The 57,671-nt window shown below is 58.2% G+C and carries 46 protein-coding genes and 1 pseudogene (1 of these 47 running past the window's edge); 34 read left to right on the top strand and 13 right to left on the bottom strand.

Annotated elements, in window-relative coordinates:
* Window positions 1-457 carry the start of a LysM peptidoglycan-binding domain-containing protein gene (locus ACXAG1_RS08860; RefSeq protein ID WP_475091334.1) on the bottom strand. The gene continues 611 nt to the left of window position 1, outside the view, so only the first 457 of its 1,068 coding nucleotides appear in the window; the start codon lies at window positions 455-457; the stop codon falls past the left edge of the window.
* A gap of 280 nt (window positions 458-737) precedes the next feature.
* Here ACXAG1_RS08860 and def point away from each other — a divergent pair, with 280 nt between their 5' ends.
* From def to ACXAG1_RS08835, 5 genes are all read left to right on the top strand, one after another.
* A complete protein-coding gene (gene def / locus ACXAG1_RS08855; RefSeq protein WP_475091333.1) occupies window positions 738-1,244 on the top strand; it encodes a peptide deformylase in 507 nt (168 codons plus the stop codon).
* Between the two features lie 200 nt (window positions 1,245-1,444).
* The gene (gene fmt, locus ACXAG1_RS08850; RefSeq protein ID WP_475091332.1) at window positions 1,445-2,413 is read left to right on the top strand and encodes a methionyl-tRNA formyltransferase; all 969 of its coding nucleotides are present in this window, start codon (window positions 1,445-1,447) and stop codon (window positions 2,411-2,413) included.
* Entirely contained in the window at window positions 2,406-3,731 is a 1,326-nt protein-coding gene (gene rsmB, locus ACXAG1_RS08845; RefSeq protein WP_475119514.1) for a 16S rRNA (cytosine(967)-C(5))-methyltransferase RsmB, read from the top strand. Before fmt ends, rsmB begins: the two co-directional genes overlap by 8 nt.
* Window positions 3,732-4,010: 279 nt before the next feature.
* On the top strand, window positions 4,011-5,396 hold the full coding sequence (gene trkA / locus ACXAG1_RS08840; RefSeq protein WP_475091330.1) for a Trk system potassium transporter TrkA: 1,386 nt from the start codon (window positions 4,011-4,013) through the stop codon (window positions 5,394-5,396).
* A gap of 17 nt (window positions 5,397-5,413) precedes the next feature.
* The gene (locus tag ACXAG1_RS08835; RefSeq protein ID WP_475091329.1) at window positions 5,414-6,865 is read left to right on the top strand and encodes a TrkH family potassium uptake protein; all 1,452 of its coding nucleotides are present in this window, start codon (window positions 5,414-5,416) and stop codon (window positions 6,863-6,865) included.
* A gap of 21 nt (window positions 6,866-6,886) precedes the next feature.
* Here ACXAG1_RS08835 and ACXAG1_RS08830 read toward each other — a convergent pair whose 3' ends face one another.
* From ACXAG1_RS08830 to ACXAG1_RS08820, 3 genes are all read right to left on the bottom strand, one after another.
* A complete protein-coding gene (locus tag ACXAG1_RS08830; RefSeq protein WP_475119513.1) occupies window positions 6,887-7,528 on the bottom strand; it encodes a CDP-alcohol phosphatidyltransferase family protein in 642 nt (213 codons plus the stop codon).
* A gap of 116 nt (window positions 7,529-7,644) precedes the next feature.
* Window positions 7,645-8,220 carry a DUF2239 family protein gene (locus ACXAG1_RS08825; protein ID WP_475119627.1) on the bottom strand — a complete coding sequence of 192 codons (576 nt, stop codon included), beginning with the start codon at window positions 8,218-8,220 and terminating at the stop codon, window positions 7,645-7,647.
* 271 nt (window positions 8,221-8,491) lie between these two features.
* A complete protein-coding gene (locus ACXAG1_RS08820) occupies window positions 8,492-9,379 on the bottom strand; it encodes a lysophospholipid acyltransferase family protein (RefSeq protein WP_475119512.1) in 888 nt (295 codons plus the stop codon).
* Window positions 9,380-9,545: 166 nt separating this feature from the next.
* On the opposite strand from ACXAG1_RS08820, the gene glyQ reads away from it, so the two are divergent.
* The 6 genes and pseudogenes from glyQ to ACXAG1_RS08790 all read left to right on the top strand — a co-directional run bounded on the left by glyQ (window position 9,546) and on the right by ACXAG1_RS08790 (window position 18,189).
* Window positions 9,546-10,526 (top strand): glycine--tRNA ligase subunit alpha, encoded by a 981-nt coding sequence (gene glyQ, locus ACXAG1_RS08815; protein ID WP_475091326.1) that lies wholly within the window; start codon window positions 9,546-9,548, stop codon window positions 10,524-10,526.
* Entirely contained in the window at window positions 10,526-12,607 is a 2,082-nt protein-coding gene (gene glyS, locus ACXAG1_RS08810; protein ID WP_475091325.1) for a glycine--tRNA ligase subunit beta, read from the top strand. Before glyQ ends, glyS begins: the two co-directional genes overlap by 1 nt.
* A gap of 10 nt (window positions 12,608-12,617) precedes the next feature.
* Complete coding sequence (gene gmhB / locus ACXAG1_RS08805) at window positions 12,618-13,166, top strand: D-glycero-beta-D-manno-heptose 1,7-bisphosphate 7-phosphatase (RefSeq protein WP_475091324.1); 549 nt, start codon at window positions 12,618-12,620, stop codon at window positions 13,164-13,166.
* 320 nt (window positions 13,167-13,486) lie between these two features.
* Window positions 13,487-14,002 (top strand): annotated as a pseudogene (locus tag ACXAG1_RS08800) (protease inhibitor I9 family protein); the annotation flags it as partial.
* Between the two features lie 54 nt (window positions 14,003-14,056).
* On the top strand, window positions 14,057-16,636 hold the full coding sequence (locus ACXAG1_RS08795; protein ID WP_475119626.1) for a S8 family serine peptidase: 2,580 nt from the start codon (window positions 14,057-14,059) through the stop codon (window positions 16,634-16,636).
* 365 nt (window positions 16,637-17,001) lie between these two features.
* A complete protein-coding gene (locus ACXAG1_RS08790) occupies window positions 17,002-18,189 on the top strand; it encodes a class I SAM-dependent rRNA methyltransferase (protein WP_475119511.1) in 1,188 nt (395 codons plus the stop codon).
* Between the two features lie 67 nt (window positions 18,190-18,256).
* Here ACXAG1_RS08790 and ACXAG1_RS08785 read toward each other — a convergent pair whose 3' ends face one another.
* Both ACXAG1_RS08785 and ACXAG1_RS08780 read right to left on the bottom strand, forming a co-directional pair.
* Window positions 18,257-18,694 (bottom strand): DUF2239 family protein, encoded by a 438-nt coding sequence (locus ACXAG1_RS08785; RefSeq protein WP_475119510.1) that lies wholly within the window; start codon window positions 18,692-18,694, stop codon window positions 18,257-18,259.
* Window positions 18,695-18,889: 195 nt separating this feature from the next.
* On the bottom strand, window positions 18,890-21,076 hold the full coding sequence (locus ACXAG1_RS08780) for a TonB-dependent receptor family protein (RefSeq protein ID WP_475119509.1): 2,187 nt from the start codon (window positions 21,074-21,076) through the stop codon (window positions 18,890-18,892).
* 180 nt (window positions 21,077-21,256) lie between these two features.
* Between ACXAG1_RS08780 and ACXAG1_RS08775 the strand changes: the two genes are divergently transcribed.
* Window positions 21,257-21,727, top strand: a complete 471-nt coding sequence (locus tag ACXAG1_RS08775) for a GNAT family N-acetyltransferase (protein WP_475119508.1) — start codon at window positions 21,257-21,259, stop codon at window positions 21,725-21,727.
* Between the two features lie 97 nt (window positions 21,728-21,824).
* Here ACXAG1_RS08775 and gyrB read toward each other — a convergent pair whose 3' ends face one another.
* The 4 genes from gyrB to dnaA form a co-directional block, all read right to left on the bottom strand.
* Window positions 21,825-24,245, bottom strand: a complete 2,421-nt coding sequence (gene gyrB / locus ACXAG1_RS08770; RefSeq protein ID WP_475119507.1) for a DNA topoisomerase (ATP-hydrolyzing) subunit B — start codon at window positions 24,243-24,245, stop codon at window positions 21,825-21,827.
* 181 nt (window positions 24,246-24,426) lie between these two features.
* Window positions 24,427-25,533 (bottom strand): DNA replication/repair protein RecF, encoded by a 1,107-nt coding sequence (gene recF / locus ACXAG1_RS08765; RefSeq protein ID WP_475119506.1) that lies wholly within the window; start codon window positions 25,531-25,533, stop codon window positions 24,427-24,429.
* Between the two features lie 177 nt (window positions 25,534-25,710).
* Window positions 25,711-26,820: a DNA polymerase III subunit beta gene (dnaN, locus tag ACXAG1_RS08760; RefSeq protein ID WP_475091317.1), complete on the bottom strand. Its 1,110-nt coding sequence runs from the start codon at window positions 26,818-26,820 to the stop codon at window positions 25,711-25,713.
* 88 nt (window positions 26,821-26,908) lie between these two features.
* Window positions 26,909-28,633, bottom strand: coding sequence for a chromosomal replication initiator protein DnaA (gene dnaA / locus ACXAG1_RS08755; protein ID WP_475091316.1), 1,725 nt, complete (start codon window positions 28,631-28,633; stop codon window positions 26,909-26,911).
* Window positions 28,634-29,299: 666 nt separating this feature from the next.
* On the opposite strand from dnaA, the gene rpmH reads away from it, so the two are divergent.
* From rpmH to mnmE, 5 genes are all read left to right on the top strand, one after another.
* Complete coding sequence (rpmH, locus tag ACXAG1_RS08750) at window positions 29,300-29,434, top strand: 50S ribosomal protein L34 (protein WP_043319858.1); 135 nt, start codon at window positions 29,300-29,302, stop codon at window positions 29,432-29,434.
* Between the two features lie 44 nt (window positions 29,435-29,478).
* On the top strand, window positions 29,479-30,006 hold the full coding sequence (gene rnpA, locus ACXAG1_RS08745) for a ribonuclease P protein component (RefSeq protein WP_475119505.1): 528 nt from the start codon (window positions 29,479-29,481) through the stop codon (window positions 30,004-30,006).
* The gene (gene yidD, locus ACXAG1_RS08740) at window positions 30,003-30,272 is read left to right on the top strand and encodes a membrane protein insertion efficiency factor YidD (RefSeq protein WP_475091314.1); all 270 of its coding nucleotides are present in this window, start codon (window positions 30,003-30,005) and stop codon (window positions 30,270-30,272) included. The genes rnpA and yidD overlap by 4 nt, the downstream gene beginning before the upstream one ends.
* Before the next feature lie 7 nt (window positions 30,273-30,279).
* Window positions 30,280-31,953: a membrane protein insertase YidC gene (gene yidC, locus ACXAG1_RS08735; RefSeq protein ID WP_475119504.1), complete on the top strand. Its 1,674-nt coding sequence runs from the start codon at window positions 30,280-30,282 to the stop codon at window positions 31,951-31,953.
* Between the two features lie 126 nt (window positions 31,954-32,079).
* On the top strand, window positions 32,080-33,453 hold the full coding sequence (gene mnmE / locus ACXAG1_RS08730; protein ID WP_475119503.1) for a tRNA uridine-5-carboxymethylaminomethyl(34) synthesis GTPase MnmE: 1,374 nt from the start codon (window positions 32,080-32,082) through the stop codon (window positions 33,451-33,453).
* Window positions 33,454-33,473: 20 nt separating this feature from the next.
* Here the strand turns inward: mnmE and ACXAG1_RS08725 are convergent, their stop codons facing one another.
* Window positions 33,474-34,637, bottom strand: coding sequence for an MFS transporter (locus tag ACXAG1_RS08725; protein WP_475119502.1), 1,164 nt, complete (start codon window positions 34,635-34,637; stop codon window positions 33,474-33,476).
* Between the two features lie 656 nt (window positions 34,638-35,293).
* Here ACXAG1_RS08725 and mnmG point away from each other — a divergent pair.
* The 13 genes from mnmG to ACXAG1_RS08660 all read left to right on the top strand — a co-directional run bounded on the left by mnmG (window position 35,294) and on the right by ACXAG1_RS08660 (window position 47,379).
* Window positions 35,294-37,183 (top strand): tRNA uridine-5-carboxymethylaminomethyl(34) synthesis enzyme MnmG, encoded by a 1,890-nt coding sequence (gene mnmG, locus ACXAG1_RS08720; protein ID WP_475119625.1) that lies wholly within the window; start codon window positions 35,294-35,296, stop codon window positions 37,181-37,183.
* 4 nt (window positions 37,184-37,187) lie between these two features.
* Window positions 37,188-37,832: a 16S rRNA (guanine(527)-N(7))-methyltransferase RsmG gene (rsmG, locus tag ACXAG1_RS08715; protein ID WP_475119501.1), complete on the top strand. Its 645-nt coding sequence runs from the start codon at window positions 37,188-37,190 to the stop codon at window positions 37,830-37,832.
* A 177-nt stretch (window positions 37,833-38,009) separates the two neighbouring features.
* Window positions 38,010-38,831: a ParA family protein gene (locus ACXAG1_RS08710; protein WP_475119500.1), complete on the top strand. Its 822-nt coding sequence runs from the start codon at window positions 38,010-38,012 to the stop codon at window positions 38,829-38,831.
* An 18-nt stretch (window positions 38,832-38,849) separates the two neighbouring features.
* Window positions 38,850-39,758: a ParB/RepB/Spo0J family partition protein gene (locus tag ACXAG1_RS08705; RefSeq protein ID WP_475119499.1), complete on the top strand. Its 909-nt coding sequence runs from the start codon at window positions 38,850-38,852 to the stop codon at window positions 39,756-39,758.
* A gap of 289 nt (window positions 39,759-40,047) precedes the next feature.
* Complete coding sequence (locus tag ACXAG1_RS08700; RefSeq protein ID WP_475119498.1) at window positions 40,048-40,440, top strand: ATP synthase subunit I; 393 nt, start codon at window positions 40,048-40,050, stop codon at window positions 40,438-40,440.
* A 119-nt stretch (window positions 40,441-40,559) separates the two neighbouring features.
* On the top strand, window positions 40,560-41,501 hold the full coding sequence (atpB, locus tag ACXAG1_RS08695; protein WP_475119497.1) for a F0F1 ATP synthase subunit A: 942 nt from the start codon (window positions 40,560-40,562) through the stop codon (window positions 41,499-41,501).
* A 108-nt stretch (window positions 41,502-41,609) separates the two neighbouring features.
* Window positions 41,610-41,858, top strand: a complete 249-nt coding sequence (gene atpE, locus ACXAG1_RS08690) for a F0F1 ATP synthase subunit C (protein ID WP_010131056.1) — start codon at window positions 41,610-41,612, stop codon at window positions 41,856-41,858.
* Window positions 41,859-41,912: 54 nt separating this feature from the next.
* Complete coding sequence (locus ACXAG1_RS08685) at window positions 41,913-42,383, top strand: F0F1 ATP synthase subunit B (RefSeq protein ID WP_043319867.1); 471 nt, start codon at window positions 41,913-41,915, stop codon at window positions 42,381-42,383.
* A gap of 11 nt (window positions 42,384-42,394) precedes the next feature.
* Window positions 42,395-42,928, top strand: coding sequence for a F0F1 ATP synthase subunit delta (locus tag ACXAG1_RS08680; protein WP_475091305.1), 534 nt, complete (start codon window positions 42,395-42,397; stop codon window positions 42,926-42,928).
* 53 nt (window positions 42,929-42,981) lie between these two features.
* Window positions 42,982-44,526, top strand: coding sequence for a F0F1 ATP synthase subunit alpha (gene atpA / locus ACXAG1_RS08675; RefSeq protein WP_475091304.1), 1,545 nt, complete (start codon window positions 42,982-42,984; stop codon window positions 44,524-44,526).
* Window positions 44,527-44,591: 65 nt separating this feature from the next.
* The gene (gene atpG / locus ACXAG1_RS08670) at window positions 44,592-45,452 is read left to right on the top strand and encodes a F0F1 ATP synthase subunit gamma (RefSeq protein ID WP_475091303.1); all 861 of its coding nucleotides are present in this window, start codon (window positions 44,592-44,594) and stop codon (window positions 45,450-45,452) included.
* Between the two features lie 44 nt (window positions 45,453-45,496).
* Window positions 45,497-46,894, top strand: coding sequence for a F0F1 ATP synthase subunit beta (atpD, locus tag ACXAG1_RS08665; protein WP_475091302.1), 1,398 nt, complete (start codon window positions 45,497-45,499; stop codon window positions 46,892-46,894).
* Window positions 46,895-46,959: 65 nt separating this feature from the next.
* Complete coding sequence (locus ACXAG1_RS08660; RefSeq protein ID WP_475091301.1) at window positions 46,960-47,379, top strand: F0F1 ATP synthase subunit epsilon; 420 nt, start codon at window positions 46,960-46,962, stop codon at window positions 47,377-47,379.
* Between the two features lie 89 nt (window positions 47,380-47,468).
* On the opposite strand, the gene ACXAG1_RS08655 is transcribed toward ACXAG1_RS08660, so the two are convergent.
* Window positions 47,469-48,518, bottom strand: coding sequence for a hypothetical protein (locus ACXAG1_RS08655; protein WP_475119496.1), 1,050 nt, complete (start codon window positions 48,516-48,518; stop codon window positions 47,469-47,471).
* 252 nt (window positions 48,519-48,770) lie between these two features.
* Here ACXAG1_RS08655 and ACXAG1_RS08650 point away from each other — a divergent pair, with 252 nt between their 5' ends.
* Window positions 48,771-49,814: a patatin-like phospholipase family protein gene (locus tag ACXAG1_RS08650; protein ID WP_475091299.1), complete on the top strand. Its 1,044-nt coding sequence runs from the start codon at window positions 48,771-48,773 to the stop codon at window positions 49,812-49,814.
* Between the two features lie 4 nt (window positions 49,815-49,818).
* Entirely contained in the window at window positions 49,819-51,300 is a 1,482-nt protein-coding gene (locus ACXAG1_RS08645) for a tetratricopeptide repeat protein (protein ID WP_475119495.1), read from the top strand.
* A 180-nt stretch (window positions 51,301-51,480) separates the two neighbouring features.
* Here ACXAG1_RS08645 and ACXAG1_RS08640 read toward each other — a convergent pair whose 3' ends face one another.
* On the bottom strand, window positions 51,481-54,807 hold the full coding sequence (locus ACXAG1_RS08640) for an amidohydrolase family protein (protein WP_475119494.1): 3,327 nt from the start codon (window positions 54,805-54,807) through the stop codon (window positions 51,481-51,483).
* Between the two features lie 289 nt (window positions 54,808-55,096).
* Between ACXAG1_RS08640 and ACXAG1_RS08635 the strand changes: the two genes are divergently transcribed.
* Entirely contained in the window at window positions 55,097-55,909 is an 813-nt protein-coding gene (locus ACXAG1_RS08635; protein WP_475119493.1) for a formate/nitrite transporter family protein, read from the top strand.
* A 92-nt stretch (window positions 55,910-56,001) separates the two neighbouring features.
* On the top strand, window positions 56,002-57,363 hold the full coding sequence (glmU, locus tag ACXAG1_RS08630) for a bifunctional UDP-N-acetylglucosamine diphosphorylase/glucosamine-1-phosphate N-acetyltransferase GlmU (protein ID WP_475119492.1): 1,362 nt from the start codon (window positions 56,002-56,004) through the stop codon (window positions 57,361-57,363).
* Window positions 57,364-57,671: the final 308 nt, after the last annotated feature.

The raw sequence follows: 57,671 nt of genomic DNA, 5'->3' as shown, positions 1-57,671 counted from the left end.
GGCCGGAGATTACGTAAGGAACGCCCTGGAAAGCACCCGGACCCACAATGCGGGTACGGGACAGGAAGGCGTTGATGGCGTCCAGCGGAATCGCGGGAATCGCGGTGCCAATGGGCTCGCGGCGCACGGCGGGGCCCAGGCGGTTGTTGCTGGTGGGGCTCAGCTTGTACGCGGTGGGCGCGCGATCCAGCTGCAGGCGCGGCTGGCCGTCGACATATACGAGGTTCAGGCGGTCACCGGGGAAAATAAGGTGGGGGTTCTCTACCTGGGGGTTCACCTGCCAGATCTCTGGCCAGTACCAGGGCTGGGAGAGGAAGGTACCGGAGATGTCCCAGAGGGTGTCACCCTTCTGTACGACATAGGTGTCCGGGTGGTCAGGCTTGAGGCGCGCGTCTTGCGCCTGCAGGCCAAAGGTCGCCAACAGGGTTGCGGCGGCGGCCAGGATTATTTTTTTCATGGAAGCATTCCTATGCTTTTTTTGTCGCGAGCGCTGGGGCCTTACTGTCTGCTAAAGAATCTGCTGAATCTTTATACGGCTATCACTGCGGGTTTATATCGCTATAATCTCACAGCGCTGAACCGGTGGCGGCTGATGTCGCCGGGACGGGAAGCAAAACAACGCCAACTGGCTTGTCGGCCAGTGTGCGGATACAGCCCCCCAATTCAGCAAATTTCAAGCGCGATCATTATGTTATCAGCGCAAGTTCCACTAAGACTAGAAGTTTGTCACAGGTGTTATGGCCAAACTGGAAATCCTAGAATTCCCCGATCCTCGTCTGCGCAAGGTGGCGGAACCCGTTGCTGAGGTGACGGATGAGCACCGTACGCTGATCGATGATATGTTCGAGACGATGTATGAGGCGCCGGGCGTGGGCCTGGCGGCGACGCAGATCAATTTCCACGAGCGTATTGTGGTGATTGATGTGTCGGAGGATCAGAGTGAGCCGCTGGTGCTGATCAACCCGGAGGTTGAGGTGCTGGATCCGGAGATTCACAAGTACGATGAGGGTTGCCTGTCGGTTCCCGGTTTCTACGAGACGGTGCAGCGCCCGCGCAAGATCCGCCTGAAGGCGCTGGATCGCAATGGCGAAACTTATGCGCTGGAGGCCGAGGGGCTGCTGGCGGTATGCATCCAGCACGAGATCGATCACCTCGATGGCAAGCTGTTTGTCGACTACATCTCTCCGCTCAAGCGCAATCGCATTCGTTCAAAATTGGAGAAAGCCCACCGTCAGCGGGCCTGATCTTCGTGGTTCTTTTGTTAGCCCGGTGGCGTCGGGGCACCGGGTGTGGGCTTTCAGGACCGCTGTAAACCCATCCCTGGGCGCTTCGGCGCAAACATCCTGTTTGCGACGATCCTGAAAACCCACACCCGGCACCCCGACTTCGCATCTGTTTCTGGACTTCGATTCGAGTCCACCTCTTCTTATCTGAAAGTATTTTCATGAGCCTGAACATCATTTTTGCCGGCACCCCCGACTTTGCCGCCGTACACCTGCAAACGCTGCTCGACAGTGACCACAACGTGATTGCGGTCTACAGCCAACCCGACCGTCCCGCGGGGCGCGGCAAGAAGCTGCTGGCGAGCCCGGTGAAACAGCTGGCGCTGGAGCACGATATTCCGGTGTATCAGCCGCTGTCCCTGCGGGACGAAGCCGCGCAGAAGGAGCTTGCCGCACTGAATGCGGATCTGATGGTGGTGGTGGCCTATGGGCTGATCCTTCCGCAGGTGGTACTGGATACGCCCCGTCTGGGGTGTGTGAATGTTCATGCTTCCCTGCTGCCGCGCTGGCGCGGTGCGGCGCCGATTCAGCGGGCGGTGGAAGCCGGGGATGCCGAGAGTGGTGTGGCGATTATGCAGATGGAGGCGGGGCTGGATACCGGGCCGGTGCTGGTTGAGGCTCGCACTCCGATAAGTGCCAGAGAGACCGGCGGCAGCCTGCACGACAAGCTCGCAGGCCTCGGTGGGCCGGCGTTACTGGAGGCTTTGCAGTTGCTGGAGAGCGGTGCTGCGCAACCGCAGGTTCAGGACGATGGGCTGGCGAATTATGCGGGCAAGATTTCCAAAGAAGAGGCGCGTCTGGACTGGGCGCGGCCGGCGGTGGAGTTGGAGCGGCTGATTCGGGCGTTTAATCCGTTCCCGGTTTGCTGGACGGAATATCTGGACGGCAAGGGTAAGCCGCAGCGCTTGCGGGTTTATTCTGCGCAGCTGGAACAGGGCTGTCACACCGATGTGCCGGGGACGATTTTGAGTGCGGACGATGAGGGTATTCTGGTGGCCTGTGGTCGCGAGGCGTTGCGTCTGACTCAACTACAATTGCCGGGCAAGAAGTCGCTGCCGGTGGCGGAGATTTTGAAGGGCTACCGCGAGCTGTTCGCCGCAGGCAATAAACTGGGTACTGACCATGAATGATCCCCGCGCACTGGCGGCCCGTGTGATCGCCCGCCTGTATCAGGACCGCGGTTCGCTGCAGCGGCTGCTGCCGTGGGCAGAAAAGCAGGTGGACGACCCGGAAGGCACCGGCAAGAATCGCTCGCTGCTGCGCGAACTCTGTTACGGCACAGCGCGCTTTGCGCCGCGATTGGAGCTGATCCTCGGCAAACTGTCGAAAAAACCCATTAAAGATGAAGAACTGGCCGCGCTGATGCTGGTGGGCCTGTACCAGCTGGAATACACCCGCATCCCCGACCACGCCGCCATCGGCGCCACCGTCGAGGCCGCCCGCGCCCTCAAACTCGGCCACGCCACCGGTGTCGTCAACGGCGTATTGCGCAATGCCCTGCGCAATAAGGAAACACTCACTCGCAAACTCTCCGGCAACCCCCAGTTCAGCTCCGCCCACCCCGAGTGGCTGCAACAGGCCATCAAAGCCGCCTGGGGCACCGAGGCGCGCACCGTATTCACCGCCAACAACGAAAACCCGCCCATGACCCTGCGGGTGAATCTCGCCAAAAACACCCGCGACGAGTACCTCGCGCAGTTAAAAGACGCCGGCATCCCCGCCCAGCCATGCGAATACTCCCCGGCCGGAGTTGTGCTGGAAAACCCCGTCGCCGTCAGCCGCCTGCCCGGCTTTGAAGACGGCCTCGTCAGCGTCCAGGACCAGTCTGCGCAACTGGCCGGTACCCTGCTAGACCCGCAGCCGGGCGAGAAAATCCTCGACGCCTGCGCCGCCCCCGGCGGCAAAACCTGCCACCTGCTCGAACTCCAACCGGACCTCGACGTAAGCGCCCTCGACATCGAAGAAGACCGCCTCGACCGCGTGATCGAAAACCTCGAACGCCTCGGTGTTGGCGCCCAGATCATCTGCGCAGACGCCGCCGAGCCCGAACACTGGTGGGACGGCGAACAATTCGACCGCATCCTCCTCGACGCCCCCTGCTCTGCCACCGGCGTCATCCGCCGCAACCCGGACATCAAACTCCTGCGCCGCGCCGAAGACATCCCGGAGCTCGCGGTACTCCAGGGCAAAATCCTGCGTGCAATGTGGCGCCTGTTAAAACCCGGCGGCACCCTCCTCTACGCCACCTGTTCCATACTCCCCGAGGAAAACAGCGCTCAAGTGGCGCGCTTCATTGCGGAGACACCGGATGCGAGGGACAATACGCCGCAATTGCTGAATGAGCAGCCCTGGGGGCTGCCGCAGGATGCGGGTATGCAGTTGCTGCCGGGAATCCATGCGGGTGATGGGTTTTATTACGCGAAGCTCGAAAAGGCACAGGATGCGTAATTCTTTGGCGGATGCGCTTTCGCTTATCCACCCTACAGAATGGTTCGTCCGCACTAACGAAGCACAATAGTAAAAATTGAAGGACGGGTGCCGGGTACGGGTTTTCAGGATCGTCGCAAACAGGATGTTTGCGCCGAAGCGCCCAGGGATGGGTTGAAGGGGGGCGCCTAGCCCGGTCCTGAAAACGCTCACCTGGTGCCTCGACGCCACCGCGCTCGCAAAAGAACATTTTGCCGAGCGTGGCACAAAGGCCAGAAACCACGGGCCCAATCGCATTTTATGAAAATCATTATTCTCGGCGCCGGCCAGGTCGGTGGATCACTGGCAGAAAGCCTCGCCTCGGAACGCAACGATATTGTTCTGGTAGACAGCGACGAGAAAACCCTGCGCGAGCTCCGCGACAAAATCGACATCGGCGTCGTCCAAGGCCACGCCTCCCATCCGGACATCCTGCAGGAAGCCGGCATCGAAGACGCCGACATCTTGGTAGCCGTCACCAACAACGACGAAACCAACATGGCCGCCTGCCAGATCGCCCATTCCCTGTTCCGGGTCACCACCAAAATCGCCCGCGTGCGCGCCTCCGCGTACCTGCAATATCCGGAACTGTTTTCCACCGAATCCATCCCCATCGACGTTCTCATCAGCCCCGAGCAGATCGTCTCCGAATACATCGCCCGGCTGATCGAGCATCCCGGCGCACTGCAAGTACTCGACTTCGCCGACGGTCGCGTTCAGCTCGTCGCCGTGCGCGCCGTCCAGGGTGGCCCACTGGTCGGTCACCAGCTTCGCTACCTGCGCGAACATATGCCCAAGGTAGACACTCGCGTTGCCGCCATCTACCGCCGCAACAGCCCCATCATCCCTCAGGGCTCCACCGTGATCGAAGCCGGCGACGAAGTCTTCTTTATCGCCGCCAAGCAGGACATCCGCGCGGTTATGAGCGAACTGCGCAGACTGGAACAGGGCTACAAGCGCATCACCATCGCCGGCGGCGGCAATATCGGGCTGCGCCTCGCACACAAACTGGAAAACCGCTACTCGGTGAAGATCATCGAGCAGGATCACGATCGCTGCATCTTCCTGTCGGAAGAACTCAGCAACAGCATCGTGCTCCACGGCAGCGCCTCGGATCAGGACCTGTTGCTGGAAGAGAACATCGAAGACACCGACGTATTCCTCGCACTGACCAACGACGACGAAGCCAACATCATGTCTTCGTTGCTGGCCAAACGCCTCGGTACCCGCAAGGTGATGGCGCTGATCAACAACCGCGCCTACGTCGATCTGGTACAGGGCGGCGAAATCGATATCGCCATCTCGCCACAGCAAAACACCATCGGCAGCCTGCTGACTCACGTCCGCCGCGGCGACATGGTAAATGTGCACTCCCTGCGCCGCGGCGCCGCCGAGGCAATCGAAGTCATTGCCCACGGCGACAATCGCACATCAAAAGTCGTCGGCAGAAAAATCGAGGATATCGATCTTCCGGAAGGCGCCAGTATCGGCGCCATCGTGCGAGAGCGGGACGGTGAGAGCCAGGTACTGATCGCCCACGACAACATTATTGTGGAGTCCGATGATCACGTGATCGTGTTTCTCGTCGACCGCCGCCATACCCGCCACGTGGAGCAACTGTTCCAGGTCGGCTTCAGCTTCTTCTGACGGCGGGATTTCAGTTCATGCGATTAGCGGTCATTGCGCGGGTCTTCGGTATTCTGCTGACGGTATTCAGCCTGACGCTGCTGCCACCGATCGGTGTCTCCCTGTGGTACGAAGACGGCACCCACGTCGCCTTCACCATCGCATTTGCCATCACCCTGTTGACCGGCCTGTTTATGTGGCTGCCGGTACACGATCTTAAGCAGGACCTGCGCACCCGCGACGGGTTCGTGGTGACATCCCTGTTCTGGCTGATCCTCGGCAGTTTCGGTGCGCTGCCCCTGATCATCAGCCCGGAACCGGACCTCAATGTAGTGGACTCCATTTTCGAGTCCATTTCCGGACTTACCACCACCGGTGCCACCACCATTGTCGGTCTCGACACCCTGCCACCGGCCATCCTCTACTACCGCCAGCAGCTGCAGTGGTTTGGGGGTATCGGGGTAATTGTGATTGCGCTGGCGATTTTGCCGATGCTCGGTATCGGTGGTATGCAGCTGTACAAAGCAGAAATGCCCGGGCCCGTGAAGGACACCAAGCTGACCCCGCGTATTGCGGAAACCGCGCGGGCGTTGTTCGTGATTTATATCGCGCTCACCGTGCTGTGCGGTATCGGTTACTGGTGGGCGGGTATGACCGTGTTCGACGCCATTGGACACGCATTTTCCACCGTCGCCAACGGTGGCTTCTCTACCCACGACGCGAGTATGGGCTTTTACGCGCACAATAACGCCATCATGGCGATCGCAATCATTTTTATGCTGACCGCGGCGATCAACTTCGGGCTGCATTTTTATGCCCTCGGCAATCGCACGGTAAAGCATTACTGGAAGGATTCAGAATTCCGCTTCTACATCATCGTCACTGCCGGAGCCTGCGCGATTATCGTGAGCTATCTGTACGCGTCCGGCACCTTCGATATGCGTGGCAGCTTCCTGCACGGTGTATTTCAGGTCGTTTCCATCAGTACCACTGCCGGCTTTGGCTCCGAGACCTTCGCGATTTGGCCCGCGTTTTTGCCCTATATTCTGCTGCTGCTCGGCATTATGGGTGCCTGTGCTGGTTCCACTTCCGGTGGCATCAAGGCGGTGCGGGTTATGCTGATCGTGAAATCGGGAATGCGTGAACTCAATCGTCTGGTGCACCCCAATGCAGTGGTGCCGATCAAGGTGAATCGGAAAATTGTACCGCCACGGGTAACCGATGCAGTTTGGGGATTTTTTGCGATTTATATACTTTCGTTTTTTATTCTGACCATCCTGGTCATGGCCACCGGGGAAAACTTTGTCACCTCGTTTTCAACTGTGGCGTCCTGCCTGAGCAATATTGGCCCGGCACTGGGGGATGCAGCGTCTCACTATGGTGAAGTCAATGGTGTGGCCAAGTGTTTATTGATTCTGGCGATGCTGATGGGGCGACTGGAAATTTTCACACTGCTGGTTTTACTGACGCCGGCATTCTGGCGACATTAGTTGCGCGCATTTTTTGATGGTTTATTCAAAGGTATCGGCACGCCCGCGAATAATATCCCAGTAGCGCGGAATGAATTTAATCAACACCCATATTTCCAGAATACATCCGATAAATGTCAGTGCATCCATGGTGTGATCAAACATATTTTCCGCACCCGACGATTCATCGAATCGCTCGATGGCAACCTGATCGGCGAACCCCATTCCGAGCACCATGAAGGCAACCGCCATCGCGCTGCGTGATAGCCATTCTGGTTTCGCATAAAACTCTTTTTTCAGCCACCAAAGCAGCACCGGAAATGCGCTTAACTGAATCGTGAAGCGCGCAATAACCAACCCGGTGTAAGCACTACTAATGGCGCCAAATTGCCACAACAGGGGTATCAGGCACAGGATATACAGTCGGTCTGCAACCGGGTCCAGAAAGGATCCGAAGCGGGTTTGCCAGTGAAAGCGCTGCGCCACCCAGCCATCCAGCAGATCGCTTAACGCGCCCGCACAAAACGCCACAAGCGCGGCAAAGTGCTGATGTGTTAGTGAAAGCCAGAAAATTACCGGGATAAGTGCAATACGAAATACCGATAAACCGTTGGGCAGGTGTCGCCACAGAGATTGATCTCCGTTTGCGGACTCCGGTGTGTCGGTATTTCGGGTTCGTCTCATAAAAGCTCTTAAGTGCGCTCTTGTCAGAGAGCAGACGCACTTATGAGCTTAATAGAAATTCCCCGCATGTGCGGGAAAGTGGATCCAGCCGCCGATGGCGGTTTTTGCACGGAAAATCAGCCTGCTCCTACATCCTCGCCCTGATGTATGGCTGCAATTTCATCGAACTTCTGCAGAAGAAGACTCCTGACGTCATCGGACCAGCCGGCAATCGCCTTTTCGTATCCGATGCGGCTGTTGCGGTACATCGCACGCGCGGCCTCCTCAAATCCCGGTGCATCGGCAAACACGGATAGCAGGCTGTACAGCTGATTCTGCTTCATGCTGATACGCTCTTCCGGCGTGGCATTTTTCATCGCGGCATCCACCAGCCGTCGAAGTGTTACCGAAGCACCACCGCGCTGTGTCGCCAGCCACTCCCAGTGACGCGGCAGCAGTGTTACCTCTTTTGATTTCACACCGAGCTTGGGTCGTCCGCGCTTTCCCGGGGCAGAGTCTGAGTGCCCGTGCAGGCGCGCGAGCACCGTGTCAGGATCGCCATGCCATTCGATCTCCATACGCTTGCAGGATTCGATCTCCAGCACGATCGGCTCTATCCCATCACCGCGAGCCATGGTTTCGCGAACAATGGTCTCCAGCGGGCCCTGCGCTATCAGCGACTGCTCATAAATCGCCACATACTCGTTTGTCATGATATTCAACTTTACTATTACCCAGGTAAAATATTATTACCCTGCATTTAAATTCTGTCAATTTTACCTGGGTAAAATTATCGCTCACACCGGACCCTCCCTGACCGGATCGGCCATCAGTGGGATGCGAGTGCGCTGGGAGATCTGACAGGGAGGGCCCTCCAGCGCCGCTGGGACCTGGAAGGCGAGAAATGATTTACATCCGGGTGAAATTATTGGAGGGGGGGGGTTGCAACAGAGCGGACGGCGGAGTGGCCTATTTCTTCTTATCCTATTTCTTCTTATATAGTTCCGTTCGGCCTTCCGGCTCCTTGCGAAAGCGCTTGTACTCCCACTGGTACTGCGCCGGCGCTTCCGCGATACAGGCTTCTACACCACGATTGAGCGCGGCGAGGGACACTCTGGTTTCTTCGCTGTAAATCGCCTGCTCTGCCGGCAGGAACACCAACTCAAAACCCCGCTCCAGCCGCTTGGCGAAGCCGAATACCACCTTGCAGCCGGTGCGCTGGATCAGGTTGTAGGCGAGGGTCATGGTCAGTGTGGGATGACCAAAGAAGGGCGCAAATTCGCCGCCGGAGAGGTCCGGCTCCTGGTCTGGAAGAACTCCGACAATACCGCCGGCCTTGAGCGCCTTTAACAGCGCACGCACACCGCGCACATTGGTGGGCACCAGATTGGCGCCGGTTTTTTCGCGGCCTGCGCGAATCAGCGGATCCAGCGCCTGGATTTTTGGCGGGGCGTACAGGCTGGTGGTGGGGCCGACGGTAGCAAGGAACTGGCCGAAAATTTCCCAGTTGCCGATGTGCGGGGCCAGTACCAGTACACCGCGGCCCTCATCGACTCCCTCGGTCAGCAGCTGCTGGTTGCGCACCCGCTCGATATTGTCTTCGGCCTGACTCCAGGGCTTGCGCCACAGGCTCGCCACCTCAAATCCGGTCTGTGCTGTGCTGATAACACTCTCGCGGGCGAGCTTGTCCCGGGTTTCCTGTGGCATTTCCGGATAGCAGTGTTCGAGGTTAATACGGCTGATACGCAGGCTGTTGCCAGCGGTCGCCGCAGCGCAATAGCCCACCACGCTGCCCAGGCGGCGGGACCAGCGCAAAGGCAATTGCCCGATCAATTTCAATGCCCCTGCGGCCATTTGCCCTTTGATATCCAACGATTACATCCTTCTCACTGCAGCGGCACTCCGCCCTGTTTCATCTTTTTATGGGGTATAGCCCCATTGTGGCCATCAAATGCCCTGCGCGCTGTTTAGTGCGCAACCACCTGCCGCTATAATTGCGCCCCTTGTCTATTCCACCCAGCTGAAACCGGAGATTGTGGTGTCCGAGCAACAAACCAGCAGTTCTGCCCCCGCGCAGGACCTGAGCACCTTTCAGGGCCTTATTTTTACCCTGCAGGAATACTGGGCGCGCCAGGGGTGCGTCATTCTACAGCCTCTGGATATGGAAGTGGGCGCTGGCACCTTCCACCCCGCCACCTTCCTGCGCGCCATCGGCCCGGAAACCTGGAACGCGGCCTACGTACAGCCCTGCCGCCGCCCCACCGACGGCCGCTACGGTGAAAACCCCAACCGTCTGCAGCACTACTACCAGTACCAGGTGGTAATGAAGCCCTCGCCGGCAAATATTCAGGACCTGTACCTGGACAGCCTGCGTGCCCTCGGCATCGACCCGGCGGTGCACGATATCCGCTTTGTGGAAGACAATTGGGAATCCCCCACCCTGGGCGCCTGGGGTCTCGGTTGGGAAGTTTGGCTGAACGGCATGGAAGTGACCCAGTTCACTTATTTCCAGCAGGTGGGCGGCCTCGAGTGCTACCCGGTTACCGGTGAAATCACCTACGGTATCGAGCGTATCGCCATGTACCTGCAGGACGTGGAATCCATCTACGACCTGGTGTGGACCCGCGACGCCGACGGCAAAGCCGTCACCTACGGCGATGTGTTCCACCAGAACGAAGTGGAAATGTCCCACTACAACTTTGAACACGCCGACGTGGAATTCCTGTTTAACACCTTCGATCACTGCGAGCGCGAGAGCCAGCGCCTGATCGAACTGGGCCTGCCGCTGCCGGCCTACGAGCAGGTGATGAAAGCGTCCCACGCATTCAACCTGCTGGATGCCCGCCACGCGATTTCCGTTACCGAGCGCCAGCGCTTTATCTTACGTGTACGCACCCTCGCCCGCGCTGTGGCCCAGGCCTATTTCGATGCGCGCCACGCCCTCGGTTTCCCGCTCGCCACCGAGCAGGCCCGCAACGATGTTTTGGCTCAACTCGACGCGCAAAAGGAGAAGAAGTAATGGCTCAGGATTTTCTGGTTGAGCTGGGCACCGAAGAGCTGCCCCCGAAAGCGCTGAACAAATTGATGCAGGCCTTTGCCGAAGGTATCGAGCAGGGCCTGAAAGACGCGGAGCTGACGTACGGCGTGGTAAATGCTTACGCAAGCCCGCGTCGTCTCGCGGTATCCGTGAGTGACCTCGCCGAGCAGCAACAAGACAAACAGATTGAAAAGCACGGCCCCGCCGTGGCTGCTGCGTTTGATAAAGACGGCAACCCCACCAAGGCCGCGCAAGGTTTTGCCCGCGGTGCCGGCGTCAGCGTTGACGAACTCGCGCGGGTGCAAACCGATAAAGGTGAGCGCCTGGCATTTATCAGCGAACAGAAAGGCGAAGCCACCCAGAAACTGCTGGGCGGTATCGTTAGCAAATCCCTCGCTCAATTGCCGATCCCCAAGCGCATGCGCTGGGGTGCGCGCAAAGAAGAATTCGTGCGACCGGTACACTGGCTGGCAATGCTGTTCGGTAACGAAACGGTCGACGCAGAAGTGCTCGGCCTGAAAGCCGGTAACAGCACCCGCGGTCACCGCTTCCACTGCAACCGCGAACTCACCGTGGCCTCTGCCAACGATTATGTGCAGCAGCTGCGCGATCCCGGTTTTGTGGTTGTGGACTTCGCCGAGCGCCGCGAAATGATTCGCGAACAGGTGCAGGCGGAAGCCAACAATGTTAACGGTGAAGCGGTTATCGACGACGACCTGCTCAACGAAGTCACCGCACTGGTGGAATGGCCGGTGGCGCTGACCGGACGCTTTGAAAAACGCTTCCTGGATGTACCCGCGGAAGCGCTGATCTCATCCATGAAAGAGCATCAGAAATATTTCCACGTGATCGACGAAGACGGCAAGCTGCTGCCGTTCTTTATCACCGTTTCCAATATCGAAAGTACCGATGCCAAGCAGGTGATCGAAGGCAACGAGCGGGTTATCCGTCCTCGCTTGTCCGATGCCGCCTTCTTCTTCGACACCGATAAAAAAATCAGCCTCGAGGCGCGCCGGGAAAAACTCAAGTCCATCGTGTTCCAGCAAAAGCTGGGTACCGTGTACGACAAGACCGAACGCCTGGCCAAACTGGCCGCCGCTATCGCGGAAAAAATCGGTGGCGACTCGGCACTGGCACAGCGCGCTGCGCAACTTTGTAAATCCGACCTCGTTACCGAAATGGTGTTCGAATTTGCGGATATGCAGGGTATCGCCGGTTACTACTATGCGGAAAACGACGGCGAGCCGCTGGACGTTGCCAAAGCCATGTACGAGCAGTACATGCCCAAGTTTGCCGGCGACGAATTGCCGCAAACGGTAACCGGCACCATTGTCGCCCTCGCCGATCGTATCGACACCCTCGTCGGTATTTTCGGTATCGGACAACCGCCCAGCGGTTCCCGCGACCCCTTCGCACTGCGTCGCGCCAGCCTGGGCGTACTGCGCCTGCTGGTGGAAAAAAATATCGATCTGGACCTGCGTGAACTGCTCACCCTCGCGCGCGATGGTTACCCGCGCACCGCGCTGGCGGAGCACGACAAAGTGGTCGAGCAAACTCTGGCGTATATGATCGAGCGCTTCCGCGCCCGTTACGAAGACGCCGGTATCAAGGCAGAAGTTTTCCTCGCCGTATCCGCGCGCAAGCTGTCGCGCCCGCTGGATATCGACAACCGCGTCAATGCCGTGCACAACTTCAGCCAGTTGCCGGAAGCGGAAGCACTGGCCGCGGCCAACAAGCGGGTTTCAAATATTCTGGCGAAACTCGACGGCCCGGCACCGAGCGAAGTGGATCAGGCGCTGTTGCAGGAAGATGCAGAAAAGGCCCTGTACCTGGCGATTCGCGATGCCGAAGAAGCGGTGGCACCGCTGTATGCGGAAGCGCGTTTCGACGAAGGCCTCGCGGGACTTTCCGGGCTGCGCGAAACCGTGGACAACTTCTTCGACGGCGTGATGGTCATGGCCGACGACGAACAGCTGCGCAACAATCGCCTGGCACTTCTGGCGCAACTGCGCGCGCTGTTCCTCGAGGTTGCGGATATCTCGCAGCTGGCACCCGCCAAGTAACGGAAGCGCCATGAGCATCATTGTTCTCGACCGCGACGGCGTCATCAATCACCAGCCAGGTGACCACGTGACCAGTGTCGACGAGTGGACTCCCATTCCCGGAAGCATTGAAGCCATGGCGCAGCTCAGCCAGGCGGGTTATCAGTTGGTGGTTGCCACCAATCAGAATGGACTCGCACTCGGGCTGTTTGATCTCGACGATCTCGAAGCCATACACGCCAAGCTGCGCGCACTGGTGGAAGATGCCGGTGGTGAAGTCGCCGGTATCTTTTACTGCCCCCACAGCGACGAAGACAACTGTCGATGTCGCAAGCCGAAGACCGGATTGCTGGACGCGATTGAGGCTGAATTCGATACCAGCCTGCACGACTGCTACTTTGTCGGCGACCAGACCAAGGATTTACAGTGCGCGGTTGCCAAAGGCTGCAAGCCGGTACTGGTGAAAACGGGGCTTGGGGAGGAGACGTTGATGACACTTATTCAAAATCCCGATCCGAGCCTGGTCGAAACCCGTGTTATGCAGGATCTTGCAGAGTTTGCGGCGTTTTTACTGCGTTAGTTCCACCGATTTTCGCTAGCATTTATTTGTATTTTTCCCGTTCTTTTTACCCGCTTTTCTATACATCATTCCGTACATCTTTCTTTACGTACTCCTGTGCGTATTTCTCCGGTCGTCTCAACCATTCCCTGCTCGGATTTTTTCTGACTGGCTGTCCCGTACCAACTGAAGTGTCCCATCAAGAATGATCCCGGTGACAATTTTGTGACTGCTCGCAAACTGCTTCTCTATTAACAGGAATGTCGCGCCACCCTATTGCTCGCGCACTTTGGTTTCCGTAGAAACCATCTTGAGGGATCTGGTGCCGCAGCGTTCATGGAATGAAAAATAAAACCGCGACACGCTCCATTCTCGATCTTTTCCACTTATCTCACGGAAGCGCCCTTACCATCTCGCCAAAAGCGGGAGTGGTTGGGCATTGCATTTTACGGGGCATAATTTTTATGATTTTTTTGAGTAAATCTCGAAACCGGTTTTCCCCTGGAAAAACCGCCGGTTTTTTGGGGGGCGTTTTTGCCGGCCTGATTTTTTCGCTGCAGGCACAATCAAATGAAAATGTGGAACAGCCAGTTCGACACGACATCAATAAAAAAACATACATCGTTCAACTCGTTGATAAACCACTGATCGCCTACGAGGGAACTATCCAGGGGCTTGCCGCCACCAAACCGCAAAACAATCGCAAACTGGATTTTTCCAGTAACGCTATAAAGCAGTACGCAAGCTTTCTGCGCGAAAGAAAAAATGAAGCACTCGCAGCGATCGGTAGCGCGCGAACCCTTCACCATTATGAAGTCGCGTTCAATGGTTTTGCGGCGCAGATGACCCCGAAACAGGCTGAGCAATTACGTAATCGAAAAGATGTTCTCGGTGTTTGGGAAGATCAATTGATGAAACCGCAGACCAACTCCACGTATGGCTATCTCGGCCTCGATGGCTTTCCCGGTCCTTGGTTACTCGGGGCCACCGGCGAGGATGTGGTGGTAGGTGTAATTGATTCCGGTATCCATCCGGAGCACCCAAGCCTTGAAGACACACGCACACCAAAACGCGGTCATATTGGCCGCCCCATCCTCTACGATGCCGCGCCAGATTCCTTTGTTGGTGAAGGATGTGAATTCGGCAACACTGATTTTAATGCGGCGGACCTGCCCTTTGATTGCAATAATAAATTGCTTAAGGCACAGGCGTTTTCCGAGGGGTTTCTTTCCGCGAATGAACTGGCGGATTACGAATTTCTTTCTGCTCGCGATGCGGACGGGCACGGTACCCATACAGCAACCACCGCCGCGGGAAACTACGGCGTCGAGGGAACGATCGGCACTAAGAGCACCGGCACCCTGAGTGGGGTTGCACCCCGTGCCCGCGTAGCGGTGTACAAGGTTTGCTGGGATGCGCCAGATCCAGATGACAGCGGTTGTTTTTCTTCCGACTCCATGGCGGCCATTGATCAGGCTGTGGCAGACGGTGTAGACGTGATCAATTACTCCGTTGGTGGCGCCAGCACTCAGTTTACCGGTCCCGATGATATAGCCTTCCTGTTTGCAGCAGACGCCGGTGTATTCGTAGCGACTTCCGCAGGTAACTCTGGCCCCGGTAGTGAAACCATCGGGACACCTTCCGGGGTTCCCTGGATTACCTCGGTCGGTGCCACTGAAGACAACGAAAGTTTTGCTACCGGCATCGAGATAGAGTCTCCTGCACAACTTGCCGGTATCTTCGAGGGCCTGCAGGGTTCCGGCCCGGTGCAACTTGCGGATAGCGGTGCTATCTCTGCTTCCATCGTTGTTGCGCAACCTCTCGACGCCTGTACTCCGCTCACGAATACGGAGGCGGTGTCAGGAAATATTGCGCTGGTGATTCGCGGAACCTGTGCATTCAGTGACAAATACAATCAGGCCGCAGCAGCCGGTGCCCGCGCCATTGTGGTTTACAACGATGGCGCGGGGCCGGATCGTATCGATCCCATCACCATGTCGGCACCGGACACCACCATACCCGGTGTCATGATTCGCCATCCGGATGGTGCCGCGCTTGCCGACGCAGATTCGGCCAGCGGCACCCTCAGCCCAGAGATACAGGTATCCCGGGACAATCGCATCGCTGGATTTTCCTCCCGTGGTGCCAATGCCGGCGCGCCCGATATCATCAAGCCAGACATCGCCGCGCCCGGGGTTGCGATTCTCGCCGGTGTCTCTCCGGTGGGGTCCGGGGAAATCTATGGCGCGCTCAGCGGCACCTCGATGGCGAGTCCACACATCGCCGGTGTGATGGCGCTTCTGAAACAGGCACACCCGGACTGGACGCCGGCCATGGCGCGCTCTGCGATGATGACCACGGCACGCCAGAACCTGAAAAAGTCCTTTGGCGATACACCAGCAGACCCCTTTGATATCGGTGCGGGTATGGTGCAACCGGCCAGCGCGTTTTTCCCCGGGCTGGTATACGACGCGGGGTTCTATGATTACCTGGCCTTCCTCTGTGGTGCGGAGCTTCAGACCTCGATCGTGCCGGCGGGGGATTGCAGCTATCTCGAAGCCAACGGATTCTCGCTGGACTCCTCTGACCTGAACCTGCCATCAATCGGGATTGCAGAACTGGTGGGAAGCCAGACCGTCACGCGGCGGGTTACCAGTGTCGAGAAGGGTGTACGCTGGTATTGGGCCGAGGTGGATGCACCAGCGGGAGTCAGTGTCGAAGTATCGCCACGGATCCTGCGCCTGAAGCAGGGGGAAACAGCGACCTACCAGGTATCCTTTACCGCAACCGACGAGGCAGAGCTTGGAGAGTGGGCATTTGGATCACTCAGCTGGTCGCAGGGTTTCCGCAAGGTACGCAGCCCGATCGCCGTTCGTCCGGTACCCATTTCCACCGCAGCGGCAGTGCAGGCAGAGGGCACCGATGGGAATCTCTCAATTCCGCTGGTGTTCGGTTATCAGGGAGCTTACAGCGCGAGTATTAGCGGTCTCGCAGAGGGCATTCCCGCGCCGGGTGCGGTCGAGGATGGCCTCGACGACCTGCTCTTCTTTGAAGTGCCGGAGGGTACCAGCTTCAGCCGGTTCGCACTGTTCGATGCCGATGTAGGTGCGGGCGATGGTTCCGATGACCTCGACCTTCAGGTACTGGGCCCCCAGGCCGCGGGATGGCCGCTGGTCGGCTCCAGTGGCACACCGAGCTCGGCGGAACAGGTGGACCTATGGAATCCGGAGCCCGGCGTCTATGCGGTATTCGTTATCGACTATGCGTCGGCGCCAGGGCCCACTTCCTATACGCTCTTTAACTTCAATCTCCTGGGTGATGCGGGCAACACCCTGCTGGATGGCCCGGGTTCCGCCGCGGTCGGCGCAGCGGGGACACTGAATCTGGAGTGGATGGGCCTGAACAGCGATACCCGCGCACTGGGCATCATCTCGCACCGTGATGACAACGGCAGCATCGGCACAACGGAAGTCTCGATCAGTACGCGGTAATCGCAGCCTTCATTTAATCCATCCCGTTAAAGTCTGCCCGGTGGCCGTGAGTTTTCTCACAACCACCGGGCTTTTTTTTGCCTGGGCTAGCCAGGAGTAAAAGGTTCGCTATGGTTAATTGGTGGTCCATGCGGAAAGTTGTGTAACTGTTCGCTTCGCCAAAGCGCCCAGCTCTGCGTTGAGAAAGATTGAAATAGAACCACTATTCCTGCGCTTTCTCGCCTTGATCTGAACACTTTGGCTGTGCTCCTTAGTTACCGAACTTTCCGCATGGACCACTAGGTTGTTTGGTGCCGGTGATTTTCCCTTGTATTCCGAACACCACGAACGAACAATGGCGCCCCCTGAAAAACCGGAGTTCTCCCGTGCAGCAACTTATTCTCAATCCCCGCGCCGAGCGCCGCCTGAAGATGGGCCACCTTTGGATTTACAGCAATGAAGTGGACACCAAGCGCAGCCCGCTGAAAGGGATAGCGCCGGGAAGCCAGTGTGAAGTTCTCGAGAGTAACGGTAAGAGCCTCGGGTTCGCACTGGTCAACCCTAACCAGCTGATCTGCGCGCGACTGGTTTCCCGCAAGGGAGCATTTACCGCCAAGCAGTTGAAGCGCCGGCTGGAAAACGCACTCGCACTGCGCGAACGCTATTTCCCTCACCCCAGTTACCGGATGGTATACGGGGATTCCGACGGTTTGCCAGGGTTGGTGGTGGACCGATTCGGTAACTACCTGGTGGTGCAGATCAGTAGCTGGGGCATGGAAAACCTGGTACAGGAAATCGTCGATGCACTGACCGCGCTGGTGAAACCTGCCGGTATTCTGCTGCGCAATGATCACCAGGGCCGCAAGGTGGAAGAATTACCGGAGCTCTGTGAAGTCGCCGTTGGCGAGGTTCCGCAAATGGTGCCTTTTGAAGAGAACGGCGTGTCGCTGTTGGCACCGGTTTACCAGGGGCAGAAAACCGGTTGGTTCTACGACCACCGGGAAAACCGCGCGCGATTAAATCAGTGGGTAAAGGGTCAGCGAGTGTTGGACCTGTTTTCCTATGCCGGCGGTTGGGGTGTGCAAGCACTCGCTCACGGCGCCAGCGAGGTAACCTGTGTGGATGCGTCGGGCCAGGCGTTGGACTGGTGTGAAGAAAACGCCGCTTTGAACAATCGCAAGGACGACCTGATCACCATTCAGGGCAAGGCGATCGATGCGATGAAGGAGCTGATCGCCAGTGGCGAGCGTTACGACGCCATCGTTCTCGATCCGCCTGCATTTATCAAACGGCGCAAGGATCAGAAGTCCGGTGAGGCGGCGTATCGCCATATCAATGAACTGGCGCTGCGAATGCTGGAGAAAAACGGCCTGTTGGTGAGTGCGTCCTGTTCAATGCATCTGGAGTCGGACACTCTGCTGGAAATCCTGCGCGGTGCAGGCCGCCACCTGGATAAGAATATCAACATCATTGGCAGTGGCGGTCAGGGTGCGGATCACCCGGTGCACCCGGCGATTCCGGAAACCCGCTACCTCAAGGCGCACTTTGTGCACATGTCGGGCACCGCTCAATAATTATTTTTAGCGTACTCTTTGCGGACTCACTGGCAAAAGCCTTGAGTCCAGCGGGGTGGGTTGAACGCTATTTCTCCGTGGCTGGTTCGGCAAATGCGTCCCGCGCGATTTTTTTCAGGTGTGCGGAGAGCCCGCGCGGCCACTGTTCGGTTATACGGTAAAATGTATCGCGGTCGCCGCTGTGCAGGGCCTGTACGGCGCGGTCGTATGCTGGCAGGGATTTACCCAGCGCAGTCATGGTTCTCTCGGTCGCCTCGCGCGCTTCACGGCGCAGTGGGGACTCGGGAGCTTCGGCAGGTGACGTATCGCCGACATCAATTGCACCGAAATCTAACTGCAGCGGTTCGCTCGTTGCGTCATCGAAAATCAGCACCGATTCCAGTGCCCCTCGGCTTAGTGTCCTTTTTAACTCCTGAATAACTTCGGTGTAGTGACCCTGGGCCACCCGCTGATGTCCGTTGAAAGCGCTTACGGTACGGGACGCGTATTTTTCGGAATGGCTCACAATTCCCTCTTATATTTTTTGACCATTTGGTTAATTATTTTAAGGGGTGCTGTGAGTTTTCTGAAGCCATTGGACGAGTTTCACGCCACGCACTTGCACCCGCGGGTCCCGTTGGTTTCTGTATTTCGCGCTGGCAATAAAAAACCCCGACAGTCGCCTGCCGGGGTTTGATGCGCGGGATCAGCTTGTCAGCATTCAGAACTGGTAGCTGACGCCCACAGAAGCGGTGCGCGGACGGTTCACCCGGGCACCGTCAGGAGCACGGTTGATAATCGCCTGCTTGTCGAGCAGGTTATCGATCTTCAGGTAGGCGGCGAGGTCACTGCTGAAATCGTAGTGCGCGGCAGCGTCCATCACCCAGAGTGACTCGGTGAAGTCGTTCTGGTCGGTGTTGCCGCGGTTACAACTGGTGTTCACGCACATATCGTCCTGGAAAGCGGCGGTAAGGTTCACGCGCCAGGCGGCACCGCTGTCGATGCCGGTGGTCAGCGCAAATACGTTCTCCGGCAAATAGGCAAAGTTGTCGCCGTTCGCTAGCCCGCTTTGACCGTCGGACTCAATGTACTCGAGACTGTCTTCGCTGATTTCTGCGTCGGTGTAGGTGTAACTTGCCTGCAGGGGAATCATCCAGCCGTTATCCAGAGACCATTCACCGCGCACGCTGGCTTCCAGTCCGCGGATCTCGGACTGCCCCAGAGCATAGTTGCCACTGTCCTGACCGTTGGCGCAGGGCTGGGCCACGGAGCAGTTCTGTACGGTGCTTTCGTAGTCGCTGAAGAACGCAATCAGCTCAAGCTGCAGATTGTCGTTCAGCAGGCGGAAACCGCCTTCGTAGTTGGTGGACAGGTCACCGGCTTCGCCATCGGAGGAGCCGCTACCGGGAGGCGCGAAGCCGCGGTGCACACCCGCAAGCAGGGTCAGCGCGTCGCTCACCGCATAGGTCACACCCAGCCCTGGCAGCCATTCATTCATGGCGTTGGAACGGCTGCTGCCCTCCTCGGTGCGCTCATTGTTTTCATAGCGCTGCTGGCGGGTTTCCAGGTCTTCGTAACGGAGGGCTGCGGTCAGCGCCAGGGCATCGTTTACCTGGATCTGGTCGTACACAAACAGGGAAGTCGCGTCGGCTTTGCCGACTCGGTTGTTGCTTGAGCTCGGGTCGCTAATACCCTGAAATACCAGCTCGCCGTCGATCTGGCTGTAATTCTCTACCGGCTGAAAGCGATCCACATCGTCGTAGTGATCGCGCACGCCGAATTGCAGATCGTGGGCGATGCTGCCTGTCTCCAACTGTAAGCTAGCGCTTACTTGCACACCACGGGACACGTAGGTGCGGTCGTTGTGCTTGATGCCCACGTTGTCGTAATCCATGGTGCCATCGAGCACCGCCTGGGCGTCGGCATCGCCGGCGTTCGCCTGATCGATGAGATTGCCCAGGCTGACCTTGAACCAGTCGCGTTTGAATTTGTTGTAGTAGGCCTGGGTGTTCAGGCTGAAGTCGTCGCTTAGCGCAATCGTGTGATTCAGCTGCACGGTGCTGTGGCGATTTTCCATTTCATCCAGGGCGCTGATACCGTAGCGGCGGTTAGGGTCCTTTTGGAGATCGGCATCGGTCAGCCCGAGATAGCTCATACCGGACTCTTCTTCCGAATACTGCAGCTTGATATCCAGCTGCTGGGCGTAGGCCGCACCCTGCGCTGAATTCAAGCGGCCTTTCACCAGGTAATCTTCTTTGGCGATATCGGCACTTCCCGCGCGATCGATATCGCGGAAGCCATCTGCCTGTTGCTGGTGTGTTTCCACCAACCAGCCACTGGTTTCGGTACTGCTGCCGTAATAGGTGTGCAGACGGTTTTCACCAAACTGGCCAGCTTCCAGCTGCACCTTACCTGTGCTGCCATCGGGGATTTGGGTGCTCACCATGTTCAGCGCACCGCCCACGGTGAAAGGGCCGTACTTGAGCGTGGTGGGGCCCTTGAGGACCTCAATCGCCTGCAGGCGTCCTGCGGTGGGGAAATAATAGGCTTCCGGGGCAGAATATGGGGCCGGTGCTACCAGTACGCCGTCTTCTAACAGCGAGATCTTGCCGGAGCGTTCGCCGAAGGCACCGCGGATACCGATATTCGGGCGCAGGCCGTAACCGTCTTCCTCACGCAGGTAGATCCCCGGCACATTGCGCAGCATGCGATTGATATCGACAAATTCGAATTTTTCCAGATCTTCGGCACTGACCAACTGCGCTGAGCCGGGCAGTTTGTGCAGCTGCTCGCTGTTACCCAGCACCGATATGGTTTCCAGGGGTTCGTAGGTCTCTGCCACGGCAGCATTGGCGCTCAAACCGGCAAACATGGCAATCGAAAGTGGGGCGAGGGAAAAACGGGCCATTGGCTCTCCTTAGTCCAGGTCTCTCATCAATATTATTAATGAGAACGATTATATTTTTTTAAAACACTTATGTCACGCAGGACATGGACTTTTACTTGTACGTGTGTTCAAGGTTTTGGAGGCACTTGGTGCGAGCCTACTATGGGGCGTTACATCCCTTGCTTCGATGTGGGAGCCTCTATGCTGAGACCGATACAGGAATCGGATATCGAGCGCCTACTGCAGCTCTGGCTGCACCTGGCCTGTAGCAGTCACCCGAGCCTGCCGGTGAGTTACTGGACCGATCAGGGAAAGGCAATGCGCCGGCGGCTTCGGGAGCAGTGCCGGTTTGGCACAGCACCAGACCTGGCGTCCAGTAATCACTGGGTTTATACCCGGGAGGACAGCAGAATACCGGAGGGTTTGGTAACGATTACCGAAAATCGACAGGTGGACACGATTTTCGTCTCGCCCGGGGAACAGGGGCACGGGGTAGGCAGCGAGCTAATGGCTCAGGCAAAATTCGGGCGTTTACAGCTCGAGACTTCGGTTCTGGAAGAAAATCTGCGCGGCCGCTATTTCTTGCAGCAGCATGGCTTCAGCGAGGCGGAAAGGGTCTTCAACGCGGCGGCGAACCAGGACGAAATTACCATGCACTGTCGGGTTGCGTAGCGCTGCCGTTATCGCGCCGTAAAAAAAGCCCGGTCGATACTATCGACCGGGCTTTTGTGCATTGGTCTTGTGCCGGATTGTGCGGCACAAGGACAACTCAGACGTCGAGGTTCTCGACGGCCAGAGCATTGCTCTCGATAAACTCGCGACGAGGTTCTACCTGATCTCCCATGAGGGTGGTAAAGATCTGGTCCGCGGCAATGGCGTCTTCCACGGTCACCTGCAGCATGCGACGGGTTTCCGGGTTCATGGTGGTATCCCACAACTGCTCCGGGTTCATCTCCCCCAGACCTTTATAACGCTGGATGCTGTAACCGCGACGGCTTTCGTTCATCAGCCAGCCCAGCGCTTCGGGGAAGCTGTATACCGGCTGCTGCTTTTCGCCGCGCTGGATATAAGCGCCCTCTTCCAGCAGGTCCTGCATCTTTTCACCCAGCTGACAGATAGCGCGGTACTCGGCGGAGTCGAAGAATTCGTGGCTCACGGTATAGCGGCTGCTGACGCCGTGGGCCACGATATCGATAGTGGGCAGGTACAGGTTGCGCTCGCTGTCTTCAGTGACGGAAACACTGTGCCGACGGCCGCCTCCCTCGCCTTCCTGCTCCAGTCGTGCCTGCAGTTTTTCTCCCCACTGATTCATGGCTTCGCTGGACTGCAGGTCTTCCGCTTTTACACTCGGCAGGTAAACCATGCTCTGCAGCACCTCTTGCGGGTACAGGCGTGACAGTCGGTCAATGGTGGCCATAACGGCGCGGTATTCCTTCACCAGGGACTCCAGGGCGGTACCGGACAGTCCCGGAGCCTCCGGGTTCACAAACAGTGTGGCGCTTTCCAGAGCCGCGTTGGTAAGGAACTGGGTCAGCGCAGCCTCATCCTTCAGATACTGTTCCTGCTTACCCTTGCCGATCTTGTACAGTGGTGGCTGGGCGATAAATATGTGGCCGCGCTCGATCAGCTCCGGCATCTGACGGAAGAAGAAGGTCAGCAGCAGGGTGCGGATGTGCGCACCATCGACGTCGGCATCCGTCATGATGATGATGGAGTGATAACGCAGCTTGTCCGGGTTGAATTCGCTCTTGCCGATACCACAGCCCAAAGCGGTAATCAGGGTGCCCACTTCCGCGCTCGAGAGCATTTTGTCGAAACGCGCCTTCTCCACGTTCAGGATCTTGCCCTTCAGTGGCAGGATCGCCTGGGTGCGGCGATCGCGGCCCTGCTTCGCGGATCCGCCGGCGGAGTCACCCTCCACCAGATACAGTTCAGACAGCGCCGGGTCTTTCTGCTGACAGTCGGCGAGCTTGCCGGGCAGGCCGGCAATATCCAGAGCACCCTTGCGGCGGGTCATCTCACGGGCCTTGCGCGCCGCCTCACGAGCGCGGGCGGCATCGATCATTTTTCCCACAACAGCCTTGGCTTCCTGTGGGTTTTCCAGCAGGTAGTCGTTAAATGACAGTCCCATTTCCTGCTCAACCGCGGGCTTTACCTCGGAGGAAACCAGCTTGTCCTTGGTCTGGGAGGAGAATTTCGGGTCCGGTACTTTCACGGAAATGATCGCCGTCAGACCTTCGCGGGCGTCGTCACCGGTGGTGCTGACCTTGTCCTTCTTGCCCACACCTTCTTTTTCGATGTAGTTATTCAGGCCGCGGGTCAGCGCGGCGCGGAAGCCCGCCAGGTGGGTACCACCGTCCCGCTGCGGGATATTGTTGGTGTAACAGTAAATGTTTTCCTGGAAGGAATCGTTCCACTGCAGCGCCACTTCGACCGCGATGCCGTCTTCACGCTGGTTTTGGAAGTGCAGCACCTTGTTGATCGGCGTCTTGTTCTGGTTCAGAAACTCCACAAACGCGCGCAGACCGCCTTCGTATTCGTAGATTTCCTCCTTACCAGAGCGCTCATCACGCAGCACGATCCGTACACCGGAGTTGAGGAAGGACAGCTCACGCAGACGCTTGGCCAGCTGCTCGAAATGGAACTCGATATTGGTAAAGGTATCCGCAGAAGGCTTGAAGTGAACCGCGGTACCGGTCGTTTCACTGTCACCTACCACGCTCAGCGGTGCATCAGGCACGCCGTGGCGATATACCTGCTCGTGAATCTTGCCACCGCGACGGATGGTCAGTTTCAACTCTTCAGACAAGGCGTTCACTACAGAGACCCCCACTCCGTGGAGGCCGCCCGACACCTTGTAGGTGTTGTCGTCGAACTTACCGCCGGCGTGGAGCACGGTCATGATGACCTCTGCGGCGGAAACACCCTCCTCCGGGTGCATTTCTGTTGGAATTCCGCGGCCATTATCGGACACGCTGACAGATTCATCGGGATGAATGGTTACCCGAATTTCGTCGCAGTGTCCTGCCAGGGCTTCGTCGATGGAGTTGTCCACCACTTCGAACACCATATGGTGGAGGCCGGTGCCATCATCGGTATCGCCGATATACATTCCCGGGCGCTTTCGCACCGCATCCAGGCCTTTGAGTACCTTGATGCTACTGGAATCGTAGTTATTCTCTTGCGACATTCTGTTGCTCCATTCGCGCCGGCACCATTGCCTGGCCTGCTGTGTTCAGTATTCCGGTAATTTGTTGCGCGCCGGGCGCTAATACTGCCGGCTCGCTTCCCAACCACCAATCCATTGCTGTTTGGTTTGTTTGTTTCCCCCTCGTCCGGGGAGAAATACGCTTCAGACTTGTAGCTATCTCCTAGCGATCGCCTGGCGCCTCAGCAGCGCTTACCACCCCATGTTCCACGTGGAACATTTTCGGCCGCCCCCATTCACCCGGCAGCGCCAGCCACGGCTGAGCGGTCACACTGGGCTCAATCCCCGTAACCAGCACCTGGCTGGCACAATCACTTACCCAGCGGGCAAACAATGCCTGATTGTCCTGATCGAGCTCAGATGGCAAGTCATCTACCAGAAAGACCGGTTTATCATCGCCTCCGACCACCGATGCCATGGCTGTTCGCAGCGCGCAAACGGCCATTTTCTGCTGACCTCGAGAAAGGACCACGTGAGCGGGCTGACCGTGAATGGCAAACCTCAAGTCGGCCCTGTGTGGTCCAACGCGGCTAAACCCCTGCTCTATATCGCCTTCCCGAGCCGCTTCGAATGCATCTCCGAACGCCAGATCCTTCTTCCAGCCGCTCCGATATCCAAGTTGAAGATCTCCAAAGACATCTCCTGGTAGATCCCCGAGCCGCTGGTGAAAAAGGACTTTCAGTCTCTCGAATACGCCGCGCCGGAGTTCATCTACCACTTCGCCACTCTGTAGCAGCTGCTGCTCCCAAGGAGCAAGCAAATTGGAGTCAATTTTACCACGACGAAGCAGTGCATTGCGTTGCTTTAACGCGCTTTGATACACCTTCCAGTGCGTGGAAAACGAATGTTCCACGTGGAACACTGACCAGTCCAGGAGCTGACGACGAACACCCGGACCACCGTCCAGCGCGGAAAAACTTTCACTATTGATAACCTGCAACGGCAGACACGCCGCCAGCTGAGAACTGGTGTCAGCGGCAACCCGATTAATCCGTATCCGGCTTTGACCATCGCGACGCTTCTCTACACCGAGCGATACCCCCCCTGCCAGGCGACCGAATACCGCCAGCGACTCTTCGCCGTAGCGGATAACCGTCTGGCTCTGCCGGGAACGAAAAGAACGCCCGCTGGCCAGCATATGCACTGCCTCGAGCAACGAGGTCTTACCACTGCCGTTCAAGCCGCAAAACAGGCTGACACAGCCGTCAATGGCAAGGTCGCCCTGCCGAATATTCCGGAAATTGTTAAGAACCAGACGACTCAGTGCCACCGGAAACACCTCACTGATATACCGGCAGCCGATTCCTCTACTCTCTTTTTCAGGGCCGGTAATCCCGGGCAAATACGAAAAGACCGCCAACCAAAATGGAAGGCGGTCTTGTTCTGTGGTCCAGGTTGCGGGATCAATCTAAGCACTCGCGATGGTTTTCTGTGCCTCGATCTACAATCAGAGGCGCATCGGCATAATCACATATACCGCATCGCCCTGCTCGGGCTGCTGTAAAAGCGCGCTGCTATTTGCGTCACCCAGACCGATCCGAATCTGATCGCTGTGAATGGCACCGGTGACATCAAGCAGGTAGCCGACATTAAAGCCGATCTCCAGCGGATCACCGTGGTAATCCACCATAAGCTGCTCTTCCGCTTCTTCCTGCTCAGGGTTATTGGCAACAATCTGCAACAACCCCTCGGACAACTGCAGGCGCACACCGCGATACTTTTCATTGGAGAGAATCGCAGCGCGCTGGAACGCCTGCCGCAGGGCAAGACGATCGGCAAAGACTTCATTACCGGTACCCCGAGGCAGTACCCGCTCGTAATCCGGGAACTTGCCATCCACCAACTTGGACGTGAACGTGAAGGGGCCGCATACCACGCGAATATGGTTATTCCCGAGCACGACGTCGGCGCTTGCATCGCTGTCTTCGAGCAGACGCGCCAGTTCGAGAACGCCCTTGCGCGGCACAATCGCCTGCACAGGGGAATCGACATTCAGTCCGGGCGCATCGCGATCACACAGCGCCAGGCGGTGACCGTCGGTCGCCACCGCACGCAGCTGTTGCGGACGGCACTCCAGCAAAAGGCCATTCAGGTAGTAACGCACGTCCTGCTGCGCCATGGCAAAACCGGTGGCATCAATAAGGCGGCGAATTTCGCGCTGCGAGATAGAGAAGCGGCTCTGTGCAGTGGTTTCTTCCTGATTAGGGAAGTCACTGGCCGGCAGCGTAGACAACTGATAGCGGCTGCGACCACTGCGCAATACCAGGCGCTCACCATCGCGCTCAAACTTCAGCTCGGAACCATCTGGCAGGGAGCGGCAGATATCCAGCAACTTGCGCGCGGGAACGGTGACCTCACCCTCAAGTTCCGCCGGCTGATCCAGCTGCAGGCGGCCAACAATTTCAACTTCCAGATCGGTACCGGTCAGCGAGAGCTCCTGCCCCTGCAGTTGCATCAGCACGTTGGCCAATACGGGCAGGGTCTGGCGCTTTTCTACCACGCCAGCCACCAGCTGCAAGGGCTTTACCAGGGCATCACGGCTTACGCTGAATTTCATAAATATCGCCTTGATCTACGTTAGGTCGTTCTTGTTGTTACGCGACTGCGAACCATACAGCCGCGAAAATTCAATAAATATCAATAACTTAAGTGGTCAGAGAGCGGGTAAGCAGGCGCACATCCTCGCGAATATCGCCGTCGGACTCCTGCAGCTCCTTGATCTTGCGGCAGGCGTGCAACACCGTCGTGTGATCGCGCCCACCAAAAGCGTCGCCGATTTCCGGCAGGCTGTGGTTGGTCAGCTCTTTCGCCAGCGACATTGCCACCTGGCGCGGGCGCGCGACCGATCGACTGCGACGCTTCGACAGCAGATCCGCCACCTTGATCTTGTAATACTCCGCTACCACGCGCTGAATATTGTCGATACTTACCAACCGATCCTGCAACGCCAGCAGGTCTTTCAGCGCCTCACGCACCAGAATATCGTCAATCGCGCGGCCGGTGAACTGGGCATTCGCAATTACCCGCCGCAGCGCACCTTCCAGTTCGCGAACGTTCGAGCGAATGCGCTGAGCGATAAAAAACGCCGAATCGTGAGGCAAATCCACACCCACCTGTTCGGCCTTTTTCATCAAAATGGCCACACGCGTTTCCAGCTCCGGCGGCTCAACCGCCACCGTAAGACCCCAACCGAAACGCGACTTGAGGCGCTCTTCAAGGCCGTCGATTTCCTTGGGGTAACGATCGCAGGTAAGAATGATTTGCTGCCCGCCTTCCAACAACGCGTTGAAAGTATGAAAAAATTCTTCCTGGGAGCGCTCTTTACCGGCGAAAAACTGAATGTCATCGATCAGTAGTGCGTCGACGGAACGGTAATAGCGTTTGAAATCACTGATGGCGTTAAGCTGCAGTGCCTTCACCATATCCGCAACAAATCGCTCAGAATGCAGATACACCACCTTGGCGTTGGGGTTGCGCTCCACCAGAGCATTGCCCACGGCGTGCATCAAGTGGGTCTTACCCAAGCCGACCCCGCCATATATAAACAGCGGGTTATAGGCGCCACCGGGGTTATCCGCGATCTGCTGCGCCGCGGCGAGGCCCAACTGGTTCGACTTACCCTCCACGAAGGACGCGAAGGTGAACCCGCGGTTCAACGCGCTGCCGTGCTTGATGGCACCCTCAACCTCAACCTTGCGCTGACCCGTGCCGTTAACCGGCACCGGCGGCACTGCCGCATCACCGCCATGCAGGTCCGCGGGCAGCTTCTCCGCCGCGGTCAGCGCATCGGCCCCGGCCTCTTCCGCCGCCAGATTACTGTGAGCCTCCATGCCGGGCAGGCTGCGGTTCACAGGAACCGACTGGGGCGGCTGTACCGGCGGCGCAACCGGGACAGACCGCTCGTGCACGGTGGCGCGACGGCCGGGACTTCCCCCGGTAACCGCCGCGGTAGCGGCGCCGTAGCCCGGCGCCGCCATCCCGCCGGCACTGCCCGAAACGGAATGACCAGCACCTTCGGGTGCACGGGAGTAACCCCCAAATCCAGTGGACTGACCATGGCCACCTTGCGGCGGCCCGCCATAAGTCGCATCGCCATTCAGGCTGCGACGAAAACGGGAGGTGCGCCGATCCAGCGCAACAACTTCGACCGGCACGGAGCGGCCGGCAAACTGCTGAACCAGCTCGCGAATCCGATCGAGAAACTTGTCACTCACCCAGTTGAGGATAAAACGGTTGGGCGCAACCAGGCGCAACTCCCCTTCGGAGCTGTCATCACTGACGCGAAGCGGCCGAATCCAGGTGCTGAATTGCTGCGGTGGCAGCTCATCCTGTAAACAGGCAGCACACTGCTTCCAGACGGAATCAGACAAGGAACCCCCTAAAAAGACGGAAAGAGGTGTAACTGCGCCCGGAAAACACCGGCCCAACCGCATACTGTGGACCGCCCCCAAAAAACGCCGGGCATCACCTCAAAAGAAGGGCGACAGTATATCTGTTAGACCAGGGGTTATCCACAATTCACCTCAAATTGGGGACAAGTTTTCCGCGGGAAAGCCTTGAAATATCAAACACTTGACCACTAAGTGAGCGAGCAGACCTACCCGTGCAGGGAAAGTTATCCACACCAACCTGTGAATATCATGGGACCAACCGGTGTACTCCCACGAATATTGCCTGCAATACAATCACTTAGCATTTTTGCGCCAAAATCCACCCCAATCGCGTGTCCCGCGTTAGACGAGCGCGGGCGCACACGTCGATTTCCAGACTCTATATAAGGAAACAAGAACCCGACGCGCAGCCAGGCAACCGCCGATGAACCCAGAGCAATTGCTCAACCAATAATCACTACCCGATCGTTGCTTTGACTGGCTTCTTTCTATACAATCCGCCGCCTTCGCAGTGCATAGCCCGCTCCGAAGTTCGCCCACGCCGACAGGAAGGGCAAGCCGCTAACGGGCTAATGCCAAACGCGGTAAAGAATTACCCAAACTTCCCGGACACAACTCCAGGACAACAATCCAGGTAGTAATACGATGAAACGTACATTTCAGCCAAGCAACTTGAAGCGCGCTCGCACCCACGGTTTCCGTGCCCGTATGGCCACCAAAAACGGCCGTAAGATTCTGGCTCGTCGCCGCGCCAAAGGCCGCAAGGTTCTGTGCGCCTAAGATTGCCGCCTAGCGAGCAACCTTATACTTGCCACTGAATCACTATGCAGTGCCCACGCAGCGACTTCGCATTCGCCAAGCCGCTGCGGCTGCTCAATGCGGCGCAGTATCGCGCCGTTTTTGATTCTGCGCCGGTTCGTGCCGCGCAACCCCAATTCCTGATCCTCGCCCGCCCCAACGAGCTGCAGCATCCCAGGCTCGGCCTCGTTATTGCCAAAAAGCACGTCCGCAACGCCACCGACCGCAATCGCATCAAACGCATTGCCCGGGAAACCTTCCGTCTGCGTCAGCACGAACTGTTTCCGCTGGATGCGGTAGTCCTCGCCCGTGGGGGAGCCGGCGAGCTGGACAATGAAGCGCTGGGCAAGATTTTCAACAAACTGTGGCGCAAGCTCGACCAGCGCGCACGGGACCCCCAGCCCCAGCAGAATAGCGGTCAAAACCGCGGCCGCAGCAAACCACAGCGGCGTAAACCGGGCGGCAAACGGCACGGACCAAAACAGTCCTCTAGCCAAACCTCGGCGAAAACACCGCCACAAAAAGCATCAAAACCCGCGGGCAGTGACCAGTGACCTGGCTGGCCATCAAGCTGATCCACCTTTACCGGCTGATTGCCAGCCCCTGGGTCGGCAACCAGTGCCGTTTCTACCCCACCTGCTCCCGTTATGCTGAAGAAGCATTAAACACACACGGATTCTGCAAAGGGGGTTATTTAACCCTGCGTCGCCTTATAAAATGCCACCCCTGGCACCCGGGGGGGCTCGACCATGTCCCACCCGCGGCGCAAGCACCCGAATCACCGGCGACCGTCGAGGCGCCGCCCAAGCAACAAGGCTAACGACATAATGGATTGGCAACGCTACACGCTGGTCGGCGGCATCGCCGCGGTCCTTCTGGCATTGATTTATCAATGGAATGCTTACGAAGAGCAACACGCCCCCGCCATTGACCAGAAAACCGTGGTGCATCACCAGAGCGCCGATACGGAAACCCTACCCAGCAGCCAGGCCCAGTCGAGCACCCGCGGTGCCGGCAGCGAACTGCCCGAAGGCGCCATGCCGGAAGTGGGCACCAGTGACCAGCCAAAGCTGATCACCGTCAACACGGACACCCTGAGCCTGTTGATCGACCCCCACGGCGGCGACATTGTGAAAGTCGCACTGCGCGAGTTTTACGAACAAATTGACACCCCGGACCGACCTCTAATTCTGCTGAACCAGACCCGCAGCCACACCTATGTGGCCAAGAGCGGTCTGGTCGGCGGCAAAGGCAACTGCTCCGCCGGCCGCCCGGTATTCACCAGTGACGCCAGTGAATACGCCCTGCAGGAAGGCAAAGACGTTCTCACCGTTGACCTGAAACAGTCTCAGGGTGATATCGGATTTACCAAGCGCTTCACCTTTACCCGTGGCGACTACCTGGTGAAAGTCTCCTACCTGGTGGATAACGGTCGCGACAAACCATTGCTCGCTGGCATGTGCGGCGAAATCGTGCGCGACAGCCTGGAGCCGCCGGTGGATATGGGCATCGGCATGTCCCCGTTCCTGGGTGCGGCCCTGCACACCAACGAAGAAAACTACTTCAAGCAGGACTTTGAAGACATCACCAAAAAGCCCACCACCGAAACCATCGAGGGCGGCTGGGTAGCCATGGTGCAGCACTACTTCCTGAGTGCCTGGGTGCCGGACCAACAGCTTCAGAACACCTACAAACTGCAACCCATCGGCAACGGCCTGTACAGCATGGGCTTCAGCAGCCCGCCCCTACGCATTGATCCGGGCCAGAACGGCAGCGTCGAAGCTTCTTTCTATGTGGGCCCGAAAGATGTCTATCGCCTGGAAGAGATTTCCCCCTACCTGGATCTGACCGTGGATTACGGTTGGCTGTGGTGGCTGGCCAAGCCGATGTTCCGCGTGCTGCACTGGATTCACGAGCACCTGATCGCCAACTGGGGCTGGTCCATCATTCTGCTGACGGTATTTATCAAGGCGCTGCTGTACCCGCTATCCGCCGCCGGCCTGAAGTCCATGGCGCGCATGCGCAAGTTTGCGCCGCAGATGAAGAAACTGCAGGAGCAGTACAAGGACAACCGCCAGAAACTGGCGGAAGAGACCATGAAGCTGTACCGCCGGGAGAAGATCAATCCGGTGGGTGGCTGTCTGCCCATTCTGCTGCAGATGCCGGTGTTTATCGGTCTCTACTGGATGCTGATGGAGACGGTGGAGCTGCGCCACGCACCGTGGATTTTGTGGATTCACGATCTGTCGGTGAAGGATCCCTACTTTATCCTGCCGGTTATCATGGGCGCCTCCATGTGGCTGATGCAGAAACTGCAGCCGCAACCCACGGATCCAACCCAGGCGAAGATCATGCAGCTGATGCCGATCATGATGACTTTCTTCTTCCTGTGGTTCCCGGCTGGCCTGGTACTGTACTGGATCGCGAACAACCTGATCTCCATCGCCCAGACCTGGTTTATCAACAAGCAGGTTGAGGCGGCAGGGGCCACCAGCAAGTAACAGGCACCAGTAAATAACTGCCAGCAGTTACATTCCATATAGAAAGGGCCGCAACTAGCGGCCCTTCTACTATGTGCACTAAAACCAGGTGCACTAAAACTCCCAAGCGCGCATAGACTCAAACGTATGTCCCAGCAAAGCCTCAGCAAAGACACCATCGCCGCCGTCGCCACCCCTCCCGGACGTGGCGGCATTGGCGTGATTCGCCTCTCCGGCCCGAGGGCAAAAAACATTGGTGAACAGCTGAGCAACCGCCCCTTCAAGCCCCGCTTTGCACACTACTGCGATTTCATCCACCGGGAGCAACTGCTGGATCAGGGCCTCGCCCTCTTCTTCCCCGGCCCCAACTCGTTTACCGGCGAAGACGTGGTGGAACTGCAGGGACATGGCGGACCGGTGATTCTGGATACGCTGATGTCCGCACTGCTGGAACTGGGCGCGCGGCAGGCGCGCCCGGGGGAATTTTCCGAGCGCGCTTTCCTCAACGACAAGTTGGATTTAGCGCAGGCGGAGGCCATTGCGGACCTGATTGACGCCGGTAGCGCCCAGGCGGCGCAGAATGCCCTGCGTTCGCTGCAGGGTGTTTTCTCCGAAAAAATCGAAGAGTTAGCCACACACTTAACTCATTTACGCATATATGTCGAAGCATCGATCGATTTTCCGGAAGAAGAAATCGATTTTCTCGCAGACGGCAAGGTCGCAGCGGATATCGAGGCGCTACTCGCGCAACTGGACCGCGTGGAGGCACAGGCACGCCAGGGCACCATCATGCGGGAGGGTATGCAGGTGGCCATTGCCGGCAAACCCAACGCGGGCAAGTCCAGCCTGCTGAATGCACTGGCGGGTAAAGACACCGCAATCGTCACCGATATTGCCGGTACCACCCGGGACGTACTGCGGGAACATATCCATATCGACGGCATGCCCCTGCACATTGCAGACACCGCCGGGTTGCGGGAATCCCCGGATCAGGTGGAACAGATTGGTATGCAGCGTGCCTGGGATGAAATTCGCAGTGCGGACCGGGTGTTGCTGGTGGTGGACGCTGCCGAACTGAGCAGCCTGGATCCCGACAAAGCCTGGCCGGATTTCACCGCGCAACTGCCGGACCTGGAAAAGCTTACTTTGGTAGTAAACAAAATTGATCTCACCGATTACACCCCCGGCCTGCAGGCACACAGCGACGGCGTACCCATCGTCGCCATCAGCGCCCGCACCGGTGCCGGTATCGAGGCCCTGCAGCAGCACCTGAAACAGTGCATGGGGTATCGCGCAGGAAACGAAGGGACCTTTAGTGCCCGCCGTCGCCACCTGGATGCGCTGGCACGGGCGCGCAGTTTTATCGTGGAAGGTCAGGCTCAACTGAGTGCCGCTGGCGCCGGCGAGCTGTTGGCGGAGGACCTGCGTCAGGCACAGCAGGCACTGGGAGAAATCACCGGCACCATGACCGCCGACGAACTACTGGGCAAAATTTTCGGCAGCTTCTGTATCGGAAAATAACCGCTACACGGCGCCCGCAATTACGGAATCTTGCGGTTGCGCCCCGCCAGTACCCCGCAAACGGCCATCAACAAGGTCAAACCGACACCGACCACCAGTGGCGCCTGCCAGCTTTGCCACTGTTCGTGCAGGGCACCACTCATCGTTGGGCCACAGGCGGCGAGCAGATACCCCAGAAACTGCGCCATTCCGGACAGGCTGGCCGCGTGCGCCACACTGCCCGTCCGAAATGCCATAAACATGATGGCCAACAGGAAACAACCACTGGAACCAAATCCGAACAGTGCCACCCACAGCGCAGCCAGTGCCGGATGAAAAAGCAGGCCAAGCAATGCCGCCGTCATCAACAGTGCCATTGCCGCGGCCATCAAGCGCTGATCGCTGAATCGCGCAATTACCGGCCCCAGAAAAAGGCCCGGCAGGGCCGATGCCAACTGCATTTCCCCATGCAGGGACCCCGCCACCACCGCGGTAAAACCCGCATCCGTCAAGATCGCCGGCAGCCAGCTCGCCATGGAATAGAACATTACCGAGTTAAACCCGAGATACAGGGTGATCTGCCAGGCGATGGACGAGCGCCACAATGCTTTCGACGAGTATTCCACCAGCGGTGCACTCACCGGTGACACCGTGGCGCTGGCAACCCTTGCGACCCGCTGAGCACGCAGAGACCAAACAACCAGGGCGAGCAACGGCAGCATAGCCACCGCCAGAAGCCCCGCTTGCCACCCAAACCAGAGTGCCAGCGGCACCGCGCACACCGATGCCAGCGCACCCGCTGTCCCCATGGAAATACCGCTGACACTGGTGGCCTGGGCGACATTCTCCGGGAAATCCGTTTTCACCAGGCTCGGCAACAACACATTCCCAAGCGCAATTCCCGCGCCTATTACCGCAGTGCCGGCGAACAGTGCGGTGACTGAGCCTGCGGAGCGCAGCAGGACCCCGGTGAAAATGGCCACCAGTGCTAAAAAGATCGTCGCCGTCAGGCCCCAACGCCGGGCAATAGATGCCGCACACAGAGACCCCGCGCTAAACATCAGCAACGGCAGCGTGGTCAGCAACCCTGCCGTAGAAGCATCCAGAGCCAGCTGTGACTGAAGAGTTCCAATCAGTGGCCCCACCCCGGTTACCGGCGCGCGCAGGCAAGCCGCCATCAGCACAAGGCCGGCGTATAACAGCAATGGGTTGACTGTCTGTGGGGGAGTTTGGGTCTTCTGTACCACTAAACGAGGTCCAATATCGAGGTGAGTGACGGGGGCGCGCATTCTTCAACACAGCTCCCCCCCATACAAGTCACAAGAGTTGCCCACATCAATCCACAAGGTTATCCAGATCGACCACCTATCCAACCTTGCTACACAGCAATTTATCCCGGAAAACCACAGACTTATTCACAGTTGCAAAATTAACGGCGCTCAAAAACACAGCTGTGGACAAAACACGGGATGACCCCCTGCTTAACCCGGTACGAAAACGGGGACAATTAGACCGGATGATCAATAACGGAAAAGTTATCCCGCTCGTCCACACGCCCCTACCGTAGTTTTACCCTTGTAAAAGCAGGGGTTTACAGGGTAGTTATCATCCCCATAAGGCTTTGTTTTTAAAAGGTTTTTTAGCGATATACATAAAACCACCCCCCCTATATAACAACAACAAACATAAACACGTACTTATACGTAAGGTATGTATAACTTTATTTATGTATAGATAAGAAAGCGAAAAACGAATTTTCTAAATGCCGCTTTTTTGCACAGCTCAACACCCCTATAATGTGCGGCCGAATTTTTCCCTGATTACCCTTGTCAGTGGCAAGCTGACACCAGAGCTGGATCCTATGGACTACCCCACGCAATATGATGTGATCGTGATTGGCGGCGGACACGCTGGCACCGAGGCGTGCCTGGCGGCGGCGCGCATGGGGAGTCGTACCCTGCTGTTGACCCACAACATCGAGACCCTGGGTCAAATGTCCTGTAATCCCGCCATCGGCGGCATCGGCAAGAGCCATCTGGTGAAGGAGGTCGACGCACTCGGCGGCGCCATGGCGACCGCCACCGACCTCGGTGGTATCCAGTTTCGGGTGCTGAATGCGCGCAAGGGCCCCGCGGTGCGCGCCACCCGCGCCCAGGCCGACCGTGCCCTGTACAAGGCGGCGATTCGCAATATTCTCGAGAACCAGCCCAGTCTGGATATCTTCCAGCAGGCCGCGGACGACCTGATTGTCGAAAATGACCGCGTTTGCGGTGTGGTTACCAACGCGGGGCTGCGTTTCCTCGGCAAAACCGTGGTGATCACTGCCGGCACCTTCCTCGGCGGGCGCATTCATATCGGCCTCGACAACCATTCCGGTGGTCGCGCCGGGGATCCGCCTTCCATCGCCCTCGCCGAGCGCCTGCGTTCGCTGCCGTTCCGGGTAGAGCGCCTGAAGACCGGTACCCCGCCCCGTATCGATGCGCGCTCCGTGGACTTCTCCGGCCTGGAGGAGCAGTGGGGAGACGAGCCGCTTCCGGTCATGTCGTATCTCGGCAATCGCGAGCAGCACCCGCAGCAGGTGTGTTGCTGGATTACCCACACCAACGAACGCACCCACGAGATTATTCACGGCGGCCTGGATCGCTCGCCCATGTATTCCGGGGTGATCGAAGGCATTGGCCCGCGCTACTGCCCGTCCATCGAGGACAAGGTTCACCGCTTTGCGGACAAGAGCAGCCACCAGATCTTTATCGAGCCCGAGGGCCTGACCACCAACGAGCTCTACCCCAACGGCATCTCCACCAGTCTGCCGTTCGACGTGCAGATGAACCTGGTGCGTTCCATCAAGGGCTTCGAGAACGCGCATATCACCCGCCCGGGCTACGCCATCGAATACGACTTTTTCGATCCGCGGGATTTGCTGCCGTCGCTGGAAACCAAATTTATCGGCGGGCTGTATTTTGCCGGCCAGATCAATGGCACCACCGGCTACGAGGAGGCCGCTGCCCAGGGGCTGCTGGCGGGTGCCAATGCGGCCCTTCAGGCCCACGACAAAGACGCCTGGTCCCCGCGCCGCGACGAGGCCTACCTGGGCGTACTGGTGGACGACCTGATCACCAGCGGCACCAAAGAGCCTTACCGCATGTTTACCAGCCGCGCGGAATACCGCCTGCTGCTGCGGGAAGACAATGCCGACCTGCGCCTGACCGAGAAGGGCCGCGAGCTGGGCCTGGTGGACGATGTGCGCTGGCAGGCCTTCTGTGAAAAGCGCGAGGCCATCGAGCGCGAGCAACAGCGCCTCAAGGAAACCTGGATCCAGCCGGGTACCGATGCGGCGAAAACCGTCGAGCAGAAACTGCCGCAGCCGCTGGCCCGGGAGTACAGCCTTCAGGACCTGCTGAAGCGCCCGGAACTGGAATACGAAGACGTAGCCAATCTCAGCGGCGAAGCCGTCAGCGATGAGTGGGTCGCGGAGCAGGTAGAAATTTCCGCCAAGTACGCCGGTTATATCGACCGCCAGCGCGACGAAATCGAGCGTCTGCAGGCCTACGAGGACACCCCGCTGCCGGTGGATTTTGATTACGCCGGCGTTTCCGGCCTCTCCAACGAGGTGATCCAGAAACTGAGTGATGCGCGCCCGGACACCCTGGCCCGCGCCGGCCGCGTGCCCGGTGTGACGCCTGCGGCGGTATCCCTGCTGCTGATCCAGCTGAAAAAACGTGGTCTTCTGAACCGCAAAAAGGCGGTTTAAGGCCATGGAACAGTTTCGCACCCGGCTGCAGCAGGCGGCCGCGCAGCTCGATCTGGATCTGACCGATGCACAGCAGGACAAGCTGCTCGCCTATCTCGATCTGTTTGCCCGCTGGAACGCTGCGTACAACCTGTCCGCGGTACGCGATCCGGCGGAAATGCTCGAGCGTCACATCATCGACAGTCTGAGTGTGGTGAACCTGTGCGGCACCAGTGCCGAGGATCAATCCCCGCTGATCGATGTGGGCTCCGGCGGCGGCCTGCCGGGGATTCCCCTGGCGATCATCCACCCCGAGCGCCCCGTCAGCCTGCTGGACAGTAACGGCAAGAAATCCCGCTTTCAGTTCCAGGTGGCCAGCCAGCTCAAGCTCGCCAATATCAACGTGGTGAACCAGCGGGTCGAGGCCTATCGGCCGCAGAACCTGTACGCCAGTGTGGTTTCCCGTGCGTTTGCCTCGCTGCAGGATATGGTGTCCGGTAGTGAGCATTTACTCGCGCCCGGCGGCCGATTCTATGCGATGAAAGGCAAGATCCCGGAAGATGAGTTGAGTGCATTGCCAAAAGGCATTAAGGTCGAACAGCTGCACCCATTGCGTGTACCCGGGTGCGACGCCGAGCGCCATCTGATCGTCCTCCAGCGTGAGGATTGAGCCTCCGGCCATCCTTCCCCTCACCGGGATCGACGACAACATACGAATTCGATACCAGCACACCGGGCCGATGTTCGCGGGTGTGCTTTTGCTGCCGCATCTTCCGGTGAAACCGGCCTAGCGGCGAGCCCGGACCGCCAGAGGAACTGCGCCACCGGGAACAACAGGATCAGAACCTTGAGCAAGATTTTTGCGGTAGCCAACCAGAAAGGCGGAGTCGGTAAAACCACCACCTGCGTCAACCTCTCTGCGTCCCTCGTCGCCAACAAGCGACGGGTGCTGCTGATTGACCTGGACCCCCAGGGCAACGCCACCATGGGCAGCGGCGTGGACAAGAGCGAGCTGCAACTGTCCAGCTACGACGTTCTGGCCAGCCTGCTGCCACCGCGCAAGGCCATCGTGCCCACCGACAGCGGTTACGACCTGATGCCGGCAAACATTGACCTGTCTGCCGCGGAAGTCGAGCTGCTGGAAATGGACGGGCGCGAGTCGCGCCTGCGCCAGGCGCTCGAGCAGATCAGCGACGATTACGACTACATCATCATCGACTGCCCGCCGTCCCTGAATATGCTCACGGTGAATGCGCTGTGTGCCGCCAGCGGCGTGCTGATTCCCATGCAGTGCGAGTACTACGCGCTGGAGGGGCTGTCCTCCCTGATCGACACCATCACCCAGGTGCAACAGGCGGCCAACCCGAGCTTAAAAATCGAGGGCATACTGCGCACCATGTACGATCCGCGCAACAGCCTCACCGGCGACGTGTCGGAGCAGTTGAACGAGTACTTTGGCGAGCGACTGTATCGCACCTGTATCCCGCGCAACGTGCGCCTTGCGGAAGCCCCCAGTTTCGGCAAGCCGGCACTGGATTACGATCGCAGCTCCAAGGGCGCCATTGCCTATCTCGCACTCGCCGGCGAGATCACCCGTCGCGACAGTGCGGCCAAACAGAACAACAGCAATCAAAGCAGCGGACCTCGCCCGGTAGCGGAAGCGGTTTAAGACTGAGGTAATAGACTTATGGCCGGCAAACGCAAGGGCCTCGGGAAAGGACTTTCCCATCTGATCAGTAACAACGCCAGTGAAGCCATTGCCGTGGCCACCGGCGAGCGCAACGGCGACATTGTCGAGCGCGTCGACGGCGAGCTCAAAGAGCTGCCCATCGAATACCTGCAGCGCGGCCGCTACCAGCCGCGCCGCGACTTCCCGCAGGAATCTCTGCAAGAACTCGCCGATTCCATCCGCGCCCAGGGCATTATGCAGCCCATCGTGGTGCGCCCCATTGGCGAGCGAAAGTACGAGATTATTGCCGGTGAGCGCCGCTGGCGCGCCGCGCAGATTGCCGAGCTGGACAAGGTTCCCGCGCTGATCCGCGAAGTGTCCGACGAGGCCGCCATCGCCATGGCGCTGATCGAGAACATCCAGCGGGAAGACCTGAACCCGGTGGAAGAGGCCATCGCGCTGAAGCGCCTGCAGGACGAGTTTGAACTCACCCAGCAGCAGGTGGCGGAAGCGGTAGGCAAATCCCGCACCGCGGTCACCAACCTGCTGCGTCTGCTCAGCCTGACCGAAGAGGTGCGCACCTTCCTCGAGCGCGGCGATATCGAGACCGGCCATGCCAAGGCCCTGCTCGGCCTCGCCGGCGAAAGCCAGAAGTCCGCCGCCCGCCAGGTGGTGGATCGCGGCCTCACCGTACGCCAGACCGAAGCGCTGGTACGTAATATCCATGAGCAGGCGGGCAAGCCGAAACCGAAAAAACCGGAAGTCGACCCGAATATCCGCCGCCTCACCGAGCGCCTGGCAGAAAAAATTGGTGTCCCGGTGACCATTGATCACGGTGAAAAAGGTGCCGGCAAACTGGTGCTCAAATACACCAGCCTCGACGAGCTGGACGGTATCCTCGCGCATATGGGGTACAGCGAAGACTGATCCCCACGGGCTTGCCCCCTCTTGTAACCCCCGTGGAACCGTTACTATTGCAACGTTTCCGTAAAAAATGCGCCAAAATAGTGCAATGTTTTGGCGCATTTTTTGTGTCTGACGCTTACATTGCCCGCTGAAAAGTGAGTGCTCACTATCGCGCTATCCTGTGGCGAAAGACCGCGAACGCCATACCAACTGACTAGATTTGCCAGTTGAACCGGCAGGCTGGTTCAGACATAATTCGCACGCCCAAAATTTGGGCGGAGAATTAATTCTGGCCGGCCTGTTCCCGCCTATGCGTAATCCCCCGGTAGTAAAGATTTCGCTGATCCAGCTGGCAGTCGTTTTGCTCGCTGCACTGGCACTCGAATTCGCGATCGGACGTGTGGTTGCCCTCTCCGCCCTGCTCGGCGGCGCCCTGTGTGCGCTGCCCAATCTGTATTTCGGCCTGCGCGCCTTTGAACTTTTGGGACCGAATCGCGGCAAGGTTCGCGGTGCGCGCGCAAGCCAGCGCGCAGTGGGAAGTTTCTACCGCGCCGAAACCGGCAAGTTCGTAATGACCCTGGTGGGGTTTGCGGTGGTATTTGCCAGCGTCAAAACGCTGAACCCCGCGGTGCTGTTTATCAGCTACGGCTTGTGCGTGATTTTGCACTGGATTCTCGTGGCCCGACTGCATGCAACGAAGTAGCAGGGGCCGGGGAACCTCCGATTGGATCTGCGCTGATTAAGCGAGCCGGAAAATAGACGGCCGCGCAGACGAGAGGTTCCGCGAAACAGATTTTTTATCTTAAAACGTGTTGAGGAACTATGGCTGCCGAACAAACCGCGACGGGTTATATCCAGCACCACCTGCAAAATCTGACTTACGGTAAACTTCCCGCGGGCTACACCCGTGCCGATGGAGCCGTACTCTCCGAATCCACCTGGACCATAGCGCACAGCAGCCAGGAAGCCGCCGATATGGGCTTCTGGGCCGTGCACCTGGACACCCTCGGTTGGTCCATTGGTCTCGGTCTGATCTTCTGCTTCCTGTTTGCGCGCGCCGCGAAGAAAGCCACTGCCGGGGTTCCCACCGGTTTCCAGAGCTTTGTGGAAGTGGTTGTCGACTTCATCGACAAAACCGTTAAAGACACCTTCCCCCACCGCAACAGCATGGTTGCCCCAATGGCGCTGACCATCTTCGTGTGGGTATTCCTGATGAACCTGATGGACCTGATCCCGGTCGACTGGCTGCCGATGGCATTCGCCCAGGGCGTGTCCGCGCTTACTGGTGCGGATCCCCATCACGTGTACTTCAAAGTCGTTCCCACTACCGACCTGAATGCCACCCTCGGTATGGCGCTGGCGGTATTCGCGCTGATGATCTTCTTCAGCGTGAAAGAAAAGGGCCTGATGGGCTTCGTCAAAGAACTGACCCTGCACCCCTTCCACTCCGGCAAGTGGTACATCGATATTTTCCTGATCCCGTTCAACTTCCTGCTGGAAGCGGTTTCCCTGATCGCCAAGCCGGTGTCTCTCGGCCTGCGTCTGTTCGGTAACCTCTACGCGGGTGAGATGATCTTTATCCTGATCGCCATCGTCTTCGGTGTTGGTGTTCTGGGCTTTATCGGCGCCGGTCTGCTGCAGATGGGCTGGGCCATTTTCCACATCCTGGTGATTACCCTGCAGGCCTTCGTATTCATGGTGTTGACCACCGTGTACATGGCCATGGCGCACGACCGGGAAGATGAACACGCGCACGACCACTAAGGTCGTGTTGCCCCCGGCCTGGCCGGGGGCAAAGGTTTCTGTCGGTTTACTGACTTTTTTCACTCACTTTCAACTTCAACAACTCTTAACTTACTTTTGGAGAAAACAATGGAAGCATTAGGTCTGGTTTACGTAGCTGCTGCACTGCTGATCGGTCTGGGCGCACTGGGTACTGCGATCGGTTTCGGCACCCTGGGTGGCAAACTGCTGGAAGGTTCTGCACGTCAGCCTGAACAGGCTCCGGCTCTGCAGGGCAAAATGTTCCTGATGGCTGGTCTGCTCGACGCCGTTCCGATGATCGGTGTTGGTATCGCTATGTACCTGATTTTCGCGGTAGCTCCTGGTCTGGCTGGTTAATTCCCCGTTCCAATTGCCCTTTAACCCATTTTTGAAAGAGCAAGAGGTGTCGGTGTGAATATCAACCTGACTCTGATCGGCCAGTCGATCACCTTTCTCGCCTTTGTATGGTTCTGCTGGAAGTTTGTCTGGCCGGCCCTGCTGGGTGTTATGCAAGAACGCGAGCAAAAAATTGCGACCGGTCTGCAAGAAGCCGAGCGTGCGGAGAAAGATCTTGAGCTGGCTCAACGCAAAGCTGTCGAGCAACTGAAAGAAGCCAAAGCCCAGGCTGCGGAAATCATCGATGGCGCCAACAAGCGCGCCAATCAGATCGTTGACGAAGCCAAAGAGGCCGCGCGCAGTGAAGGCGATCGCCTGAAAGCTGCCGCACAGGCGGAAATCGAACAGGAAGTAAACCGTGCGAAAGAACAACTTCGCTCGCGTATCGCTGCCCTGTCTGTTGCCGGCGCCGAGAAAATTCTCTCGGTCAACATTGATGCCAAAGCGCACGATGACATGATCGAGAAACTGGCAGCCGAGCTGTAAGCGAGGAACCCATGTCGGAACTCAGCACACTGGCTCGGCCCTACGCAAAAGCGGCTTTTGCCCACGCCCAACAGGCTTCTGACCTTTCCGGTTGGAGCCTGGCGTTGGCAACCGCAGCGGCGGTCAGCCAGAACGAAAAAATTGGCGAGCTGCTGGAAAACCCGCAGTTGACCAGTGAAGTGCGCGCGGAAAAGTTCCTGTCTGTTTGCGGCGATTTCAATGCGTCGCAGCAGAACTTCATCAAGCTGCTGGCGGAAAACCACCGCCTGCCGCTGTTGCCGGAAATTTCCGAACTGTTCGAAGCGCTGAAGGCCCAGGCAGAAGCCACTCTCGAAGTGGAAGTCATCTCTGCCCGCCCGCTCAGCGACGAACAGTCCCAGCGCCTCACCCAGACTCTCAGCAAGAAGTTCTCCCGCGAAGTGCACCTGCACAGCGCGGTAGATGAAAACCTGCTGGGCGGCGCAATCATTCGCGCTGGCGACACGGTCATTGATGGCACCGTGCGCGGTCGACTGGCCAAACTCGCCGAGGCGATGAACTCCTAAATTATCGTCCCCTCTACCGCCAAGGCGGTGGAAGGGAATTCGAGGAACAGAGCATGCAGCAACTGAATCCCTCTGAGATCAGTGAAATTATCAAGAGCCGCATCGACAATCTCGATGTGAGCACAGAAGCCCAGAACGAGGGCACCATTGTTTCCGTATCCGACGGTATCATCCGCATCCACGGCCTCGCCGATGTGATGTTCGGTGAGATGATCGAGTTCGAAGGCGGCGTAACCGGTATGGCGCTGAACCTGGAGCGCGATTCCGTTGGTGCCATCGTACTGGGTGACTACAAGTCCCTGGCCGAAGGCCAGAAGTGCCGTTGCACCGGCCGCATCCTGGAAACTCCGGTTGGTCCGGAGCTGCTGGGCCGCGTGGTTGACGCCCTGGGTAACCCCATCGACGGTAAAGGTCCGCTGAACAACAAGCTGACCGACGCGGTTGAGAAAGTAGCCCCCGGCGTAATCGCCCGTCAGTCCGTTGATCAGCCGGTTCAGACCGGTCTGAAAGCGGTAGACACCATGATCCCGATCGGTCGTGGCCAGCGTGAGCTGATTATCGGCGACCGTCAGATCGGTAAGACTGCGGTAGCAATCGACGCCATCATCAACCAGAAAGATTCTGGTATTAAGTGTATCTACGTAGCCATTGGCCAGAAGCAGTCTTCTATTGCCAACGTGGTACGCAAGCTGGAAGAGCACGGCGCCATGGACCACACTATTGTGGTTGCCGCGGGCGCTGCCGACCCGGCTGCGATGCAGTTCCTCGCACCCTACGTGGGCTGCTCCATGGGCGAATACTTCCGCGACCGCGGTGAAGACGCCCTGATCATTTACGATGACCTGACCAAGCAGGCCTGGGCCTACCGCCAGATCTCCCTGCTGCTGAAGCGTCCTCCGGGCCGTGAAGCCTACCCGGGTGACGTTTTCTACTTGCACTCCCGTCTGCTGGAACGCGCCGCACGCGTAAACGCTGACTACGTAGAGAAGTTCACCAACGGTGAAGTGAAAGGCAAAACCGGCTCTCTGACCGCGCTGCCGATCATCGAGACCCAGGCCGGTGACGTTTCCGCATTCGTACCGACCAACGTAATTTCCATTACCGATGGTCAGATCTTCCTGGAAACCGACCTGTTCAACTCCGGCGTACGCCCGGCGATCAACCCGGGTATCTCCGTATCCCGTGTTGGTGGTTCCGCGCAGACCAAGGTAGTGAAGAAGCTGTCTGGTGGTATCCGTACCGCACTGGCCCAGTACCGCGAACTCGCGGCCTTCTCCCAGTTCGCCTCCGACCTGGACGAAGCCACCAAGGCCCAGCTGGATCACGGTGAGCGCGTAACCGAGCTGATGAAGCAGAAGCAGTACTCTCCGCTGTCCATTGCCGAGATGGCTGTGTCCGTTTACGCCGCGGACAAGGGTTACCTGAAAGACGTAGAAGTTGCCAAAGTGCTGGACTTTGAATCCGCCCTGCTCGCTTACATGAACAGCGAACACGCAGAGCTGATGGCGCAAGTAAACAGCACCGGTAACTACAACGACGAAATCGACAACGCCTTCAAGGCCGCGATCGAGAAATTCGTCGCTACCGGTAGCTGGTAATACGCTTTCGCCCTGCACGTTTTGCGTGCGGGGCGAAACAACGCGAGCGAACAAGGTAAATCACTATGGCAGGCGGAAAAGAAGTACGCACAAAAATTGCCAGCATCAAGAGCACGCAGAAAATCACCTCGGCCATGGAAATGGTTGCGGCGAGCAAGATGCGTAAAGCTCAGGATCGCATGGCACTGGGGCGCCCTTACGCAAGCCGCATTCGCGCGGTGCTTGGCCACGTGGCCAACGCCTCGGCGGAATACCAGCCTATCTACCTGCAGGAGCGAGAAGTCAAACGTGTGGGTTACATCCTGGTATCCACCGACCGAGGACTTTGCGGCGGCCTGAATATCAACGTATTCAAGTCAGTCATCCGCGAGATGCACTCCTGGGATAAACAGGGTGTGGGTGTGGATATCTGCGCGATCGGTAACAAAGCGGTCAGCTTTTTCAAAAATATTGGTGGCAATGTGGTTGCCGCACTGCGGGACGTGGGTGATAACCCTGAAGTCTCCCAGCTGCGCGGTCCCGTGAAGGTGATGGTAGACCGTCTCGCCGCCGGTGAGATTGATCGCCTTTACCTGGTGTCCAACGAATTCGTGAACACCATGACCCAAAAGCCGCAAATCCAGCAGCTGTTGCCGCTTCAGAAAGAAGAAGACGAACAGCACCAGCAAAGCTGGGATTACCTGTACGAGCCCGAAGCAGTTGAACTGCTGGATGGCCTGCTGGTGAACTACATCAGATCTCAGGTGTATCAGGCGGTAGTGGAAAACAAGGCCTGTGAACAGGCTGCACGTATGATTGCGATGAAGAGCGCCACCGACAACGCCGGTGAGCTGATCGACGCACTGCAGCTGGTTTACAACAAGGCGCGCCAGGCAGCAATTACCCAAGAGCTGTCTGAGATTGTTGGCGGCGCCGCCGCGGTGTGACCCCGGGTCATCCGCAGAAAGATTTGAACTTTGAGGATCGGGAAATGAGTAACGGGCAAATTGTGCAAGTTATCGGCGCGGTCATCGACGTGGAATTCCCGCGCGACGCCGTACCGAATGTATACGATGCACTGGTGGTTGAGGAAAAGAACCTCACCATGGAAGTGCAGCAGCAGCTGGGCGATGGCGTGGTTCGCGCGATTGCCATGGGTTCTTCTGAAGGTATCCGTCGCAGCATGGCGGTGAAGAACACTGGCGCTCCAGTTTCCGTACCGGTTGGTACTGAAACCCTGGGCCGCATCATGGACGTACTGGGCAACCCAATCGACGAGTGTGGCCCTATCGGTGAAAAAGAGCGTGCCTCTATCCACCGTGCCGCGCCGACCTACGAAGACCAGGCAAGCTCCACCGAGCTGCTGGAGACCGGCATCAAGGTAATCGACCTGGTATGTCCGTTCGCCAAGGGTGGTAAAGTTGGCCTGTTCGGTGGTGCCGGTGTAGGTAAAACCGTAAACATGATGGAGCTCATCAACAACATCGCCACCGAGCACAGCGGTCTGTCCGTGTTCGCGGGTGTAGGTGAGCGTACTCGTGAAGGTAACGACTTCTACCACGAGATGCAGGAAGCCGGCGTTGTTAACGTCGAAGAGTTTTCCAAGTCCAAGGTAGCGATGGTTTACGGCCAGATGAATGAGCCGCCCGGTAACCGTCTGCGTGTGGCCCTGACCGGCCTGACCATGGCCGAGAAGTTCCGTGACGAAGGTCGTGACGTACTGTTGTTCGTAGACAACATCTACCGTTACACCCTGGCCGGTACCGAAGTATCCGCACTGCTCGGCCGTATGCCGTCTGCGGTAGGTTACCAGCCGACCCTGGCGGAAGAGATGGGTGTTCTGCAGGAGCGTATTACCTCCACCAAGACCGGCTCCATCACCTCCATCCAGGCGGTATACGTACCGGCGGATGACTTGACCGACCCGTCTCCAGCGACCACCTTCGCGCACCTGGACTCCACAGTAGTACTGAGCCGTGACATCGCCGCCAAGGGTATCTACCCGGCCGTTGACCCGCTCGACTCCACTTCCCGTCAGCTGGATCCGCAGGTGATCGGCGAGGAGCACTACAGTGTGGCCCGTGGCGTACAGTCCGTACTGCAGCGCTACAAAGAACTGAAGGACATCATCGCGATTCTGGGTATGGACGAGCTGTCTGAAGAAGACAAGCAGATCGTAGCCCGCGCGCGTAAGATCGAGCGTTTCCTGTCTCAGCCGTTCCACGTAGCGGAAGTATTTACCGGTGCACCGGGCAAATACGTGTCTCTGAAAGAAACCATCCGTGGTTTCCAGGGCATCCTGAACGGCGACTTCGATAACCTGCCGGAGCAGGCCTTCTACATGGTCGGCACCATCGACGAAGCCGTCGAGAAAGCCAACAAGAAGTAAGGCACGCATGTGGCACCGGTAGTCATGCCGGTGTCACCCAAGACAGCTGAGAATGAGGTAGCCTTATGGCTATGACAGTACATTGCGACATCGTAAGTGCACAGGAATCCCTCTTCTCCGGTCTGGTGAAGATGGTGATTGTCAGCGGCGTCGAAGGGGAACTCGGTATCTCCTACGGTCACGCGCCTCTGCTCACCGCAATCAAACCGGGTCCGGTACGCATCATTAAAGACAATGATGAAGAGGAAGTACTGTTCCTGAGCGGCGGCTATGTCGAAATCCAGCCGAACATTGTCACCGTCCTCGCCGATGTCGCTGAGCGCGAAATCGACGAAGATGCTGCCAAAAAGGCACGCGAAGAGGCAGAACACGCCCTGCGCAGCGCCCCGGCGGATATCGACTACAACCGTGTCTCCGCACAACTTGCTGAAGCCGAAGCCCGTCTGCGCACCATGCAGGCGATCCGCAGAGCCGCTGGCAAGTAACCTACTTTTTTGTAGGAGCCTGCTCCACAGGCGAACGAAAAAAGCAGCTTCGGCTGCTTTTTTTGTGCCCGTGTGCGCGACATAGAACCCTAGAAAAGGTTGATGTTCTTGGTCAGCGTCACGCTACTTTTGTTTCCGGTTTCACCTTCCATGCTGTCGTAACGAAGGTAGAAGTCGTCGTCTATGCGGGTAATGAACGACACCTTGAACACCTCTTCGCCATCCACCATTCTGGCGAACTCACTTTCGGCGTTGCCGCTATAGTCGTTTTTGATCCACTCGCCGGCCAGGTAGAAATAGCGAGTCTGCAGCAGTAAACCCGCGCGATAGCGACGGATATCATCGTCAATATCCACGGCTTCTCCGTTTTCTTCGACCGTGGTGTCGAGCCAGGATTGCGTGCCGCCAAGCCACAGTGACAAATCTGTGGTGCTCCCAAAGCGCCGCCCCACGGCAAAGGAAAGATCGATATTGCCGTCGCCTCCGGTTAGCAGAAACTCGTCCGCCGCCTCGTCAGCTGCGCTGGTCACTTTACCGGCCTGTATATCGACGTTCACTCCGTAGCCGTAGTGCCAGCGATCACTTTTACCGAAATCTTTACCGTCCCAACTGGTGACCGAAAGCTTGGGCGCGATTTTTCCACCCTCACCCTGGGTGGCGATCCCCGGCATGGCTTCCAGTTTCTGTAGTGGAATATTCAGGCGGCGACGCTGGGCTTCCGCATTCTCTAAATCTGCTTTAGCGGACTCGCGATAGGATTCCAGCTGCGCGATACGCTGCTCCATCCGCAATAATTCGGCGCCAATCTGCGCCTGCGCTTGCGACTGATTGAGCTTGTCAGCATCTGCTTTCTCCACGCCCACTGCCGCCAGCGCCGATCCCGGATCGGTAAGAGAAAGCGCAACGACCGAGTCTCGCAACCGGGAAATATCCGCAATTTCGTCGGTATAGTCGGAGATTTCTGCGGTACCCGCGTCGATTGCATCGTCCAGTCGCTCCCGTTCAAGATGTCGGCTGTCACCTACCCTTGCGGTATCTGATGGATTCACCTCAACGGCGCGCACCGCTCCCGTACTGATCGCAGATGCGGCCGTCGGCAGCATCAGGCAGATCGCCAGTGGCATTACAAAATTTTTCACAAATTGTCCCCCTGTTAGTTCTCGGCTTTACGTTGTGATTTTTTTAAAACTTTATACCTTAAAACAGCCATAAATTCGTATTTTGTTGTGCTGCTGTGGCGCCGTGGACGGAAACTGGCCCCGTGAAAAATTAAAAAAATGAATTTCGCGCCAACCTGTTTCACCAATACCCGCTTGTCGCTCTGTGCGAGATTTAATTTTTCGTCCTGCCGAGTCATTATTGTCAGCTCACCAAAAGTGCAATGGGAAAATATGAAGACACAGGATGGTAGTAGCGGTAGGCCGTGTATCGGCATCGCGTTAGGCAGCGGTGCCGCGAAGGGGTTTGCGCATATTGGTGTGCTCAAGGTCCTTCGCGAGATGGGGATTCGTCCCGACGTGATCGCCGGTACATCAATGGGCGCCTTTGTTGGCGCCGCCTATGCCGCCGGCAAGCTCGACAATCTTGAGGAGTGGGTGCGCCAGCTGGATAACTGGAAGGTATTTTCTTTGCTGGATATCAACTGGACCCTGAGCGGCGGTGTTATCGGTGGTATCAAGCCATTTCGTACGTTTTTCGAGGGGTTTGAATTCGACAACATCGAAGATCTTCCCTTGCCCTTTACCGCCGTGGCCACCGACCTGCACAGCGGTCAGGAAATCTGGTTGCAGCAGGGCAACCTGCAGGATGCGGTCAGCGCTTCCTGCTCGATTCCCGGGCTATTATCACCAAAAGCGCTTTCCGGCCGCTGGCTGGTGGATGGTGCGGTGGTTAACCCGGTTCCTGTAGATGTGTGCCGTGCCATGGGGGCAACCCGGGTAATCGCCATTGACGTAATGGAAGATGGCGCACCACTGCTGAACCGGGAGCACCGGGAGGTGGCGAGCGTCGTCAGTGAAAAGTCATCGGTCGAGGATATGTCGATGCTGCAGCAGGAGCGCGCGGAAATGTCCCATCCGGAAGCCGGTGATGACAATAAGGCCCTTGCGGAAGTGGAACAGTCCAACCCCTCCAACGGGCTGGCACGTCTACTGGAGCAGGGTAAAGAACAACTGACCCAGTTCCGCGAGCTGCGCAAGCGCCCGAAAATCGCGCCGCCGGGTATGTTCGATACCATGCACCAGGCCATGGCGATCCTCGAGCGACGTCACAAGCGCACCCGTATGATGGGCTCGCCCCCGGACGTGCTGGTTATGCCCAAGGTGGGTGAAGTGGGTGGCATGGAGTTCTCCCGGGCGACCGAGGCCATTGAGGCCGGCGAGGTGGAAGCCCGCCGTCTGCGCACCTGGATCGAAGATATGGTGGATCAGGGATAGGGGTATGTGGAGTCTCAGGCAATTACACACTCTTCTCCACGCAGTTACTCTCCTGATTGCACTTGCCTGTACGCGCGCCGATGCAAGTGACTGGTACGAATACCAGTCTGAAAACTTCACCGTGTACTCTGATGTACCGGAGCGCCGTGTCTATGAACTGATGCGAGACTTGGAGCGGTTTCGCCGCACCGCTCTATCCTTCACCGGTCAGGAAGAAACTCCGGAAAATAAAAACCTGCGGGTTTTCCATTTCCGCGATTCCCGCGAGTTCGGGCAGTTTACCGGCGATCGGAAAATTGCCGGCCTCTACCGCGAAACCTGGGAAGGGCCGATCATCTTTTCCCGCGACGGTGACCACGGCATTTCCGGCTCGGGCCTGATTTTCCACGAATACATCCATCACCTGATGCGCGAGCGCAGTGGCATGACCTACCCGCGCTGGTATTCCGAAGGCTTTGCCGAGCTGCTGGCCAGTGCGGAACTGCGCAAAAAAACCGTACTGGTCGGCGGACTGCCAGAGTGGCGTTTGAGCGCCTGGGCAGAAGATGAACCCCTGACCATCGAACAGCTCCTCGCGCCTCCCCCACTCGCTGCGCAAAATGGTGAAGACAACAGCCGCTACTGGAACAACTACTATGCCAGTGCCTGGCTGCTCACCCACTATTTACAGTTGGGCCACAACGCCGGCCACCCGGACTACCGCGCCGCTACCACCAGTTATCTGAAAGCAGTGGCCGCGGGTGAAAATCCATTCGAGATCTTCGGAGAACATTTCGGAAAATCCATTGAGGAAATCCAGCGCGAAATGCTCGCCTATATGCGCGACGATATTTACCGCCACAAACTGGATATTCCCGAATACACCTACTCCATCCCCCGCCGCGAACTCAATGAAAACGAGCAGCTGTTTCTGCTGGCGAATGAAGCGATGGATTTTGCTAACGCAGATCTCGCCATGGAGTACCTGAAGCGCAGCGAGCAACAGGGTCTGGGCTGGCAGGAAAACATCACCGCCATGGCGGTGATTGAAGCGGAAAAAAAGAACTACATGCTCGGTGAAAAAGTGGTTGAGGAAATTGGCGAGCACGGCCAGATCAGCCACCTCACCGCCGCCAATCTCGCGCAATTCTATCTACTGCGATTACAGGCATTAACGCTCACTCGCGAGTGGGATGATGACTTTTATACGGCTGCGGTGAAATACGGGAAAATCGCCGTGCAGATGGGCCCGGACTACCTGCCCGGGTACCGCACCCTGTGGACCGCGTATCAGTTGAAAGGCGAAAGTGAAGATGCCCTGCAGATCATGCTGAGCGCCTACCACCAGGAACCCAATCACCTGAACCTGAATGCCACCATGGGGTTTTATCTCGCGCATCTTGGGAAGGATGCACTGGCCCGGGAGTATCTGGAGCGGGTGGTTGCCTGGAGTCACTCGGAAGACCTTCGCGCGCGTGCGGAGTCTTTGCTTGAGGGTAGAGAATAATCTTAAAAGCCTAAATGCCTCTATTGATTAATTGGAAGGAAGTGTGACTTGAAGGCGCCGCTGCCCGGCACTGCTTTGTGAGACCTTCCGCGAGAGGGACCTCGCGGAAGAGCCCCCATGGATGGGTTTACGGCGTGTCTCACAAAGCAGTGCCGGGTGGCGGCGCCGCCACGTATTCGATCAGTGCACCCAGTGGTGCCGCTCCTGCTTCTCTTGAATCGCTTCCGCTGTCGGTGTCGGCATGGCGCTTACCGGCAAACGCTCGTGGAAGAACGCCAGACGCTCGTCCCCTTCCACCTCGTTCATGGTGGCCGCGTCGAACACCTTGCCGTTGATCACGGTATATTTCACCTTCTCCGACAGGCGCAGATCGTCCAGCGGATTGCCGTCCACCACGATGATGTCCGCCAGTTTGCCCGGCTCCAGGCTGCCAATGTCGTGGTCCATACCCAGGTAGCGGGCGCCATCGATGGTGCCGGCACGGAACGCTTCCCACGGGGTGAAACCGCCCTGTGCCATCATCCACATCTCCCAGTGGGCGCCGAGACCTTCGCGCTGGCCGTGGGCGCCAATGTGCACGGTGACGCCTTTGTCACGCAGCTGTTTTGCGTGATTGGCCACATCCACGTGGTTGTAGTGGTGATCCGGCGCGGTGGGGCGGCGGATGGAGCGCGGGTTGACGATAAAGTCCGGAGTAAAGCTGGTCAGGCGCTCGTTCTTCCACACTTCGGTGCGGTCGTACCAGTAGTACTCACCGGAGAGGCCGCCGTAAGCCACCACAAACGTCGGGGTATAACCCACGCTGGTCTGGCTCCACATCTGCTCAACGTCGGAATAGATATTGGCGATGGGCAGTGAGTGCTCCACACCGGTGTGTCCATCCACAATCATGTTCATATTGTGCTGGTATTTACCGCCACCTTCCGGCACCACCATGATGCCGTGCTTGCGGCCCGCTTCCAGTACCTGTTGGCGCTGCTCCCTTCTAGGCTGGTTGTAGCTCTTCACTGAAATCGCACCCATTTCCTTCAGGCGGCTCACGTGGAACTCGGCGTCGTCCAGGCTGTTGATCTTGGCCTTGTAGCCGGGGCCCTTGGCGCCGTACAGGATGGTGCCGGTGGAGAAAATGCGCGGGCCGTTGATGATGCCGGCCTTCTGCATTTCTGCCGCGGAGAAGATCTCGCTGCTGTCGTTGGACGGGTCGTGAATGGTGGTCACACCGAACGCCAGGCTGGAGTACAGGTTCCAGTTCTGCTGCGGGATGATCTCCTCGCGGCCCTGAGCACCGTGGGCGTGGGCGTCCACAAGCCCTGGCAGAACGGTCTTGCCGGTGACATCGATGCGCTGGGTACCGGTGGGGATTTCCACTTCATTGTGCGCGCCCACTGCCACGATGCGGTTACCGCGGAACAGCACCACGCCGTTCTCGATCACTTCCCGGGCGGACTCTGCGTCGCGCATGGTCACCACGGTACCGCCGGTCAGCGCCACCAGTTTGTCGCTGTTGGCGAACTGCTGTTTGAAACTGAGATCGATACCCTCGCTCACAGGCTCCGGCAGTTGCTCCGGGGCACCGGCAACAAAATCAAACGCGTCTTTCAAATCGCGCTCGTACAGCTTCGGTCCGTGGGCCCAGCCCAGGGTCTGGCTGTCGCCGGACCAGTGCAGGTTCTCGCCGGCGCGCTTCGACACCTGGGTGACTTTTACGGCGGTGGCGTTGGGGCCGATGGATTCGGATTTGCCGGTGTGCATAAACGGTGCGGCAAAGGCTTTGAAGTCCTGGGTGAAGGCTACCCAGCGGCCGTCCGGGGACAGGCGGAAGGAGGTGATCTCGGCGCCGTGCAGGTGCTCGCGTTCGTCCTTGCCGTTGGCGTCGACGCTCTTGAACACGCGCTTGCCGCCATCGCCGTAGACATACTCGGAGAAGTAGATTCGGTCGCCATCCGCGCCGAAGTGCGGCTCGTAACCGGATTTACTGATGCGGCGCTGCCAGTCGCCATCGGCGTCCGCCAGATAGATACCGGGCTCGAGGGAGTACTCCGGGGAGAGCAGGTAGCCGCCGGTAAAGCGGCGGAAAGCCACGGTCTCGCCATCCGGGGAGAAGCTCGGCTCCACATACAGGCCGGGTTCATCGGTGATGGTCTTGCCGCGACCACTGCGTGCGGATACCACGCGCACCTGGCCGAGTTTCTCGTCATCCCAGGTCACATAGGTGATCTGCTTGCCGTCGCGAGACCAGCTGGGGTAAAACTCGAAGTGCTCATCCTGGCGGGTCAGTCGGCGACGTTCGCCGCTGTTCACGTCCTGGACGTAGATTTTGCCCAGGGCCTGGAAGGCGATCTGCTTGCCGTCCGGAGACTTCTGCGCCCAGCGGATCATTTTCACGTCGAACTGTTCCGGGGCTACATCCACCGGGAAGCGCACCGCGTCGGCGACCTTCTTCTCGGTCTTGATATGCGCGACGATCTCGCGGGCGCCACGCTTGAGGCTGCTGCCATCGGCATTGATACGCAGGAACCTGCCACCGCTCCACACGATCAGGGATTTACCGTCCGGCATCCAGTCGTAGTGCACATAGTTGCCGTGGGAGCCAAAGGACTCCTGCAGGTCGCGCTCAAGACCGGTGTAGATGGGTTTTTCCAGGCCACTGTTCAGGTCTTTCACGAACATGGAGGTCTGGTCGTCCTGGCGGCGGATAAACGCCAGCTTTTCACCATCCGGTGACGGTACCGGGGCAATGGAGCCGCCGGGGCCGGAGACAAAGGTCTCTTCCTTGCCGTCCTGCAGGTCGTAGCGGTTGATGGCGAAGATCTGCTGGGTGGAGTTCTTGTTGTACTCCCAGACCGTGCCCGGGGTAGTGTCGATGGCGTAATAGATGTAGCGGCCATCCGGGGAGAAGACCGCGTCGGAGATGTTCTTCTGTGCGATATCGCCGCCGATGCGCGCCTTGATCTGGCGACCTTCACCGCCGCCGTAGTGGTACATCCAGATTTCCCCGGCGGGGATACTGCGGCCACTCATAAAGCCCTTGCGCGCCACCAGGTGCTGGCCATCCGGGCTGAAGCTGGGGGCGTGTACCAGGTTTTCATTCTCGGTGGTCAGCTGGCGCAGGTTCTCGCCGTTGCGGTCCATGATCCAGATATTGTCGGCGCCGTCACGGTCGCTGACGAACACGATGGACTTTCCGTCGGGGCTGAAGCGCGGCTGGATATTCCACGCGATTTCGCTGGTAATCGCCTTGGCTTCGCCGCCATTGACCGACATTTCATAGATGTCGCCCAGCATATCGAAGACGATGGTCTCGCCGTCCGGGCTGATATCCAGGTTGCTCCAGGTGGTCTCGCGGGTATCGAGGGGGATGGCCTTGAACTCAAACGGCGGCTTGTTCACATCCCATTTGTCCGCGTCTTTTTTGGCTTCTTCCGCCGCCGCAGCCAGCGGCAGGGTCATGGCGAGGCTGGCGCCGCCGATCAGGCGCGCGAGCTTGCGCATTCTGGTTTTTATCATTTTGGCTCCCGGGGTAATTGGAGTTTCTGCAGTAAAAGGCTTGCCGGCGCCCCCGGGTCGGGCGCGCCGTAAAAACTACCCGTCAAATTAATGAAATATTGCTGATAGGCAACAAAACGACGCCGAACGGCACAAAGTTCGGAATATTCCGATGGCGCGGGATAATTTCCCGCGGCGGGCTGTAGCTGCATGCAAAATAACCCCTTACAACAGTGGTCTATATCGGGGAGCCGCGCGATATCGATAGAGGCTCTAGACTTGCCCTATCGCCAACGGCCGGGCAGCGCTCATGAACCACCAGCAATCGTCGGGTACCGAGTCCGACCGTCCCAAGAGTGACAGCGACATCCTGCAGGAACAGATGCAGGAGAGCCTGCACGAGTACCACCGCAACAACCGCTCCCTGTTTCTTTCTTCTCTGGCCGCGGGATTGGAGATCGGCTTCAGCCTGTTTCTGATGGCGGCGTTTTACAGTCATTTCAGCCATGAGGCGGATGCGCGGGTCATGTACTTTCTGATGGCGCTCAGTTATCCCATCGGCTTTATCCTGGTGATCATCGGACGCACGGACCTGTTCACCGAGCACACCACCCTCGCCATACTGCCGGTGCTCAGCGGGCGTGAATCCATACCCAGTCTGTTGCGGGTGTGGGCGGTAATCTACGGCGGCAATATGCTCGGCGCGCTGCTGTTCAGCATTCTGTTTGTACAGTTTGTAGATATGACGGAGCGGTTGGATGGCGGGATCTTTGAATACTACGGCGCCAAATTGATGGCAGACAACGTCAGTGGCCAGTTTGTGGGCGCCATATTTGCTGGCTGGTTGATGGGGCTGCTGGGGTGGATGGTGGCGTCTTCTGCGGAGACCATCAGCCGCATGGCGGTGGTGGCGTTGATCACTTTTGTGATCGGCCTTGGCGGGCTCGCCCACTGTATCGCCGGCGCAGTGGGAATCTTCAGCGCCCTGCTCAGCGACAATTCGTCGGTCCCCCTGACCGGCGGCCTGATGTTTCTCGCCGTTGCCACCGTTGGCAATACCATCGGCGGCTCCATCTTTGTCGGCCTGCTCAAATACAGCTATGTGGTCAACGGCCACGATTGAGTAACACCCGCCGATTCGCGCTGGTGGGTTGAGATCTGTGGCTTGGCCGCCCACAATTGCCGGCGATTTTTTCTCTTCTATACGGAATTCCCATGACCATCGACGTCGTCATCCTCGCCGCCGGCAAAGGCACCCGCATGCGCTCAGACCTGCCCAAAGTTCTGCACCCCATTGGCGGTGTGCCCATGCTGGGGCGGGTGATCGACAGCGCAAAGCGTCTCGGGGATGTGGCGATTACCGTGGTCATTGGCCACGGCGCCGAGCTGGTGCGCGAGCGCTTTGCCGACAGCGGCGTGCAGTTTGTGGAGCAGACCGAACAGCTGGGCACCGGCCACGCGGTGGCCCAGGCGATCCCGAACTTCCGCGAAGGTGCCACGGTGCTGGTACTCTACGGCGACGTACCGCTGGTAAAAACCGCCACCCTGGAAGATCTGCTCAAAGCTTCCGCAAATGGCCCGGCATTGTTGTCCGTAGTGATGGACGATCCCTCCGGCTACGGCCGTATCGTGCGCGACACCGCCAACGCGGTGCAGGCGATTGTGGAGCAGAAAGACGCCGACGAGGCCACCCTCACTATCCGTGAGATCAACACCGGCATCCTCGCCGCCCCGGGCAAACTGCTGGCCCAGTGGCTGCCGGAACTCTCCAACGACAACGCCCAGGGTGAGTACTACCTGACCGACGTGATCGCGCGCTCGGTCAGCGAAAAAATCGCCGTTACCGGCGTGATCGCCGACGATCCCTTTGAAGTGGCCGGCGTCAACAGCCGTGCCCAGCAGGCGGAACTGGAGCGCGCGCTGCAGGCAGACACTGCCAATACACTGATGACTGCCGGTGTGACCCTGCTGGATCCCGCCCGTATTGATGTGCGCGGCAATCTCACCTGCGGCGCCGACGTCTCCATCGATATCAACTGTATTTTCGAGGGCGAAGTTTCCCTCGGCGACAATGTGCAGATCGGCCCGAATTGCCTGCTGAAGAACTGCCAGCTGGCGGCGGGTACCGTGGTAGAAGCCAACTCCATTATCGAAGACGCCATCGTCGGCGAAACCTGCACCATTGGCCCCTTCGCTCGCCTGCGCCCGGGCACCGAACTGGCCAACGGCGCCAAGGTGGGCAACTTCGTCGAGACCAAAAAAGCCAGGATCGGACTCGGCAGCAAGGTGAATCACCTGTCCTATATCGGTGATGCCGAGGTGGGTGAAGGCGTGAATATTGGCGCCGGCACCATCACTTGCAACTACGACGGCGTGAACAAATCTAAGACTACCATCGGTGACGGCGCCTTTATCGGCTCCAACTCCGCACTGGTTGCCCCGGTCGAAATTGGCGCCGGCGCGACCATCGGTGCTGGCTCCACCATTACCCGTGAAGTGAGTGCTGACGAACTGGCTGTAGCCCGTGGTAAGCAACGCAATATCAGTGGTTGGCAACGGCCTACGAAGAAATCCTGAGCCCCGTGGTTCGGGTGCTTTGAATAAATAGTGGTGGCGGCAAAGCACCGGGTGTTAGTTTTCGAAACCGCTGTGAACCCATCCCTGGGCGCTGCGGCGGCGACTTCCTGTCGCCGACGCTTTCGAAAACTAACACCCGGTACTTTGCCTTCGCATTTGGCTCATTTACTTCGTTAGCGGTATTTGAGCGAAGTGATAAATCTGACGTGAAGGTGGAGTGCTGGGCGTGGGGGTTCAGGCGGGGGGCCCAAAAAAAGGTTTTGCCCCCGAACCCAAAGAGGGGTGTACCGAGGGCCTCAAAACCCAAA

The organism is Microbulbifer sp. ABE4_465 (assembly GCF_056160765.1).
Note: the sequence above shows the minus strand (reverse complement) of the source record. Positions and strands in the feature narration are given on the sequence as shown.

What these genes read in the sequence shown, in the direction of transcription:
- def (WP_475091333.1), top strand. Translation starts at nt 738, where the DNA reads ATGGCCAAACTGGAAATCCTAGAATTCCCCGATCCTCGTCTGCGCAAG.
- fmt (WP_475091332.1), top strand. Translation starts at nt 1,445, where the DNA reads ATGAGCCTGAACATCATTTTTGCCGGCACCCCCGACTTTGCCGCCGTA.
- rsmB (WP_475119514.1), top strand. Translation starts at nt 2,406, where the DNA reads ATGAATGATCCCCGCGCACTGGCGGCCCGTGTGATCGCCCGCCTGTAT.
- trkA (WP_475091330.1), top strand. Translation starts at nt 4,011, where the DNA reads ATGAAAATCATTATTCTCGGCGCCGGCCAGGTCGGTGGATCACTGGCA.
- ACXAG1_RS08835 (WP_475091329.1), top strand. Translation starts at nt 5,414, where the DNA reads ATGCGATTAGCGGTCATTGCGCGGGTCTTCGGTATTCTGCTGACGGTA.
- ACXAG1_RS08830 (WP_475119513.1), bottom strand. Translation starts at nt 7,528, where the DNA reads ATGAGACGAACCCGAAATACCGACACACCGGAGTCCGCAAACGGAGAT.
- ACXAG1_RS08825 (WP_475119627.1), bottom strand. Translation starts at nt 8,220, where the DNA reads ATGACAAACGAGTATGTGGCGATTTATGAGCAGTCGCTGATAGCGCAG.
- glyS (WP_475091325.1), top strand. Translation starts at nt 10,526, where the DNA reads ATGGCTCAGGATTTTCTGGTTGAGCTGGGCACCGAAGAGCTGCCCCCG.
- gmhB (WP_475091324.1), top strand. Translation starts at nt 12,618, where the DNA reads ATGAGCATCATTGTTCTCGACCGCGACGGCGTCATCAATCACCAGCCA.
- ACXAG1_RS08795 (WP_475119626.1), top strand. Translation starts at nt 14,057, where the DNA reads ATGAAACCGCAGACCAACTCCACGTATGGCTATCTCGGCCTCGATGGC.
- ACXAG1_RS08780 (WP_475119509.1), bottom strand. Translation starts at nt 21,076, where the DNA reads ATGGCCCGTTTTTCCCTCGCCCCACTTTCGATTGCCATGTTTGCCGGT.
- ACXAG1_RS08775 (WP_475119508.1), top strand. Translation starts at nt 21,257, where the DNA reads ATGCTGAGACCGATACAGGAATCGGATATCGAGCGCCTACTGCAGCTC.
- gyrB (WP_475119507.1), bottom strand. Translation starts at nt 24,245, where the DNA reads ATGTCGCAAGAGAATAACTACGATTCCAGTAGCATCAAGGTACTCAAA.
- dnaN (WP_475091317.1), bottom strand. Translation starts at nt 26,820, where the DNA reads ATGAAATTCAGCGTAAGCCGTGATGCCCTGGTAAAGCCCTTGCAGCTG.
- rpmH (WP_043319858.1), top strand. Translation starts at nt 29,300, where the DNA reads ATGAAACGTACATTTCAGCCAAGCAACTTGAAGCGCGCTCGCACCCAC.
- rnpA (WP_475119505.1), top strand. Translation starts at nt 29,479, where the DNA reads ATGCAGTGCCCACGCAGCGACTTCGCATTCGCCAAGCCGCTGCGGCTG.
- yidC (WP_475119504.1), top strand. Translation starts at nt 30,280, where the DNA reads ATGGATTGGCAACGCTACACGCTGGTCGGCGGCATCGCCGCGGTCCTT.
- mnmE (WP_475119503.1), top strand. Translation starts at nt 32,080, where the DNA reads ATGTCCCAGCAAAGCCTCAGCAAAGACACCATCGCCGCCGTCGCCACC.
- mnmG (WP_475119625.1), top strand. Translation starts at nt 35,294, where the DNA reads ATGGACTACCCCACGCAATATGATGTGATCGTGATTGGCGGCGGACAC.
- rsmG (WP_475119501.1), top strand. Translation starts at nt 37,188, where the DNA reads ATGGAACAGTTTCGCACCCGGCTGCAGCAGGCGGCCGCGCAGCTCGAT.
- ACXAG1_RS08705 (WP_475119499.1), top strand. Translation starts at nt 38,850, where the DNA reads ATGGCCGGCAAACGCAAGGGCCTCGGGAAAGGACTTTCCCATCTGATC.
- ACXAG1_RS08700 (WP_475119498.1), top strand. Translation starts at nt 40,048, where the DNA reads ATGCGTAATCCCCCGGTAGTAAAGATTTCGCTGATCCAGCTGGCAGTC.
- atpB (WP_475119497.1), top strand. Translation starts at nt 40,560, where the DNA reads ATGGCTGCCGAACAAACCGCGACGGGTTATATCCAGCACCACCTGCAA.
- atpE (WP_010131056.1), top strand. Translation starts at nt 41,610, where the DNA reads ATGGAAGCATTAGGTCTGGTTTACGTAGCTGCTGCACTGCTGATCGGT.
- ACXAG1_RS08680 (WP_475091305.1), top strand. Translation starts at nt 42,395, where the DNA reads ATGTCGGAACTCAGCACACTGGCTCGGCCCTACGCAAAAGCGGCTTTT.
- atpA (WP_475091304.1), top strand. Translation starts at nt 42,982, where the DNA reads ATGCAGCAACTGAATCCCTCTGAGATCAGTGAAATTATCAAGAGCCGC.
- atpG (WP_475091303.1), top strand. Translation starts at nt 44,592, where the DNA reads ATGGCAGGCGGAAAAGAAGTACGCACAAAAATTGCCAGCATCAAGAGC.
- atpD (WP_475091302.1), top strand. Translation starts at nt 45,497, where the DNA reads ATGAGTAACGGGCAAATTGTGCAAGTTATCGGCGCGGTCATCGACGTG.
- ACXAG1_RS08660 (WP_475091301.1), top strand. Translation starts at nt 46,960, where the DNA reads ATGGCTATGACAGTACATTGCGACATCGTAAGTGCACAGGAATCCCTC.
- ACXAG1_RS08650 (WP_475091299.1), top strand. Translation starts at nt 48,771, where the DNA reads ATGAAGACACAGGATGGTAGTAGCGGTAGGCCGTGTATCGGCATCGCG.
- ACXAG1_RS08645 (WP_475119495.1), top strand. Translation starts at nt 49,819, where the DNA reads ATGTGGAGTCTCAGGCAATTACACACTCTTCTCCACGCAGTTACTCTC.
- ACXAG1_RS08640 (WP_475119494.1), bottom strand. Translation starts at nt 54,807, where the DNA reads ATGATAAAAACCAGAATGCGCAAGCTCGCGCGCCTGATCGGCGGCGCC.
- ACXAG1_RS08635 (WP_475119493.1), top strand. Translation starts at nt 55,097, where the DNA reads ATGAACCACCAGCAATCGTCGGGTACCGAGTCCGACCGTCCCAAGAGT.
- glmU (WP_475119492.1), top strand. Translation starts at nt 56,002, where the DNA reads ATGACCATCGACGTCGTCATCCTCGCCGCCGGCAAAGGCACCCGCATG.